Origin of the sequence: Burkholderia sp. L27(2015), assembly GCF_009765705.1 — a bacterium.
Classification (GTDB): domain Bacteria; phylum Pseudomonadota; class Gammaproteobacteria; order Burkholderiales; family Burkholderiaceae; genus LMUX01.
In genome coordinates, this window is record NZ_LMUX01000008.1 from 1 (window position 1) to 55,741 (window position 55,741).

General features: G+C 59.3%; 56 protein-coding genes and 1 pseudogene (1 of these 57 cut by a window edge). 28 read left to right on the forward strand and 29 right to left on the reverse strand.

The window, feature by feature from the left end; translation table 11 throughout:
* Positions 1-449: 449 nt before the first annotated feature.
* The gene (locus GSQ77_RS02965; protein ID WP_158898904.1) at positions 450-1,253 is read left to right on the forward strand and encodes an alpha/beta fold hydrolase; all 804 of its coding nucleotides are present in this window, start codon (positions 450-452) and stop codon (positions 1,251-1,253) included.
* Between the two features lie 162 nt (positions 1,254-1,415).
* Here the strand turns inward: GSQ77_RS02965 and GSQ77_RS02970 are convergent, their stop codons facing one another.
* On the reverse strand, positions 1,416-2,219 hold the full coding sequence (locus GSQ77_RS02970) for an alpha/beta hydrolase (protein ID WP_158898906.1): 804 nt from the start codon (positions 2,217-2,219) through the stop codon (positions 1,416-1,418).
* 235 nt (positions 2,220-2,454) lie between these two features.
* Here GSQ77_RS02970 and GSQ77_RS02975 point away from each other — a divergent pair, with 235 nt between their 5' ends.
* Together GSQ77_RS02975 and mazF are read left to right on the forward strand one after the other, a co-directional pair.
* Entirely contained in the window at positions 2,455-2,697 is a 243-nt protein-coding gene (locus GSQ77_RS02975; RefSeq protein ID WP_158898908.1) for an AbrB/MazE/SpoVT family DNA-binding domain-containing protein, read from the forward strand.
* Positions 2,698-3,033: an endoribonuclease MazF gene (gene mazF / locus GSQ77_RS02980; RefSeq protein WP_158898910.1), complete on the forward strand. Its 336-nt coding sequence runs from the start codon at positions 2,698-2,700 to the stop codon at positions 3,031-3,033. It begins immediately after the preceding gene.
* A 4-nt stretch (positions 3,034-3,037) separates the two neighbouring features.
* On the opposite strand, the gene GSQ77_RS02985 is transcribed toward mazF, so the two are convergent.
* On the reverse strand, positions 3,038-4,141 hold the full coding sequence (locus GSQ77_RS02985) for a YeiH family protein (RefSeq protein WP_158898912.1): 1,104 nt from the start codon (positions 4,139-4,141) through the stop codon (positions 3,038-3,040).
* A gap of 382 nt (positions 4,142-4,523) precedes the next feature.
* On the reverse strand, positions 4,524-4,682 hold the full coding sequence (locus GSQ77_RS29355; protein WP_254067416.1) for an HHHH-motif protein: 159 nt from the start codon (positions 4,680-4,682) through the stop codon (positions 4,524-4,526).
* 379 nt (positions 4,683-5,061) lie between these two features.
* On the opposite strand from GSQ77_RS29355, the gene GSQ77_RS29160 reads away from it, so the two are divergent.
* Entirely contained in the window at positions 5,062-5,235 is a 174-nt protein-coding gene (locus tag GSQ77_RS29160) for a hypothetical protein (protein ID WP_174246384.1), read from the forward strand.
* An 83-nt stretch (positions 5,236-5,318) separates the two neighbouring features.
* Here GSQ77_RS29160 and wrbA read toward each other — a convergent pair whose 3' ends face one another.
* From wrbA to GSQ77_RS03010, 4 genes are all read right to left on the reverse strand, one after another.
* The gene (gene wrbA / locus GSQ77_RS02995) at positions 5,319-5,924 is read right to left on the reverse strand and encodes an NAD(P)H:quinone oxidoreductase (RefSeq protein WP_158898916.1); all 606 of its coding nucleotides are present in this window, start codon (positions 5,922-5,924) and stop codon (positions 5,319-5,321) included.
* A gap of 353 nt (positions 5,925-6,277) precedes the next feature.
* Positions 6,278-6,733: a PA2169 family four-helix-bundle protein gene (locus GSQ77_RS03000; RefSeq protein ID WP_158898918.1), complete on the reverse strand. Its 456-nt coding sequence runs from the start codon at positions 6,731-6,733 to the stop codon at positions 6,278-6,280.
* A 216-nt stretch (positions 6,734-6,949) separates the two neighbouring features.
* A complete protein-coding gene (locus GSQ77_RS03005) occupies positions 6,950-7,894 on the reverse strand; it encodes an NADP-dependent oxidoreductase (RefSeq protein WP_158898920.1) in 945 nt (314 codons plus the stop codon).
* Positions 7,895-7,993: 99 nt separating this feature from the next.
* Complete coding sequence (locus tag GSQ77_RS03010; RefSeq protein WP_158898922.1) at positions 7,994-8,677, reverse strand: MgtC/SapB family protein; 684 nt, start codon at positions 8,675-8,677, stop codon at positions 7,994-7,996.
* A gap of 165 nt (positions 8,678-8,842) precedes the next feature.
* On the opposite strand from GSQ77_RS03010, the gene GSQ77_RS03015 reads away from it, so the two are divergent.
* Complete coding sequence (locus tag GSQ77_RS03015; RefSeq protein ID WP_158898924.1) at positions 8,843-9,565, forward strand: sulfite exporter TauE/SafE family protein; 723 nt, start codon at positions 8,843-8,845, stop codon at positions 9,563-9,565.
* Here the strand turns inward: GSQ77_RS03015 and GSQ77_RS03020 are convergent.
* The 6 genes from GSQ77_RS03020 to GSQ77_RS03045 all read right to left on the reverse strand — a co-directional run bounded on the left by GSQ77_RS03020 (position 9,545) and on the right by GSQ77_RS03045 (position 15,895).
* Positions 9,545-10,909, reverse strand: coding sequence for a CaiB/BaiF CoA-transferase family protein (locus GSQ77_RS03020; protein WP_254067417.1), 1,365 nt, complete (start codon positions 10,907-10,909; stop codon positions 9,545-9,547). The genes GSQ77_RS03015 and GSQ77_RS03020 overlap by 21 nt on opposite strands.
* Positions 10,906-12,300, reverse strand: a complete 1,395-nt coding sequence (locus GSQ77_RS03025) for an MmgE/PrpD family protein (protein ID WP_158898926.1) — start codon at positions 12,298-12,300, stop codon at positions 10,906-10,908. The genes GSQ77_RS03020 and GSQ77_RS03025 overlap by 4 nt, the downstream gene beginning before the upstream one ends.
* An 11-nt stretch (positions 12,301-12,311) precedes the next feature.
* On the reverse strand, positions 12,312-13,097 hold the full coding sequence (locus tag GSQ77_RS03030) for a short-chain dehydrogenase/reductase (RefSeq protein ID WP_158898928.1): 786 nt from the start codon (positions 13,095-13,097) through the stop codon (positions 12,312-12,314).
* Between the two features lie 54 nt (positions 13,098-13,151).
* Positions 13,152-14,153, reverse strand: a complete 1,002-nt coding sequence (locus GSQ77_RS03035; protein ID WP_158898930.1) for a tripartite tricarboxylate transporter substrate binding protein — start codon at positions 14,151-14,153, stop codon at positions 13,152-13,154.
* 174 nt (positions 14,154-14,327) lie between these two features.
* Positions 14,328-15,473, reverse strand: a complete 1,146-nt coding sequence (locus GSQ77_RS03040; RefSeq protein ID WP_158898932.1) for a thiolase family protein — start codon at positions 15,471-15,473, stop codon at positions 14,328-14,330.
* Positions 15,470-15,895 (reverse strand): Zn-ribbon domain-containing OB-fold protein, encoded by a 426-nt coding sequence (locus GSQ77_RS03045; RefSeq protein WP_158898934.1) that lies wholly within the window; start codon positions 15,893-15,895, stop codon positions 15,470-15,472. Before GSQ77_RS03045 ends, GSQ77_RS03040 begins: the two co-directional genes overlap by 4 nt.
* A gap of 142 nt (positions 15,896-16,037) precedes the next feature.
* Here GSQ77_RS03045 and GSQ77_RS03050 point away from each other — a divergent pair, with 142 nt between their 5' ends.
* Positions 16,038-16,835, forward strand: a complete 798-nt coding sequence (locus GSQ77_RS03050; RefSeq protein ID WP_158898936.1) for an IclR family transcriptional regulator — start codon at positions 16,038-16,040, stop codon at positions 16,833-16,835.
* Positions 16,836-16,891: 56 nt separating this feature from the next.
* Here GSQ77_RS03050 and GSQ77_RS03055 read toward each other — a convergent pair whose 3' ends face one another.
* Genes GSQ77_RS03055 through GSQ77_RS03065 form a run of 3 tightly spaced genes read right to left on the reverse strand, consistent with a single transcriptional unit; the run spans position 16,892 to position 19,526 of the window.
* Positions 16,892-17,887 (reverse strand): NADPH:quinone reductase, encoded by a 996-nt coding sequence (locus tag GSQ77_RS03055; RefSeq protein WP_158898938.1) that lies wholly within the window; start codon positions 17,885-17,887, stop codon positions 16,892-16,894.
* Between the two features lie 45 nt (positions 17,888-17,932).
* Positions 17,933-18,658 carry a 3-ketoacyl-ACP reductase FabG2 gene (locus tag GSQ77_RS03060; RefSeq protein WP_158898940.1) on the reverse strand — a complete coding sequence of 242 codons (726 nt, stop codon included), beginning with the start codon at positions 18,656-18,658 and terminating at the stop codon, positions 17,933-17,935.
* 34 nt (positions 18,659-18,692) lie between these two features.
* Positions 18,693-19,526: a DUF4118 domain-containing protein gene (locus GSQ77_RS03065; RefSeq protein ID WP_158898942.1), complete on the reverse strand. Its 834-nt coding sequence runs from the start codon at positions 19,524-19,526 to the stop codon at positions 18,693-18,695.
* A gap of 406 nt (positions 19,527-19,932) precedes the next feature.
* On the opposite strand from GSQ77_RS03065, the gene GSQ77_RS03070 reads away from it, so the two are divergent.
* On the forward strand, positions 19,933-21,198 hold the full coding sequence (locus tag GSQ77_RS03070) for a polyhydroxyalkanoate depolymerase (RefSeq protein ID WP_158898944.1): 1,266 nt from the start codon (positions 19,933-19,935) through the stop codon (positions 21,196-21,198).
* A gap of 226 nt (positions 21,199-21,424) precedes the next feature.
* Here the strand turns inward: GSQ77_RS03070 and GSQ77_RS03075 are convergent, their stop codons facing one another.
* Complete coding sequence (locus tag GSQ77_RS03075) at positions 21,425-22,057, reverse strand: TetR/AcrR family transcriptional regulator (protein ID WP_158898946.1); 633 nt, start codon at positions 22,055-22,057, stop codon at positions 21,425-21,427.
* A gap of 162 nt (positions 22,058-22,219) precedes the next feature.
* Between GSQ77_RS03075 and rsxB the strand changes: the two genes are divergently transcribed.
* The 3 genes from rsxB to GSQ77_RS03090 all read left to right on the forward strand — a co-directional run bounded on the left by rsxB (position 22,220) and on the right by GSQ77_RS03090 (position 24,346).
* Entirely contained in the window at positions 22,220-23,131 is a 912-nt protein-coding gene (gene rsxB / locus GSQ77_RS03080) for an electron transport complex subunit RsxB (RefSeq protein ID WP_158898948.1), read from the forward strand.
* A 45-nt stretch (positions 23,132-23,176) separates the two neighbouring features.
* Entirely contained in the window at positions 23,177-23,821 is a 645-nt protein-coding gene (nth, locus tag GSQ77_RS03085) for an endonuclease III (RefSeq protein ID WP_158898950.1), read from the forward strand.
* Positions 23,822-23,911: 90 nt separating this feature from the next.
* Entirely contained in the window at positions 23,912-24,346 is a 435-nt protein-coding gene (locus GSQ77_RS03090; RefSeq protein WP_158898952.1) for a DUF1841 family protein, read from the forward strand.
* 235 nt (positions 24,347-24,581) lie between these two features.
* Here the strand turns inward: GSQ77_RS03090 and GSQ77_RS03095 are convergent, their stop codons facing one another.
* Complete coding sequence (locus GSQ77_RS03095) at positions 24,582-24,959, reverse strand: cytochrome c (RefSeq protein WP_158898954.1); 378 nt, start codon at positions 24,957-24,959, stop codon at positions 24,582-24,584.
* An 80-nt stretch (positions 24,960-25,039) separates the two neighbouring features.
* A complete protein-coding gene (locus tag GSQ77_RS03100; protein WP_158898956.1) occupies positions 25,040-25,393 on the reverse strand; it encodes a c-type cytochrome in 354 nt (117 codons plus the stop codon).
* Between the two features lie 322 nt (positions 25,394-25,715).
* Between GSQ77_RS03100 and GSQ77_RS03105 the strand changes: the two genes are divergently transcribed.
* The 4 genes from GSQ77_RS03105 (at position 25,716) to tal (ending at position 30,167) form a co-directional block, all read left to right on the forward strand.
* Positions 25,716-26,558 carry a MoxR family ATPase gene (locus GSQ77_RS03105; protein WP_158898958.1) on the forward strand — a complete coding sequence of 281 codons (843 nt, stop codon included), beginning with the start codon at positions 25,716-25,718 and terminating at the stop codon, positions 26,556-26,558.
* Positions 26,559-26,579: 21 nt separating this feature from the next.
* Positions 26,580-27,755, forward strand: a complete 1,176-nt coding sequence (locus GSQ77_RS03110; RefSeq protein ID WP_158898960.1) for a VWA domain-containing protein — start codon at positions 26,580-26,582, stop codon at positions 27,753-27,755.
* Positions 27,756-27,898: 143 nt separating this feature from the next.
* Positions 27,899-29,134 carry a benzoate/H(+) symporter BenE family transporter gene (locus tag GSQ77_RS03115; RefSeq protein ID WP_158898962.1) on the forward strand — a complete coding sequence of 412 codons (1,236 nt, stop codon included), beginning with the start codon at positions 27,899-27,901 and terminating at the stop codon, positions 29,132-29,134.
* Between the two features lie 82 nt (positions 29,135-29,216).
* Complete coding sequence (tal, locus tag GSQ77_RS03120; RefSeq protein ID WP_158899530.1) at positions 29,217-30,167, forward strand: transaldolase; 951 nt, start codon at positions 29,217-29,219, stop codon at positions 30,165-30,167.
* A gap of 109 nt (positions 30,168-30,276) precedes the next feature.
* Here the strand turns inward: tal and GSQ77_RS03125 are convergent, their stop codons facing one another.
* Positions 30,277-30,660 carry a hypothetical protein gene (locus GSQ77_RS03125; RefSeq protein ID WP_158898964.1) on the reverse strand — a complete coding sequence of 128 codons (384 nt, stop codon included), beginning with the start codon at positions 30,658-30,660 and terminating at the stop codon, positions 30,277-30,279.
* A gap of 642 nt (positions 30,661-31,302) precedes the next feature.
* Here GSQ77_RS03125 and GSQ77_RS03130 point away from each other — a divergent pair.
* From GSQ77_RS03130 to GSQ77_RS03145, 4 genes are all read left to right on the forward strand, one after another.
* Positions 31,303-32,181 (forward strand): helix-turn-helix transcriptional regulator, encoded by an 879-nt coding sequence (locus GSQ77_RS03130; RefSeq protein WP_158898966.1) that lies wholly within the window; start codon positions 31,303-31,305, stop codon positions 32,179-32,181.
* A 172-nt stretch (positions 32,182-32,353) separates the two neighbouring features.
* On the forward strand, positions 32,354-33,514 hold the full coding sequence (locus tag GSQ77_RS03135; protein ID WP_367889646.1) for a sugar MFS transporter: 1,161 nt from the start codon (positions 32,354-32,356) through the stop codon (positions 33,512-33,514).
* A 164-nt stretch (positions 33,515-33,678) separates the two neighbouring features.
* Positions 33,679-34,302: a thiamine phosphate synthase gene (locus GSQ77_RS03140; protein ID WP_158898970.1), complete on the forward strand. Its 624-nt coding sequence runs from the start codon at positions 33,679-33,681 to the stop codon at positions 34,300-34,302.
* On the forward strand, positions 34,299-34,709 hold the full coding sequence (locus tag GSQ77_RS03145) for an ACT domain-containing protein (protein WP_254067418.1): 411 nt from the start codon (positions 34,299-34,301) through the stop codon (positions 34,707-34,709). The genes GSQ77_RS03140 and GSQ77_RS03145 overlap by 4 nt, the downstream gene beginning before the upstream one ends.
* Positions 34,710-34,904: 195 nt before the next feature.
* On the opposite strand, the gene mctP is transcribed toward GSQ77_RS03145, so the two are convergent.
* The 3 genes from mctP to GSQ77_RS03160 all read right to left on the reverse strand — a co-directional run bounded on the left by mctP (position 34,905) and on the right by GSQ77_RS03160 (position 37,908).
* On the reverse strand, positions 34,905-36,455 hold the full coding sequence (mctP, locus tag GSQ77_RS03150) for a monocarboxylate uptake permease MctP (RefSeq protein ID WP_158898972.1): 1,551 nt from the start codon (positions 36,453-36,455) through the stop codon (positions 34,905-34,907).
* The gene (locus GSQ77_RS03155; RefSeq protein ID WP_158898974.1) at positions 36,452-36,679 is read right to left on the reverse strand and encodes a DUF3311 domain-containing protein; all 228 of its coding nucleotides are present in this window, start codon (positions 36,677-36,679) and stop codon (positions 36,452-36,454) included. Before GSQ77_RS03155 ends, mctP begins: the two co-directional genes overlap by 4 nt.
* A 278-nt stretch (positions 36,680-36,957) precedes the next feature.
* Positions 36,958-37,908, reverse strand: coding sequence for a spermidine synthase (locus GSQ77_RS03160; RefSeq protein WP_158898976.1), 951 nt, complete (start codon positions 37,906-37,908; stop codon positions 36,958-36,960).
* Positions 37,909-38,245: 337 nt separating this feature from the next.
* Here GSQ77_RS03160 and GSQ77_RS03165 point away from each other — a divergent pair, with 337 nt between their 5' ends.
* Genes GSQ77_RS03165 through GSQ77_RS03185 form a run of 5 tightly spaced genes read left to right on the forward strand, consistent with a single transcriptional unit; the run spans position 38,246 to position 43,549 of the window.
* Positions 38,246-39,031, forward strand: a complete 786-nt coding sequence (locus GSQ77_RS03165) for a sugar phosphate isomerase/epimerase (protein ID WP_158898978.1) — start codon at positions 38,246-38,248, stop codon at positions 39,029-39,031.
* A gap of 18 nt (positions 39,032-39,049) precedes the next feature.
* The gene (locus GSQ77_RS03170; RefSeq protein ID WP_158898980.1) at positions 39,050-40,126 is read left to right on the forward strand and encodes a sugar kinase; all 1,077 of its coding nucleotides are present in this window, start codon (positions 39,050-39,052) and stop codon (positions 40,124-40,126) included.
* Between the two features lie 58 nt (positions 40,127-40,184).
* Positions 40,185-41,465: an MFS transporter gene (locus GSQ77_RS03175; protein ID WP_158898982.1), complete on the forward strand. Its 1,281-nt coding sequence runs from the start codon at positions 40,185-40,187 to the stop codon at positions 41,463-41,465.
* Positions 41,466-41,469: 4 nt separating this feature from the next.
* Positions 41,470-42,453 carry a D-glycerate dehydrogenase gene (locus GSQ77_RS03180; RefSeq protein WP_158898984.1) on the forward strand — a complete coding sequence of 328 codons (984 nt, stop codon included), beginning with the start codon at positions 41,470-41,472 and terminating at the stop codon, positions 42,451-42,453.
* Positions 42,454-42,463: 10 nt separating this feature from the next.
* Positions 42,464-43,549 carry a substrate-binding domain-containing protein gene (locus tag GSQ77_RS03185; RefSeq protein ID WP_158898986.1) on the forward strand — a complete coding sequence of 362 codons (1,086 nt, stop codon included), beginning with the start codon at positions 42,464-42,466 and terminating at the stop codon, positions 43,547-43,549.
* A gap of 8 nt (positions 43,550-43,557) precedes the next feature.
* On the opposite strand, the gene GSQ77_RS03190 is transcribed toward GSQ77_RS03185, so the two are convergent.
* The 5 genes and pseudogenes from GSQ77_RS03190 to GSQ77_RS03210 form a co-directional block, all read right to left on the reverse strand.
* Complete coding sequence (locus GSQ77_RS03190; RefSeq protein WP_158898988.1) at positions 43,558-44,058, reverse strand: DNA-deoxyinosine glycosylase; 501 nt, start codon at positions 44,056-44,058, stop codon at positions 43,558-43,560.
* A gap of 76 nt (positions 44,059-44,134) precedes the next feature.
* A complete protein-coding gene (locus tag GSQ77_RS03195) occupies positions 44,135-45,016 on the reverse strand; it encodes a dienelactone hydrolase family protein (RefSeq protein ID WP_158898990.1) in 882 nt (293 codons plus the stop codon).
* A gap of 102 nt (positions 45,017-45,118) precedes the next feature.
* A pseudogene (locus GSQ77_RS03200) lies at positions 45,119-45,676 on the reverse strand (chorismate lyase); the annotation flags it as partial.
* Positions 45,677-45,679: 3 nt separating this feature from the next.
* On the reverse strand, positions 45,680-47,566 hold the full coding sequence (gene htpG / locus GSQ77_RS03205; RefSeq protein ID WP_158898994.1) for a molecular chaperone HtpG: 1,887 nt from the start codon (positions 47,564-47,566) through the stop codon (positions 45,680-45,682).
* A 225-nt stretch (positions 47,567-47,791) separates the two neighbouring features.
* The gene (locus tag GSQ77_RS03210; RefSeq protein ID WP_158898996.1) at positions 47,792-49,213 is read right to left on the reverse strand and encodes a PLP-dependent aminotransferase family protein; all 1,422 of its coding nucleotides are present in this window, start codon (positions 49,211-49,213) and stop codon (positions 47,792-47,794) included.
* A 193-nt stretch (positions 49,214-49,406) separates the two neighbouring features.
* Between GSQ77_RS03210 and GSQ77_RS03215 the strand changes: the two genes are divergently transcribed.
* The 5 genes from GSQ77_RS03215 to GSQ77_RS03235 all read left to right on the forward strand — a co-directional run bounded on the left by GSQ77_RS03215 (position 49,407) and on the right by GSQ77_RS03235 (position 55,536).
* Entirely contained in the window at positions 49,407-50,081 is a 675-nt protein-coding gene (locus GSQ77_RS03215; RefSeq protein ID WP_158898998.1) for a VOC family protein, read from the forward strand.
* A gap of 110 nt (positions 50,082-50,191) precedes the next feature.
* Positions 50,192-51,094, forward strand: a complete 903-nt coding sequence (locus GSQ77_RS03220) for a DMT family transporter (protein ID WP_158899000.1) — start codon at positions 50,192-50,194, stop codon at positions 51,092-51,094.
* A gap of 73 nt (positions 51,095-51,167) precedes the next feature.
* A complete protein-coding gene (locus GSQ77_RS03225; protein ID WP_158899002.1) occupies positions 51,168-52,379 on the forward strand; it encodes a PLP-dependent aminotransferase family protein in 1,212 nt (403 codons plus the stop codon).
* Between the two features lie 94 nt (positions 52,380-52,473).
* Positions 52,474-52,947, forward strand: a complete 474-nt coding sequence (locus GSQ77_RS03230) for a RidA family protein (RefSeq protein ID WP_158899004.1) — start codon at positions 52,474-52,476, stop codon at positions 52,945-52,947.
* Positions 52,948-53,259: 312 nt separating this feature from the next.
* Positions 53,260-55,536, forward strand: coding sequence for an EAL domain-containing protein (locus GSQ77_RS03235; protein ID WP_158899534.1), 2,277 nt, complete (start codon positions 53,260-53,262; stop codon positions 55,534-55,536).
* 91 nt (positions 55,537-55,627) lie between these two features.
* Here GSQ77_RS03235 and GSQ77_RS03240 read toward each other — a convergent pair whose 3' ends face one another.
* Positions 55,628-55,741 carry the 3' portion of a CopD family protein gene (locus GSQ77_RS03240; RefSeq protein ID WP_158899006.1) on the reverse strand. The gene runs 333 nt beyond the window's last position, so 114 of the gene's 447 nt are visible here — the last part of the coding sequence; the start codon falls outside the window, past its right edge; it ends in the stop codon at positions 55,628-55,630.

Here is a 55,741-nt window from a genome sequence, read left to right on the forward strand (position 1 = left end):
AACCGACAACCGAAAGGCGGTCACTTCGCCGCTTGGGAGCAACCCGACGCTCTCACGATGGACCTTAGGGCAGCATTCAAACCGCTGCGTTAATGCGACGTTGCGCGGGCGGTGGCATACCGTCGTCCGCGTTACGTTCTGGTTTCTCCACGCGCGAGTACCCTGTTTCCCATCTTAAAAGATAAGTTATCCATAATATATGATCGACTTAGAAAATATTCTCAGTGTGAATATCTGACATCGAGAAAACTGTGCAGCTGCAAACCGATCTTCTGCGTCGGCCGAGGCGCGACGATGCATCGCTTGATGCGCAAGATTTGCGTTCCGAGTCGCGAGCGCAGACCTATCCGGCTTGACCCGCCTCTGAATTCTCAGTAGCATCTATTAAACGAACACTTGTTCGTTTAACGAACAAACTCCGATCTAAATCTTGAATTCTGGCAACTACCATGCATGAACATGCTTCTCCTGAGGCCGTGCCGTCGCTGCGCGATGGGGTGCGCTTTCAAATAACCGGGCCCGCGAATGCTCCGGTGTTGGTTCTCGGCAATTCGCTGGCGACCGACATCAGCTTATGGCGAGACCAAATCCAAGTCTGGAAAAACGATTTTCGAATTGTCGGGTTCGATTACCCGGGGCACGGTAGTCCCAGTTGGGGCAACGCAAGCAGCATGAGCGAGTACGCCGCGAAAATCGGCCGGCTCCTCGATACGCTGGAGATCGACACGTACTCGTATTGCGGACTGTCGATGGGCGGCGCGCTCGGTATGGAACTCGCTGTCTTGCATCCGCACCGAATGCAGAAACTGGTCTTAAGCAACACGGCCGCCCAGTTCGGTTCGCGCGATTTCTGGAATCAACGCATCGCGACGGCGACCGCGTCCGAGGACGGCATCGCTCAGTTGTGCACGGCGTCCTTAAACCGATGGTTCACCGCCGAGTTTGCCGCGGCCCACCCCGACGTGGTGGTATTCGCGCAATCGATGTTTCTCGCGACCGGGCCAGCGGGCTACGCCGCGTGTTGCGCCGCGGTCAGAGACTTCGACTTCTCCGAGCGATTGACGGACATCGAGATTCCGGCTTTGGTCATCGCCGGCGCTGGCGACTTGGCGACTACGCCACAGCAAGCCCGTGTGCTGGTCGATAAGTTGCGCCGCGCGCAGTACCACGAGCTACCGACGGGCCATCTGGGCAATCTGGGCGCGAGCCGTGAGTTTACCGAGGTGGTACAAGCATTTTTACAGTCGCGGTGACGTGCACTGCGCGCGCTATCGGAGTTTTGAATTGCGCGAAGTGGCTTTGCGCGGTCCGAAGCCAAGTCAGCCGCAGCGCGCGAGAACGGAAAGCGTGGCGGGCGTCCTCGCAAGGCAAAAGTAGACGCAGTTCACGCGTAACACGAACACGACGAGCACTAGCTATTGAATCGCAACCGGGTGGCCTGTCAGCCAGCCGTTAATGTCTTCAAGCACGTCCTTCTCGATCCCAAGGAAACCGTGTGGTGAATGCCCGCCGCAATCGGCCTCCTTGTCGCCACCTCCGTCTGTCGAATCGACCTGGACAAAATCGAAGTGGTCACGCTCGGCCAAATGCTTGCCGGCATACGCGGGCGAAGATACACACGCGTCGTGCTGATTCGATACGACAAACACGCGGTATTTCGTGCCGTCCACGTCGAGGTCGGCAAGGCTGGGGTTGCCCCGGCGCGATACAGTCACAGGGGACGTCAACACAAACGCATCGGCCAGCGTCGGACCACGGTTCAGCGCATTACCGACCGAAACCGTCCCGGCGCTCGTGCCGACTAACGCGATCTTCGAGTTCGGGAAGCGTTGGCGTAACGCGGCCACGACCGCCTGTGTATCCGTGAACGATTCCTTGCTCATCCGGAAGTGGTCGTCCACGCCTTGCGCGTTGTCGGACGGCGTATCGACCAGCGCAACAGCGACGCCGTAATCGATCCAGTGATGCGCCGAGCGAATCAAAAAATTGCCCTTGAGTGTGGTTGCTCCACTGGCATTCAGATGCAGGTCGCCCGGCGTGCCAGGAAACAGGACAACCACCCACGGCGGATTCGAAGATGGCGACTCGACGAAGATGCTCTGTGTCACGCCGTCGCGCGTAGGGAGCGTCACGAGGTCCCCGTGGTCGAGCGGGTCTGCATGGACATTGGCGATCAACAGAAGGGCCGCGAGCCCGCAGCCAATACGTTTCAGCTTCATCACATCTCCCATACGTAATTATTATTCATCGCCTCCAGCGTCGCCGAAGTCGCTTCGGCCAGCAGCGATGGCCTGCAAAATGCGATCTAGCCCAACGGACGATACCCAAAGCAGCGATAAGAGCGCAAGCTTCTCCGATCGGCGTTTCAATACACATGCAGAGCGTTCCGGCCTTGTATCCGGCTATAGCGCTTGGTATGGTGTCTACAATGTATCTACGTAATTAGAGCCCGATATGAAAGTCGTTGTGAAGAAGTGGGGCAATAGCGCTGCGTTGCGCCTGCCAGCATCGCTCATGGATGCGGTAAGCCTGCAGATTGACCAGGCGGTCGAGCTGCGTGCGGAGCGTGGCCATATCGTCTTAGAGCCTTTGCGCGAGCGGGAATACGACCTGGATTCGATGCTTGCCGCGATCACACCAGCAAACCAGCATGCGTCCGTCGATTTCGGAGCGCCCGTAGGAAAGGAGACGTTCTAAGTGGCGAAATATGTACCGGAACGAGGCGATGTCGTGTGGCTGCACTTCGACCCGTCGGCAGGACACGAACAAGCGGGTCATCGACCGGCATTTGTCATCTCACCGCGCGCCTACAACGCCGTGAGTGGCATCATGCTGTGCTGCCCGATGACTACGAAAATCAAGGGCTACCCGTTCGAGGTTGAGATCGTCGCACCCGACGGAGGCAAGAGTGCGGTGCTTTCAGATCAGGTCAAAAGCTTGAACTGGGTTGTCCGAGCCGCGAAGTTTCGCTTCTCCGCTGACCCGGCTGTATTCGTGGAAGCGCGGGCGAAAATGTCCGTGCTTTTCCGATAACGGATCAGATCATGTGCAACGCGTGGATCAACAGCAAGCTGATACCCGCAAGCGCCACGATGGACAATACGACCGCCGCCGTAACCCGCGGACCTGCCTTCACGACGGTGCGAACGTCCACACCCAACCCAAGCGCGGCCATCGACACCACGGTCAGCAAATTGGCAACCTCATTCGCCGGTTGCAGCAACACTGTCGGAATCACACCCGCCGAGCGCGCCGCCATCAGTGCCAGAAAGCCGACGATGAACCACGGCAACACCTTGTGCCAAACAACCCCATGCGATTTGGCGGATGTCTTTCCGGATGCGCCGGTCGGATCGCTTCCTTGCGCAGCGCCGCGTGTCAAAACCGACAGAACCATAATGACCGGGCCCAGCATCAACACACGCACCAGTTTCACGAGGGTGCCGATATGCGCGCTAAACAACGACACCGGCACCGTGGCCGCCAATACTTGGGGCACCGCATAGACGGTCAAGCCCGCCAACGTGCCGTATTGCAGATCGCTCAGATGCAGCACCGGAACCAGCAGCGGCAGTCCCAACACGACCAACACGCCGAGGACAGCGGTAAAAGCAATCGAAGCGGCGACATCGTCGCTATGCGCACCGATCACCGGGGCCACGGCCGCAATTGCTGAATTGCCGCAGATCGAATTGCCGCAGGCCACGAGCAGAGCCATGCGATGGTGCAAACCGAGTAAGCGCCCTATGCCGTAACTCAGCACAATCGCCACAATTACCACCGCCACAATCCCGCCCAGCAAATCCAAACCGGCAAGCTTCAACGCCGTCACGCTCAACGACGCGCCGAGCAACACGACCGCCACTTCAAGCAGAAATTTGGCACTGAAGTCGATACCGCTTTGCCATTGTGAGCTCGGCGCCCACACACTGCGTATCGCGGTCCCAAGCAAAATCGCCAGCACCAGAGATTCAAGCCAGACGTGTCCGAAGATTCTGGCTTCGGCCAATTGCAAAGCCCAGGCCCCTGCCGTAACGGCGGCGCACAAAAGAACGCCCGGCGCCACGCGCATCAGTGGATTTGAAGTGCCGGTGAATCCGGTTACGGCTTTTATTTCTTTTTCGGTAGAGAGCGTCGACATTTTCGAAGTCCCCAATGAGTGAACGTTCGACAAGCGTACCGACGCGCAAGACATATGAAAAATACAAAATATTCACTGTTGGCATGTATTTTATTCATGTGTCAGCGATGCTTACTCCGCCGCTTTTTACACGACGGCTTTTTATGCGACTACCCCTGACGTTTCTTAAACGCGGAGATGTCTTTGGGAGAAATTCGAAATACCGGGTGAGGGAAAACGTGCGAAGAAAAAGCAGAAGAGCGGCGCGAGGCCGAAGTTCCTGCCCTGGCCAGTCGAACAGGAAAGGACGGCTTTCGGAAATGCAAGACTAACGAAAGACCATCCTTTCAGGTTCGAGCTAGGTCACGTGAATCAACGGTCAACCGGCCATAGCCGGCCGCCCTTAATTTGCCCAGTGGCAGCTCTTATGGTGGTGCTGATCGGTGTGACATACCCGATGACGCTGGTGCTCATGCTCATCGGCTTGCGCGCTCAATGGCGCGAAGGTGGCAAAAAACGCGCTGAGCGCAAGCGTGGCCAGAATAATTTTTCCAAGTTTCATTTTTTTTCCCGCGAGGTTGAAAGGGTCCCACGCCAAGTATCAAGCAAGTTTTGCACCCGCTAGGCGAGGGGTTTGAATATAGGAAGTTGGTGGCATCGGCCGAACTCGCGAGGACGGGGTCGATGGACAGCCGGGGTGTGAACATGTACACATTTGTCCCGCAAACGCCAGATGCAGGCAGAGCCACCGGTAACTCTGACCGACGAGCACGTTAAACGTTTGATTGGGTTCGAAATTTTTTTGGCCAACACGGGATCGTGCTACCGCTCGGTTGTTACTGTCCGGCACTCGAGTCGCCTACGCGGTTACTTGCGGATACAACTCGACGCGAACGAAGTGGCACACGTCTGTCTCCAACATACAACTGGAGAGAAAAATCATGATCAAGCTATTTGCTGCTGTCGCGTTGGCGGTAAGCCTGGGAGGCTGTGTGGTGGCCCCCGCCCCTTACGGTTACGCACCTGCGCCGGCCTACGGTTATTACGCGGGCCCTGCCGTCGATGTCGGCATTGGCGTAGGCGGTGGCTACGGACACGGCTGGCACGGGAGGTAGTAGCGGATGCGCACCGGGGATGCGCACCGCCCGTCACCGCACCGCGTGCCTGCCTATGGCCTTGGGTAACTTATTTGGGTACCTTAACTTCGGCATAACTTGGCAGCCAACTCGGCAACGTGTTTGCCCTGATAGCGAGCGATATCGAGTTCGTTTTTCGTGGGCTGACGCTTGCCGTCGATGTTGGCCAGCGTTGTCGCACCATAGGGCGTGCCACCCGTAATTTCGCTCATGTTCATGAGACCCGCGCACGCGTAAGGAACGCCTACGATCACCATCCCGTGATGCAGTAGCGTAGAGTGAAACGACGTGATGGTGGTTTCCTGGCCACCGTGCTGCGTGCCGGTCGACGCAAAGACGCTGCCTATCTTGCCGACCAGCGCGCCCTTCATCCACAGCCCCCCTGTCTGATCCAGAAAGGTCCGCATTTGGCCGGCCATATTGCCAAAGCGCGTGGGCGTGCCAAAAATGATTGCATCATAATCGCCCAACTCGTCCGGTGCGGCAACCGCAGCCTGTTGATCCATCTTCACACCCATTCCCTTGGCGGCTTCAGCGGGTATGGTTTCGGGCACGCGTTTGATCGTGACTTCCGTGCCCGCGACACCTCGTGCGCCTTCCGCAATAGCCTGCGACATTTGCTCGATGTGGCCATACATCGAGTAATAAAGAACTAGGATCTTTGCCATGGATTTTTCCTCGGAATGTGAGTAATCGGCACGCGACGTTTATCAGGAACCGCACAAGAAAATTAGTGCATGGGCTCCTATAAAGCAATGTTGGGACCGCGCCCGAGATGATTCTTGTCCCGCATTCGGCAGCCGCCGTATGGGGTAAGCGCTTTCCCGAGAGACACCGACCAATATGTTGCTGCACCAGCATCTTGTAACAACGGGGGTTATCGGTAATTTCTACGGCTTCGGACAAAAGCGGCAACGAAGCGGCGAGAGAGTAGCCAACGAATGTGGCCGAAGCAACGGCCAGCGACGGAACCGACGAAGCGACCGAAGCACCTGTGCGCGCAAGCCTCAGTACACAAGCCTCAGCGTACAAACCGGTCTCGCAAGGCCTTGATGCGATCGTGGTTCTTCACCACGCCCTGATACTGTGCCGCAACCAAGGCATACACCTGCGGCGACAGTTTCTCTTTTAGCGCAGCACCATAGACCTTGCGCGCGTGGTCTTCGCCTTTTTCGCACTCGACCAAGATCGCGTGATTGCGATGCTGCACGGCTGCGGCTTTCGCGCTATCCCAACTACCCCAACCGCGATGGAGGGCCCCGGTCAAACTGCCCTCGGCGCGCGGCTCGCTCCCCAGCATCCGCACGAGCTCTTGCAGGTCGCGCAATGCTTCTCTGCATTCCTGCGCCCGCGCCCGCAACACAGCAGCCAATTCAGGATCCGAAACATCCTTCGCGCTGGCGACAAACCCTAACTCCCCGTCCCTGCTAACCTCGATCAAGCGATTCAAGGTTTTAATCGTTGACGCATCAGGCATGGCAAAACTCCTGAAAAATCGGCGGTGCCGGTGCGAGCCCTCGACCGGGAAAGCCCTCTCACAGTGAATGCCAGCAGGTACTATTCCCGAACGGATAGCCAATTACCCGGAGCGTACCCGTCGCCAGCAGCGGCTCATACGAAATAAGTGGAACGCGGATCGGCATGTCTATTCGTTCGCGTCTTAATACGTGCGCGTTCGCTGCGTGCGTATTCGCTACGCGCTCATGCGCGCATCCAGAACCAGCTTGCCGCGAATATGACCAGCCTCCAATTCGCGCTCGGCTTGAACAGCCTGCGCGAACGGAAAGGTTTTGGCGAGCCGGATTTTGACTCTCTCCTCGTCGATCAAACGCCCGATCTGCGTAAGCTGCTCGCCGTCCGGGTGCGCGGTGTAACGCGCCACGCGAATATCGCGTGCGCGTGCGCGTTCGCTGGAAGGCGCCGCGATCGTCGAGATCAAGGCCCCTCCATCCTTGAGAATTGCCCACGAGCGTTCCTGTGTGTCGCCGCCGACCAGATCGAAAACCATATCGACCTGCGGCACCTTCGATGCGAAATCGTGGAGCTTATGGTCGATCACGACATCGGCGCCCAGCGCCTTCACGAACGCGACCCCATCGCCCGATGCCGTAGCGTAGACCACAGCGCCCTTGGCTTTCGCGAACTGCACGGCAAGATGCCCGACACCGCCGGCAGCGGCATGGATCAGCACGCGCTGGCCCGCTTGCACGCCGCCGCGCTCGAACAAGCCTTGCCAAGCGGTCAGACCTGCAAGAGGTACAGCCGCAGCGGTGCGGAAGTCGAGCGAGGCCGGCATGGGCGCAAGCCAAGCACGTTTGATCGTTACGTATTCGGCGAATGCACCCTGCTCCTGCCCGATGAACGCATACACATCCTCTGCGGCCTGCAGGCCGCCCCCGGCGTCGCCAGGTGTTACCACAGAGCCGGCAAAGTCGCGTCCTAGCGTATAAGGAAGCTGGCTTTCGCGCACCAGCGGATAGTGCCCTTCGCGGGTCTTGTAGTCGACAGGATTCAGGCTTGCGGCGCGAACGACGACCAGCACCTCGTCGTTCTTGGGAGTGGGGACTTCTATCGTATCGCGCTGGATGACGTCGGGACCACCGAAACGGTGGATGCGAAATGCTTGCATTGTGCTCATGAACGCTCCTTGCAGGTACGGCGGTTGCCGGCCCGCACAGAAGCGCGCAAATGTCATGCCCGCGCAATCGCAAAGCCCGCCATTCTGCCAGGCACAATCTCAGGGACCACCCACTTCGATCACTTCACGCACCCCCTCGACACCGCCCAATTGCCCGCAAATCACAGTGAAGTCGGTAGAGGAAACCCGCGACAGCGTAATGGTCACCTCGTCGGTATCGCTCAGGCTTTCATTTTGCTGCACGATGAATTGCTTGACCCGTGCAGAGCCCGGGCCCAGCACACGATACAAGGTCGCGACATTCATTGCGCCACGATCGACCACCAGCCGTAGTTCGCGCCGTTGGCGCGCGGCAAAGAAACGCTTTTCCAGCGGCTTGATGCCCGCCAGAATCACCAGGATGATCACCGTGGCCGTCACGGCTGCAAGGTAAAGCCCGCCCCCCACCGCCAGGCCGATTGCCGCGACCGACCACAAACTGGCCGCCGTAGTCAGCCCGCGCACCACCTCGCCACGCAACAAGATAGAACCGGCGCCCAGAAAGCCGATGCCGGACACGACTTGAGCCGCGACCCGCGAAGGATCCAGCACGATGTCGGGCCGGCCCAGCACGTCCTGGAAACCGAAGGCCGAGACGATCATCAGCAGCGATGCGCCCACGCATACCAGCATGTGGGTGCGCAAACCGGCAGCCCAGGAAAGGCGTTCGCGCTCCACGCCGATTACGCTCCCCAAGGCGGCCGCAAGCAGCAGTCGCGAAACAAGCTCAATCTGACCTAACATCGTGGGCAGCTCCTGTCATATTGGAAGATGGGGGATAGATCTCCCCGCTCGGGCCAACGCTTGGACATAATAGCCGCATCGCCTGTTCAACGGTCGCCGCAGTGCAGCATTGCGGCCGCAAGCGATCGGATACAATGCCGCAACCGAATTTTTGGAAAACTGCGCGTGGGCTACGCACTCATACTTATCGTCGGCGTACTCGCCGGGCTACTCAGCGGTGTAATCGGCACGGGCTCGGCGATGCTGCTGATGCCGGTGCTCGTCGGGATGTTCGGCCCTCAGCATGCGGTGCCCATCATGGCGATTGCAGCGGTGATGGGCAACTTCGGGAAAATGCTGGCGTGGTGGCGTGAAATCGACTGGCGCGCGTGTGCGGCGTATTGCTCGACCGCGGTACCGGGCGCGGCCCTAGGCGTGCGCACCCTGCTTGCGCTTCCGCCTCATGCGGTCGAAATTGCCCTGGGGATTTTCTTCGTTTCGATGATCCCGGCCCGTCGCTGGCTGGCACGGCGCCATGTCAAGTTCTCACTGTTGCACTTGGCGCTGATTGGCGGCCCGGTCGGTTTCCTGACCGGGATCGTCGTCTCGACCGGGCCGATCACCGTGCCCGTGTTCATGTCGTATGGGCTGATCAAAGGTGCGTTCCTCGCCACGGAAGCTGCGGGCTCCCTGGCGGTTTATTGCACCAAGATCATCGTGTTCCGCCACTTCGGCGCATTGCCCATCGACATCATCCTGAAGGGCTTGATTACCGGCTCGGCAATCATGGTCGGTGCATTTGCTGCGCGCCGGATCGTGCTGCGCATGACTCCCGACGCGTTCAAGCTGATCGTCGATGCCTTGATGTTTTCATCGGGCATGTCGCTACTATGGGCGGCCGCTCGCTAGATCGAGCCCCTCGCTCGCTCGACGCAGCGCATGGGTCTGTGCATCCGCTGTACGCACAGGCGCCGCCTTGACCACGCCTGTTTGCTCGAGGCCCGCGATCTCCACGTCCGAGTAGCCCAGGATGTCTTTCAGAATCGCCGTATTGTCCTGACCGAGCGTGGGCGGGTAGCGGTAGGTTTCGGGACGCGCCTGGGTCTGGGTCTGTGCCTCGGCGTCGGCCGCGGGCCCACTCGCGAACTTCACCGGATTGCCGACCACGCGGACCGTCGCACGACCGTCCTCCTTTTCCAAGTCAAGCACCATCTGCCGATGCATGACTTGCGGATCGGCCAGCGCGAGATCGAGCGTATTGACCAGCGCCACCGGAATCGACGCGCGCTTGAAGCGCTCGACCCAGGTATGCGCCTCAGCCGCCAGGAACGCCTCGTCCAGCAGCGCCCAGAGCGCATGCCGATGGGCGAAGCGAGTCTGGTTGTCGACGAAGCGAGGGTCGTCGATCGCGTCGGCCATGCCCAGCACCTTTGCCATGTCCTGCCACATGCGCTCCGTGTTGGCGGTCACGACAACGCTGTGGCCATCGCCCGCAATGAAGGTGCGATAGGTCGGTATGGAATCGTGCGCGCTGCCCTGCCGCCCCGGTACCGCGCCTGAATGCAGGTAATAGGCGGCCTGGTAGCAGAGCATGGAAACCTGGCAATCCAGCATCGCGATATCGACCTGCCGCCCACGCCCCGTCTCCTTGCACTCGTGCAGCGCGGCAAGCACACCTATCACCGAATACATGCCCGCCGAGAGGTCGCCGATCGGAATACCGGCGCGAACCGGCGGCCCATCGGGTAGCCCGGTCATGCTCATGCCGCCCGAGAGCGCTTGCACGATCATGTCGTAGGCAGGATGGTCGCGGTACGGGCCATCCTGGCCGAATCCGCTGATGCTGCACCAGATCAGCGCCGGCTTGAGCGCCGCCAGCTCCGCGTAACTGAGCCCGAGGCGCTCCAGCACGCCCGGCCGAAAATTCTCGACTACCACATCGCATTCCAGCGCCAGCCTACGCAACACGGCCACGCCGTCGGCTTTTTTCAAATCGAGCACCAAGCTGCGTTTCGATCGGTTCGTGCTCAGAAAGTACGCGCTGTCGCCGTCGATGAAATGCGGTGGAATCGTGCGCGACAACTCGCCCGCCGGTGGTTCGACCTTGATGACCTCGGCACCCAGATCGCCCAGGATCATCGTCGCATAGGGGCCGGAAAGGAATTGCGTCAAATCCAGCACGCGCAGCCCTTTCAAGGGGCCGCTCGCAGACGATACAGCGCGCTCAGCCGTGTCGGGAGTTTGCATGGTCATACGCGCGCAGACAGTTTGGTCAAGGCCAGCACCTTGTGGATCGCGGGCGCGTCCAGTGTCTCCAGCACCCACAATTGGGCGAGCAGATCCTCGGTGGTAGCGCGGCCCAGCAACGGCTCGATCAGGTCGCGCGCCTTCGCATCCACCTCTTCGCGCGGCATCGGGTTGCCCCATGTGCCACGAACGTGCTCGGTGTGATGCCGCAGCGCCGGCCCCGTTTCGCATTCGATCGTGACGATGGCTTGGCGACTGCCGCTGTCCTCGAGCGGCTTGCTGGGTATCAGCTTCACTTTGGCGCGCAGCGCCGCAACCTGCGGGTCCTGCATGCGCGCGAAATCATGCGCCGAGGCGAAGGTCAGTCCACGATCGATGATGTAGATGGCCACCAGATGCTGCAGGCTGATGTTGGGCATGTCGCGGTTATCGACAATGAACGCCTCTTTGGCCGGAACCTCAACGCTGACCGAACGTATCGTATCGGGCGGCGGCAGCGAGTCGAGCAGTGCTTCCAGGCTGTCCAACGGCGCCTGTACCGGAGAACCGACGCACCACTTCTTGATGTTCGAGCCCAGGATTTCGTCACCGAGCGCAATCGGCTGATCCAGTGTGCGCACGCCGGTCGCGCGCCCATAGGCCTCGAACAAGGTCCGGTCGCCTTGCAACACGTCGTCGATACCGGTCCAGCCGGCCTCGCAGAGCAAGGTGGCGAAGATCGCGTTCTTGGCGGCCATCGCGCCGAACACGTAGGCCTTTTGCACGTGATCGTGATCGACCATCCAGCACGACAAGCCGGACACCTCGTGCCCCAGGTAGGACAGCAAGCGGCGCGCGTGCAGCTCGTCGAAACCTGCCAATACGCCCGCCGCCGCGCCCGCACCAAATAGCGCACCGAACGCGTGGGTCGAGTGGCCGCGATGGTTAAGCGCCATTGCCCCCATTTGCTCGTTCACGCGCGCGCCAAGATCGTAGCCAGCGGCAACCGCCGCGATCAACGCTCGACCGTCGCGCCCCTGGCGCTGCGCCATTGCGAATGCGGTCGGCACGATCGCGCAGCCCGGATGGTAAATCGACTTCTCGTGCGAATCGTCGGTTTCATCGGCGTGCGCGAGCATCGCGTTGAACATTGCAGCGGAAAATACCGGCAGGCGCTGACCCGTGCCGATCACAGTCGCCTCCTCCTGCCCGGCGAAGACCGGCAGCGCGGCCAATGCACTGCGGCCGACATCGAGAGCCGCGCCCGACACCATCGCGGCCACCGTGTCGACGATGTGATGCTTGGCCTTCTCGATCAGCCGCGCGGACATCTCGGTCTGCATGGCCTGCGCGATAAAGCGCGTAACGTTGAGTGTCGCCGGGGAAACCTGACGCACATTCGCCGAGGGGGATGTCATGAACAATTCTCCTATTTGGCACCGCGACGCTGGCTGAAACCACCGTCGACAGTGAGTGTTGCGCCCGAGATATACGAAGCAGCGTCGGACGCGAGAAACACCAGCGCATTCGCGACTTCCCGCGGCTCGGCGATGCGGCCGAACGGCAGATGCGTGGTCAACTCGCGCCAGCGCTGCGCATCGCCGAAAGCGTCTACCGCCCGCTGCCGCCAACGCGTTATTTGCCGGTCGGTGGCGATCATGCCCGGATGCACACCGGCCACGCGTACGCCATGCTCCGGGCTCAATGCGCCCAGCGCGCGGGTAAAGGCATGCAGCGCGGCATTGCCTGCGCTTCCCGCAATGTATTCAGGAACGACGCCCTCGCCACCGGCCATGCCGATCACATTCACCACGACGCCCGAACGGCGCGCACACATGCGCTCGTAGAGTGCGCGCGTCAGGTCGATGTAGCCGTACACTTTCAGATCCCAGGCCTGACGCCACCGCTGAGCGTCGATTTCCAGCAGCGTGCCGTGCGGGATATCCCCCGCGTTGTTCACCAAGATATCGGCATCGCCGAAACGCTCGGCCACCGCCGCAATCGCACCGGGTTCGCGCAAATCGATCGCGAAGGTATCGACGTTGACGCCGTACGAAGCGCTTAGCGCGGCGCGAGCTTGCGCCAACGCCTCGCCGCTACGCGCAACCAGCTGCAGCGCACAGCCTTCGGCCGCGAACCCTTCGGCGGCGGCCAAACCGATGCCGCGCGAAGCGCCTGTTATGAGAACCGTCTTGTTTGTCAGCCCGAGCTGCATCGTCACTCCCTGAGAGAACGCGGTATTCAACGAATCAATGGTGCAACTACTCGACTATTCGACTTTCAGTCCGGATGCCTTGGCGATCGATTGCCAGCGCGTGCCCTCGGCATCGAAAAACGCCTGGCTCTCCTGCAGCGTTGCGGTCGATTGCACCGACGCTCCGGCGCGCTTCAAGTAGTCGTGATAGGCCTGCGTGTTCAGGACCTTGGTGACTTCGTCGTGCAAGCGCACGAGCATCGCCTGCGGCATTGTCTTGGGCGCCACCATCAGCGCGTACCCGGTCAGCGGCGAATAGGCCGGCATCTCCTCGGTCGCGGTGGGTACGTTAGGCAGGGCCTCGTTGCGCTGCGCACCGGTCGTGGCGATCGCTTTGAGCTTGCCGTCGCGCAGCATCGGCAACGATGTGTCCGCGGACATCACGACCATATCGACCTGACCACTGACTACCGCCGTGAGCACATCCGGCCCACCGCGGTAGGCAATCGGATTGGTCTTGACCTTGGCGGCTTGCTCGAACTCGATGCCGAAGAAATGACCGGGTGAGCCGATGCCGCCGAAGCCCCACGACAATTTTCCGGGGTTCGCTTTCGCGTATGCCGCGAGATCGTTAAGCGTGTTGAATTTGCTATTGGCCGGAACGATAAAAACGTAAGGCATCGTCGTCAATTGCGCGATCGGGACAAAGTCTTTCTGAATGTCGTAACCGGCGTCTTTGAAGATGATCGGATTGACGAAGTAATTGACGCTGGTGACCATCAAGGTCGGCGTATCGGGCGAAGCATGTGCGGTATAGACTGCCGCGATGTTGCCACCCGCGCCCGGTTTGTTTTCCACGATCACCGACTGACCCAGGTTCTTCTGTAAGGCGGCTGCCATCACGCGTGCCGCCAGATCGACTGTGCCGCCCGCGGAAAACGGCACCATGATCCGGATCGGTTGATCCGAGATCGGCTTGCCCGCTTGCGCGAATGCGATGCCAGGTAAACTTGCCGCAGCGATCAGCGCGCACGCGCCACCCAATACCGTGCGGCGCGAGTATGTCGAATTGCTCATCTCTTTGTCTCCAGTTTTTTTATGGGACTTTGCCGAGACGGCGCTCGGATATTTCCCGCTTACCGTCCGGTTCGATCTATGAAGATCGAATCCTCTTGGTACCACCTGCGATGCTTATTGCTCACTTACTGCTCACCTTATTACCTCCTTATTGCCCACCTCAATCGCTCAAACTTATCGCTTGAGGATTGTGACTCCACAAGCGCCGTGTTCAAATCCGGAAATACCACCGCCCGTCGCGTGCGCCAGCCCCACGCGCGCGCCCTGCACCTGATGGTCGCCGCAACGCCCTTGCAATTGACGGACGATCTCGACCACTTGTGCGACGCCGGTGGCCGCGACCGGATGGCCACGTGCCATCAGGCCGCCGGACGGGTTGATCACATGCCGGCCACCCAAGGAAGTCGCGCCGCTCCTGAGCAGACTGACCGCTCCTCCCGGTGGGCAAAAGCCAAATGCTTCGTAGTACATCAGTTCCGCGATCGCGAATGAATCATGGATTTCCGCGACGTCGATGTCTTCGGGCCCGATGCCCGCTGTCTCATAGGCTTCACTGGCGGATTTGCTCGACACATGCGACTTGATCATCGAGATGGGGCCCGGCTCGAACAGGCCGGAATGCACGACGGTCGCGCTGATCTCTATCGGGTTATCGCAGGACGAGGCGCGCACGCCCTCCTCTGACGCCAGCACGAGTGCTGCGGCACCGTCGCCGGTCGGGCAGCAGTGCAACAAGCGCAGGGGATCGGCAACGATGCGCGACTCTTCGACTTCTTCCAGTGTCACCGGCGTCTGCATCTGCGCATAAGGGTTGCGTGCGCCGTTGGCGCGCGCTTTCACCGAGACATGCGACAGCTCCGAGCGATCGATGCCATGCTCGTACAAATAGCGCTGCGCGCGCATCGCGTAGATGCCGGGCATCGTCAAGCCATGCGCGGCATCCCAGTCGTCCTGGCTAAGCGGCAAGGGGCCGCCGCCGAGCTTGCTGAGCATCTCGACGCCGAACACCAACGCCACATCGCATTTGCCCGCCTCGATACGGCCCACCGCCTCGCCGATCCCGGTTGAACCGCTCGAACAGGCGTTTTCGACGTTGATGATCGGTAAGCCCGTGAGGCCGAGCTTGCCCAGCACCTGTTGGCCCATCAACATGCCGCCCAGCATCGAGGCCGAATAAGCCACATCGATTCGATCCTTGGGCAGACTGGTTTCGAGTATCGCCTCACGCACGGCGGGCCATGCAAATTCGCGGTGGCTGAGCTCCGGAAAACGGCCGAATTTGACCATGCCGGTACCGATTACAAACGTGCGGCGCTTCATGCAGACCTCCTGGCGTCATCGGCCGGCTCGAATTTGAAATCGACCGGGGCGGACGTCCTTGCACCCTCGACCGGGGCGGCTGCAACCACCCGGACTTGCATCGTGCAATGCGGCCGTGTTCCCGCGGTGCTCCACAGGTGCCCGAAAACGCGAATCTTCTCGGGGAAGTCGACGTACCCGGAGTACACCTGGCCATCGGCATGGCGCATCGTCGTAAAACTGTAAAGCTCGCCGACGCCGCTGAGTTCAAGCGGCTCCACATCGAGCGACATGCAGCGCGGGCACACCGTGGACGGCGGAAAGGTGTGATAGCCGCAGCTCTTGCATTGCGTCGCCAGCAACCGGACCTGGCCACCGGCTAGTGTGCGGAGATAAGGCAACACAGTCAGCGGCGCCCGCGGCTTTGCATTCGGAATCGTCATCGCGCATAATCCTTTCTACTGAGTGGAATGTTATTTCGATAAACAGTATGGAAATGCATTCTATACACCGGAATTGGAATCCGCAAGACGGGATTGCGCTGATGCCGTTACACTTCGATCGTCCAAAAAGAGGGGAGCAAAAATGAAAGAAGACCCCAACAGCACGCTGTTGCGAAGCGTGCGGGTCTTGTTCGGTCTCGTGGAGGCCGGTCGGCCCATGACCGTCAGCCGGCTGGCGAACGCGGTCGATTTGCCCGCCAGCACCGCACATCGGATACTCAACGTGCTGCGCCAGGGCGACTACGTGACGCAAGACGCCGATACGGGCGCCTATAGCCCCGGCGGGGCGCTGCTGCGGATGGCGGCGTTGATGGCGTCGTCGAGCGAGTTTCCGCCGGTGGTCAATGCAATGCTGCGCGAGCTGGTGGAAAAAAGCGGCGAGTCGGCCTTTTATGGCGCGTTCCTGGGCGAAGTGGGCCGATTGAAGTTCGTCGCCAACCTGCACTCGCATCACGCGTTGCAGTACGTGATGCGCACCGATCAAACGTATTCGCTGCTTTGGGGCGCTTCGGGTCGATCGATCGCGGCGTTTCTTCCGCAGAGCACGGTGGCCGAGTTGTATGCGCGCGAGAAGGACTTGGCGGAAGGCACCGCGCCATTGCCGCAGTGGGACGATCTATGGTCCGACTTGCAGCAGATCCGCAGCGCCGGATATTGCACGACGAATGGTCAGCGCTTTGAAGGTTCGCACGCGATCGCAGCACCGATACGCGGTGCGGACGACGCGATCATCGGTTGCATCGGCATTTCGATGCCGTCAGCGCGGCGGGAACCGGCCAAGACCGAGCATTGCGTGACGCTCGTGTTAAGCGCCGCCTCTCAACTGTCGTCGGTGGCGCGCTGCGCGATCGGCACGTTGAACCCGGATTTCGGACGTTGATTCAGGGCGTTGATTCGGGACGCTGAGCCCGAGCGTTGATCCCGGACGTTGAGCCGTCAGTCCAGCGCGATTAGTACATTGCCGATCGCGCTGCCCGAGTCCACCGCGTCGTGCGCATCGGCAATACGATCGAGCGGATAAACCTGGGCAATCTGATGGCGTAAATCACCCTGCGCCAGGTGTCGGGTCAACGAATCGATAGCCTGCGCGCGCAAGACTCGCGCGATGTCGTAGACACGCATGAATTGCAGCGTGGCGTTGAGCCCGCGCAAGCGGCGCAGCGGTAACGTCGCCGAATCGCTTTGCGCGCCATACACGACGATCTTGCCACCGTGCGCGAGCACATCGAGATCGGGCAGCAGGTTCGCGGAAAAATTCACTTCGATCACGGCGTCCACACCGTGGTCTTCGGTCAATGCCTTGACCTGTGCGGCGACGTCTTCAGTTCGATAGTTGATCACCTGGTCGGCGCCCGCGCTTTTCGCGTAGGCGGCCTTTTCCTCCGAGCTCACGGTTGCGAGCACGAACGCGCCGCGCAGCCTGGCGAACTGGATCGCGTAGTGCCCGACCGCGCCCGCACCGCCCTGGACCAACACGCGTGTATGGGTCGACGAATCGACATCATGCGCGGCATGATGCACGGCAACCCACGCGGTCAATGCCGGGATGCCGAGGCAGGCGCCCTCCTCGAACGAAGTCGCGCCGGGCAGCGGCACGGCTTGTTGAGCGGGCAGGACGATAAATTCCGCCGCAGTACCGTATTGACGGTTCCACTGGCCGTTGAAGACCCACACCCGTTCGCCGAGGCGATCCGTCGATACGCCGTCGCCCACCCGGTCGATCACGCCCGCGCCGTCGCTATGCGGAATCACGAGCGGCAGCCCCGCACTGCGTGCCACGGTGCCCCCACGGCTTTTGACGTCCGACGGATTGACGCCCGAATATTTGAGTTTGACGCGGATTTCACCGACGCCGGGTTCGGGTGTCGGCACCTCGCCGATGCGCAGTACGTCGCTCGCGATGCCTGTTTCGGTGTAGAACGCTGCTTTCATTGCAGTAGATCCCCGCACGTATGCTGCCCGCTGTCGTTGAGCCGACTAGATAATTCCGCCGTTCACACCGATCACCTGACGTGTAATGTAAGACGCTGCGTCCGACATCAAAAACCCGACCAGCGCTGCGACCTCTTCCGGCCGCCCTACGCGGTTCATCGGTACCGCCTTGAGCGCGTGCTCCAGCGCCGCGCCCTGAAGCATATCGGTATCGATCAGTCCCGGCGCCACGCAGTTGACTGTGATGCCACGCGTGGCCAGTTCGGTCGCCAGCGCTTTGGTCGCGCCGATCAAGCCCGCTTTGGCTGCGCTGTAGTTGACCTGCCCGCGATTGCCCGTCACACCCGATACCGAGGCGATCGTAACGATGCGCCCACCGGCTTTGGCACGTACCAGCGGCATGGTCAAAGGCTGGACGACGTTGAAAAATCCGTCGAGGCCGGTTTCCAGCACGATATCCCAGTCTTCTCCGGAGAGCGCCGGAAACGCGTTGTCGCGCGTCACGCCGGCGTTGCAAACAATGCCGTAGTACGCGCCGTTCTCAGCGATGTCGGCTTCGAGCGCGCTGCGGCATGCAAGCCTATCGCGCACATCGAATTGGAGCAATTGCGCAGCGCCCCCCTGCGCGATGATTTCTGCGCATACGGCCTCAGCCTGCGCCAGTGCGCCACGATAATGAACCGTGACGGCGAACCCGTCAGCGCCCAGTTGACGGGCAATGGCGCCGCCAATACCCCCGCTGGCCCCAGTAACCAGAACACGCCGCTTCACGTCACAAGACTCCCGTAGATCAATGATATGTGTCTCACTCTATCGCCAAGACAACGCTTGCGGGGGGCAGTGGATCAACCGCTACGATCGTTTGGCGAATCACGACGAATATCCCGCTTTGCGCCTTGAAAAACTCAAGGCCGCAATCGTAGTAATGGTAGGAACCGGTTTTGCGACGTATGCGCAGCCTGAGCTGCCGGCGTTCGAGCGAATCGCCCTCACCGGCCAGATCGGCCTCCAGCATTTCGGCATCCTCGGGATGAAGAATGTGCTGAAAATCCCGGCCACGCGTGTCGGCCAGCGGAAGGTCGGCCTCGCGGCGCAACACTTCACCGATAAACTCGTAACCGATGCTGGCATTGCCGATATACATCACGCTATCGAGATTAGCGGTGAAATTGCGCAACAGACGATTGGTCAGACGTGTCGTGTCCTCGGCCAGGATCCGCTCGTTATCGACTCGCAACAGGATCTCGTAGCGAGAACGCGAGACTTCTGCCAATAGCTCGGCCTGATACTGCACGCGCCGCAACCACTCGATCAAGCCGATACCGAGCAAATTAATCGTTAAATGACCAAAAATAACAATCACGTCGACTTGGTTGATCGCGCCGAAATCCTCGAACGGTGGCACGAAATAGAAATCGAGCGCGGGCAAACTGATCAGGACGAGGAGCAACGCCGGCCCCAAGCCAAGGAAAAACTCGGTCAGGATCGCCGCGACGCTGAAAAACAACGCGGGTAGAAAGGGCCCGAGCAGGGGCTGCAGCTCCCGACGTGTTACCAAAGCGAGGACAAATGCCGCCAATGCAACCGCATACCGCCAGCCGCCGCTAGGCGCCCAGCGGCGGGCGTTACGTATTTTCATAAGATTCAGTGGACACTAGGTCAGGGTAATTGTCGCGAAACTGCAGAACCGCGCGCCGAGCAATGTGCCACAACCGCGCCGAAACAGCACCAAAGCGGCGGCAAACGACGACCAAGCGGTGGCGAACGCCAGACGGCCTTCTTGCTCTGATTCGGGCGGCGGTCCGGAGCGCGCGTAACGGGTGAAATATGTCCGATTATTACACGCTTCGTGCCAGTGGCGAAAATCGGTGTATACGAATAAGATCGTCGGCAAAAGACAATTTTTAGTCTGTTTCGATGACGCGTTGCAACATGCGGGTTAGTCCGATGTGGTAAATTATCCTTAGGTGGTAAGGTCTTAGTGAATAAGACTGCGTCGTAATGGGCGCCCCTTGGTTTATCCTCACTTTTTACTTGGAGCTCCCATGCTCTATCAGCTCCACGAATTTCAGCGCGCCCTGCTCGGGCCCTTGACGGCCTGGGCCGAGGCCGCGTCAAAAACCTACGTCAATCCGTCCAGCCCCTTATCCTACGTGCCCGGCGCTCCGCGCATCGCGGCCGGCTATGAGCTGCTGTACCGATTGGGCAAGGATTACGAAAAGCCCGAATTCAACATCCGCGAAATCGAGAAAGACGGCCATCGAATTCCGGTAATCGAACAGATCATCGTCGAAAAGCCGTTTTGCAAGCTGGTGCGTTTCAAACGCTACGCTGACGACAGCGATGCGGTCGCCCAGCTCAAGGAAGAGCCTGTCGTGCTCGTGTGCGCCCCGCTGTCGGGCCATCATTCGACGTTGTTGCGCGAAACTGTGCGCACGTTGCTGCAAGATCACAAGGTCTACATCACCGACTGGGTCGACGCACGCATGGTGGACGCCGAGGTCGGTCCCTTCCATCTCGACGATTACGTCGCCTATATCGAATCGTTCATCCGTCATATCGGCGCGAAAAACCTGCATGTGATCTCGGTGTGTCAACCCACCGTGCCGGTACTCGCCGCCATTTCGCTGATGGCCAGCCGCGGCGAAGATACGCCACGCACCATGACGATGATGGGCGGGCCGATCGACGCGCGTCTGAGCCCGACCGCGGTCAATTCGCTGGCGATGCGCCACTCCCACGAGTGGTTCGAGAACAACGTGATTTACAAGGTTCCTCCCAATTACCCGGGCCACGGCCGTCACGTCTATCCGGGCTTCCTGCAGCACACCGGTTTCGTGGCAATGAATCCGGGGCGCCACATGAATTCACATTACGATTTTTACGAGAGCTTGCTGCGCGGCGACGAGGAAGACGCCGAAGCGCATCGTGTGTTCTACAACGAATACAACGCCGTGCTCGATATGGCAGCCGAGTATTACCTCGATACGATCAAGGTCGTGTTCCAGGAATTCAGGCTGGCCGAGGGCACTTGGGTCGTCAACGGTGAACCGGTGCGTCCGCAAGACATTCGCGACACCGCCCTGCTGACCATCGAAGGCGAGTTCGACGATATTTCCGGCGCGGGACAAACGCGCGCAGCCCACGATTTATGCAAGGGCATTCCGGAGTACGCCAAGCGTCATATGACCGCAGCCAAATGCGGCCACTACGGGATTTTCTCGGGAAGACGCTGGCGCAACGAGGTGTATCCGCAACTGCGTGATTTCATCCTCGCGCATGATCGCGAGGTCGAAACCGAAATCGCCTGAGCGGTCTCGATGCGGTTCGGTCGCGCGCAGTACCGGTGCGCAGTACCGGTGCGATTGCCAGCGCAGTCGGTCACGCAGTTATTCGCGCAATTGGCCAGTTATGCAGCTCTAAAAAAACGCTCGAGATGACCACCTCGAGCGTTTTTTCACTGCAGGCTATAGAGTGTGTATTCGGCGACGATATCTGCCTGTCCGCGATCTACCACTGCCGAATCGCCTCTATCCATCACCTCTGAGTCAGATAGGCCAACAGCATCGCTGTGTGCATCTGAACCGCGGCATCAGACAATGCGCCCTGCGTAAAATCGCTGCCCAGTGAAACTTCGATGGTGTGACGGTTCGAGACCACGTAATATCCCAGCCCTGAGATCGTGACCATCAGCAGCACCGGATCAACGCCCGAGCGAAACAACTTGGCCTCTTCGCCCTGTTTGAGAATAGTCCGAATGGTTTCGAGGAAAGGTGAAATCGCCTGAGGCACCAGCGTAGACTGTTTCAAATAGCGCGCTTCATGCAGGTTTTCGTTGTTGACCAGGCGCAAGATCTCCGGATGATCGCGATAGTATTTCCAGATCGAGTGCGCAAGAAGCGTGATCGCCTCAACCGGTCCAAGACCGCTGAAGTCGATTGCCTGCTCCGCTGTGGAAAAATTGGCGAAAACCAGGTCGAGCACAGCCGAGAACAGTTGCTCTTTGCTGCCGAAGTAGTAATACAACATACGTTCGTTGGTCAGCGCTTTTTTCGCAATCTGATCGACGCGAGCGCCCGACAAACCGGCGCGGGTGAACTCCTCGGTGGCGGCTGCGAGTATTCGCCGCTGCGTGCCCTGTGGGTCACGTTTCGTTTTTTGCTCAGTCATAGAATACGATGTAATTCGAGGAACCCGATCTGACTCGTCCTCATGGACAAGTCCGGCGCGCATCCAGATCACTGCGCAATGCCGTTCATTTTCAGATTATTTAGTATGGCTGGATTATGGCACAGCGCTGCGAGCCAAAATGAAATCGAAGACAATTGATGTATGAAACGCACTCCTATCGACATGGCTGACAGCGCTACCACTGCGACCGACGCTTCAACCCTCTCGGATCGCATCGAAGACCTGTTGCCGCAAACCCAATGTACCAAGTGCGGTTACTCGGGTTGCCGTCCCTACGCCGAGGCTATTGCAAGCGCAGCGGCGAACTACAATCAATGTCCACCAGGTGGTGAAGAGGGCATCGAGCGCCTCGCTCGCCTGCTGGGAAAACCGGTCATTGCGTTAAATGTCGAAAACGGCATCGAGCGGCCGCGGCCCGTGGCTCGCATCGATGAATCGCTTTGCATTGGTTGTACCTTGTGCATGCAGGCGTGCCCGGTCGACGCGATCGTCGGCGCCCCGAAACTGATGCATACGATCGTGACCGAGTTATGTACGGGATGTGACTTGTGCGTGCCGCCCTGCCCTGTGGATTGCATCGACATGATCCCCATCACGGGCAACGAAACAGGATGGCAGGCCTGGACTCAGGATCAAGCCGACGCCGCACGGCAACGCCACGATCAGCGCCTCGCGCGTGAAGTGCGCGAACGTGCGCAGGCCGAGGCACGCGCCGCTGCTCGCGTAGCTGCCCGTGTCGGTGCGGCCCCGGCAACGCCGGCCGGCGCGGCTGAAAACGTGCCAGTGGATCCGGAGCAAGCCCGTAAGCGCGCCGTGATTCAGGCCGCGCTGGAGCGCGCTCGCCTCAAGAAGGAAGCGCTGGCGGCAAGCGGACAAGGACCCAAGAATATCGAGCAAGTCAGCCCCGAAGTGCAAGCTCAAATCGACGCCGCTGAACAGCGCCGTCAGCGCTTAGGGCTGCAAACGCCGTCGCTTGAATCCGGCGAGAGTTCATACGCCGGCTCAGACCCGAACGCCCCCAAGAATGCCCCCGAGACAAACGAACCGTCCTGAATGCCTGGGAAGCCTGGAAACGAACGTCGCCCATGAATGCCGCCTATGAACGCTGAAAAACGCCGCGCCATCTACGAGACTTTGCAAAGTCTCGATCCTCATCCGACCACTGAACTCGAATTCCACTCGCCGTTTGAACTGCTGATCGCCGTCCTGCTTTCCGCACAGGCCACCGACGTGTCCGTCAACAAGGCGACGCGCGGCTTGTTCGCGGCGGCCAATACACCGCAAGCCATGATCGAACTGGGCGAGGCTGGCGTAACGGAACACATCAAGACGATAGGCTTGTTTCGCAATAAGGCAAAGAACGTCATCGGCACCTGCAAGCTGCTGATCGAGCTGCATGGAGGTGAAATTCCGGCAAACCGCGAAGCGCTCGAAGCGCTGCCTGGGGTCGGCCGCAAGACCGCCAATGTGGTGCTCAATACGGCGTTCGGGCATCACACGATAGCGGTCGATACGCATATCTTCCGCGTCGCCAATCGCACACGCCTCGCGCCAGGCAAGGATGTAGTCGCCGTCGAGACTGCGCTCGAGAAAGTCACGCCGTTCGAGTTCCTGCTCAATGCGCACCATTGGCTGCTGCTGCATGGTCGATATGTATGCAAGGCGCGCAAGCCAGAGTGCTGGCATTGTGTCATCGAGCCCTTGTGTGAGTTCCGCCCGAAAACACCGCACCCGGAAGGTTGAGGCGCTGCTCTGCGAACAATTCGGCCTGCGTTTAAAATGGCGGGATTGAGTAGCCCATGACGTAACCATCAGCTTGAGCCCATCCGCCTTATGTTCGAACCCAGCCGTGACGAGGTCCGTCAATTTTTCTGCGAAACCTGGCGCAAGCAACGCGCCAGCGAAATCCTCACGCCGCTGGAAAGCATCGCCGCTGACTGGATCGGCGAGCACCCTGAATACCAAGCGTCGCTGAGCGACCCGGAACGGGCTCAAGGCGCCGACTACGGCCCCGAAAGTGGCGAGACCAACCCATTTCTGCATTTGTCGATGCACTTGGCGATCACCGAGCAGCTTTCCATCGATCAGCCGCCGGGCATCCGCGCTGCACATGAACGATTGATCGGGCGACTGGGATCGCCTCACGACGCCCAGCACGCGATCATGGACTGCCTCGGTCAGATCCTATGGGAGGCGCAGCGCAACGGCACGCCGCCCGATACCGATGCCTATCTGGCAGCAATCGAGCGCCGGGCCAGCCGCGGTTAACTCAATTACCGCGTCGATTTCCGCGTCGATCGCCAAGTTGAACGCCGAATTGAACGCCGAATTGAACGCCGAGTTAAATCTGAATATGCGCACCCCCAATCAGCGCGCCCCAATAAAAAACCCGGCCTGAGCCGGGTTTTTTAACTACTCTGTTGCATCGCCGCTTCTGCATCGCAGTTAGCGCTTTTCGGCGACCGCGAATGGCGCTCTCACGCCGCACGCGTCTTCATGCATGTCATTTCTTGGTCAACAAGTCGCCAGGCAGCGAGCCGATATAAGCGGCCACGTCGCGCATGTCGTCGTCCGACAACGCCTGCACTTGCGCTGCCATGATCGCGTTGTTGCGGCCAAACAGCGGATTGCTGCCACCGGCCTTATACGAGCGCAATGCGGCAAAAATGTAGTCGGGGTATTGGCCGGCAATCTTCGGATATTCCGGATTGACCGGATTATTCATCGTCGCGCCATGACATGCTGCGCAGTTATGACTATCGACGACGGCACGGCCATTAGCGACGTCTGCCGCTTGCGCGCCGAAACTGACCAGCAGCGAACCGGTCGCAGCGAGCGCGGCAGCGATCGTGGCAATCGGCGAATGTACACGCTTGTTCATGAATTCTCCTGTCCCTATGCTCGTAGTTCGATCAGCGGGCGCTTAATGTGGCGATGGTCTGGCAATGGGCGGCCGTGAGCTTACTTGTCCGGATTGATCGGACTGGTAGCCGTTTGCGCCGCGTAATAGGCGGCGATATCGGCAATGTCCTGCTCGGTGAGCGAGGAGGCTGCCGCATGCATGGTTTGGAACTTACGGTCCCGGTTCTGGTATTCGCGCAACGCGGTGGCGATATACGCCGCGTTCTGGCCACCCAGTTTCGGGACCCGATAGACCTCGGGGAAAGCGGTCCGGTAATCGGTAATGCCGTGGCAACCGATGCAGTTCGCCACCTTGCCGCGCGCCGCAGCGGGGTCGCCCACCACGTCAGCACGGGCGCCGACCGAGCACACCACGAGCGCCGACAGCGTTGCCATCATGACGAATTTGTTCATAGCTTCTGACCTAAACATTGGGGAATATCGGTCGCTGCGCGCAACTGGCCCAGCGCCTTTGCTTCTCGACTCAGGTAGGCGAGCCCGAAAAAACACGTAATTGTACCGCGGACCAATATTTGACGTCCACCGCGGCAACGCTTACATGCGCCAGAATGGCTATGGCGCGTCGTTATGCCTCAGTTAACCGTCGCTTAACCGTAAGGTTACCGGTCGCTTAAGCTTAAGGTTAGCCGTGGCTTAACCCCCGGCTAACCGTCAGTTCCGTCTGCGGAAATTCACACTTCTGCCTTATACTTGACTTTTTGACGGTTCGTTCCCCATGCGCTTCGAAGGCTCAGAACACTACGTCGCTACCGACGACCTCAAGCTTGCTGTCAACGCGGCGATTACCCTGCAACGCCCGCTGCTGATCAAGGGCGAACCGGGTACCGGCAAGACCATGCTGGCCGAAGAAGTGGCCGCGGCGCTCGGCGCGCCGTTGTTGCAATGGCATGTCAAGTCGACCACCAAGGCGCAGCAGGGGCTGTACGAGTACGACGCGGTGTCGCGCTTGCGCGATTCGCAGCTGGGCGACCCGAAGGTGGGCGACATCAGCCAGTACATCGTCAAAGGCGTGCTGTGGCAAGCCTTTGACGCCGACGAGCAGACCGTCCTGCTGATCGACGAAATCGACAAAGCCGACATCGAATTCCCCAACGATCTGTTGCGCGAACTCGATCGCATGGAGTTTTACGTCTACGAGACGCGTGAACTGGTACGCGCCAAGCACCGGCCGCTGGTGATCATCACGTCGAACAACGAGAAAGAACTGCCGGACGCGTTTTTGCGCCGCTGCTTCTTCCATTACATCCAGTTCCCGGATGCGGTGACGATGAAACAAATCATCGACGTCCATTTCCCCAGTATCAAGAGCCAATTGGTGCGAGCCGCGCTGGAAAGCTTTTTCGAGCTGCGGCAGGTGCCGGGCCTGAAAAAGAAGCCCTCGACCTCGGAATTGCTAGATTGGCTGAAATTGCTGATGGCCGAAGACATCCCGCCCGAAGCGCTGCGTAGCACCGATCATAAGCAGTTGATTCCGCCATTGCATGGCGCGCTGCTCAAAAACGAGCAGGATGTGCATTTGTTCGAGCGTTTGATTTTCATGAACCGCAATCATCGCTAAGCGGCGGCACCGGTCCCAACCATGCTGATCGACTTCTTCTTCTCGCTACGCTCGGCCAAACTGCCCATTTCGATCAAGGAATTCCTGACCTTGCTCGAAGGCATGCAGCAAGGCTTGATCGCGCCTTCGATCGACGAGTTTTACCAACTGTCGCGCTTGACGCTGGTCAAGGACGAAAAGCACTACGATAAGTTCGATCAGGCGTTCGGTGCCTATTTCAAAGGTATCCAGCACATTCCCGACTTCGGCCTGGACGTGCCGATGGAATGGCTGAAAAAGCAGATGCAGCGCGATCTGTCGCCCGAGGAAAAAGCCCGCATCGAAAAGCTCGGCGGCATCGACAAACTGATGGCGCGGCTCAAGGAACTACTCGAAGAGCAAAAAGGCCGCCATGAAGGCGGCAGTAAGTGGATCGGTACCGGCGGCACTTCGCCGTTCGGCAACGGCGGCTTCAACCCGGAAGGCATGCGTATCGGCGGCGATTCGGCCGGTAATCGCACTGCACTCAAAGTCTGGGAGGCGCGCGCCTATCGCGACTACGACGATGAAGTCGAGCTGGGCACCCGCAACATCAAGGTCGCGATGCGCCGCCTGCGTCGATTCGCGCGCGAGGGGGCAGCCGAAGAGCTCGACCTCGACGATACGATCCGCAGCACCGCGGCTAACGCCGGCTGGCTCGACATCAAGCTGGTGCCGCAGCGGCATAACCGGGTCAAAGTGCTGATGCTGCTGGATGTGGGCGGTTCGATGGACGATCACATCAAACGCACGGAAGAATTGTTCTCGGCTGCAAAATCCGAGTTCAAGCACCTCGAATTTTTCTATTTCCACAATTGCGTTTATGACTATTTGTGGAAGAAAAACCAGCGTCGTCAGACCGAGCGCTTTTCGACCTGGGATGTCCTGCATAAATACGGCGCCGACTATAAGCTGATCTTTGTCGGTGATGCGACCATGAGCCCATACGAAGTTCTGCAACCGGGCGGCTCGGTCGAATACAACAACGCCGAAGCCGGGGCCGTGTGGCTGCAACGCTTTGCCACCCAGTTCCCGCACCATGCGTGGCTCAACCCTGAACCGGAAGCGATCTGGGGTTATCGGCAGTCAATCGCGGCGATTCGCCAGTTGCTGCCTAACCGGATGTTCCCGCTGACGTTGGCCGGGCTTGAAAGCGCGATGCGCATGCTCAGTAAATAAACGCGGGCTATCCAATTGGTCGCTCTCGGATCCGATCTCGCAGCCGCTCGCGGTCTGTTGCGCCGTTAATCCCGTAGTCTGCTTTTCAGTTAGCCCTGCGGTCAGTTTCACAGTCACCCCGTTTTTCCGCCTTTGAGTTTTCGATGACACCTACGGCCTCTCCCCCACCCGCCCCCGCGGATGCCGCGATCACCAGCCGCCATCGCTGGTTCAGCCCCATTACCGATACTTCGCCGGCCGCGCTGGTCGCGGGCTTCGTTGCGATGATGACCGGCTACACCAGCTCGCTGATCCTGATGTTCCAGGCTGGCCAAGCCGCGCACCTGAGCGCGGCACAGATTTCCTCGTGGATCTGGGCGCTCTCGATCGGCATGGCGCTGACCACCATAGGCCTGTCGTTGCGCTATCGGGCGCCGATTGTCATCGCCTGGTCGACGCCCGGTGCCGCGCTGCTGATCGCCAGCCTGACGACCGTGCCCTACGCCGAGGCGATCGGCGCGTTTATCGTGTGTGCGCTGCTGGTCACGGCAGTGGGCATCACCGGCTGGTTCGACTCGCTCATGCGACGCATCCCCCCCGGCCTTGCGGCTGCGCTGCTGGCGGGGATCCTGTTTCACATCTGCATCGAAATTTTCCTGGCCGCGCAGCACCAGACGCTGTTGGTGCTCGTGATGTTCTTCACCTATCTGGTGGTCAAGCGCCTCGCGCCTGGCTATGCGGTGATGGTCACTTTGCTGCTGGGTATCGCGGTTTCGCGCGCGCTCGGTTTGATCGATTTCAGCCATTTCCAGATTGCGCTGGCACACCCTGTATTCACGATGCCGGTATTTTCGATGGCCGCGACGATAGGCATCGCGCTGCCGCTTTTTGTCGTCGCCATGGCATCGCAAAATATGCCCGGGCTGGCGGTGCTGCGCGCCGACGGCTATCAAACGCCATCCGCGCCGCTAATTGCGACGACCGGTATCGCGTCGCTGTTGCTTGCACCGTTTGGTGCACATGGCATCAATCTGGCGGCCATTACGGCGGCGATCTGTACTGGGCCGCATGCGCACGAGCGGCATGACAAGCGCTATACGGCCGCGCTCTGGTGTGGCGTGTTCTACCTGATAGCCGGTATTTTCGGTGCGACCATCGCGGCCTTGTTCGCCGCTTTTCCGAAAGAGCTGGTGGTCTCGGTGGCCGCGCTCGCGTTGTTGGGCGCGATCATGAGCGGGCTGAGCCAGGCGATGAGCGAGGCACGCCAGCGAGAGCCGGCCCTGATTACGTTTATGGTGACGGCCTCGGGCTTGACCCTGCTGTCGGTCGGGTCTGCGTTTTGGGGACTTATTGCGGGCGTGCTGGCCCATTTCATACTGAATGGGCGCCGATCTGCTTGACGTCATAAGCCAGCGCTACAATGGCTTCAATGCAAATCCATAGCCGATTTGCGCCAGATTTTGTCCACCCACCCGGGACCTCATCATGACCGCACTCGAACAGCTCAAGCAATACACGACAGTGGTCGCCGATACCGGCGACTTCCAATCGATAGAACGCTATCAGCCGCGCGACGCCACCACCAACCCGTCGCTGATCTTGAAAGCCGTGCAACAGGACGCCTACCGTCCGCTGCTCGAAAAAACCGTGCGCGACCACGCTACGGAGCCGGTCGGTGCGCTTATTGATCGGGTACTGATCGCGTTCGGCACGCAAATCCTCGCCATCATTCCTGGCCGGGTCTCCACCGAGGTGGACGCCCGCCTGTCGTTCGACACCGCTGCCACCATCGCCAAAGCCGATCAATTGATCCAGCTTTACAGCGACGCAGGCATCTCGCGCGAACGCGTGCTGATCAAGATCGCATCGACTTGGGAAGGCATACGCGCGGCCGAGATCCTGCAAAAGCGCGGGGTTCACTGCAACATGACGCTGTTGTTTTCGTTGCCGCAGGCCGCCGCGTGTGCCGAAGCGGGTGCGCAACTGATCTCGCCGTTTGTCGGGCGCATCTATGATTGGTATAAGAAGAACGCTGGCAGCAACTGGGATGAAGCGCGTGATGGTGGTGCCAACGATCCGGGCGTCGCGTCGGTCAAGCAGATCTATGCGTATTACAAGAAGTTCGGCTATGCCACCGAAGTGATGGGCGCGAGTTTTCGTTCGGTTTCCCAGGTGCTTGAGCTAGCAGGCTGCGATTTGCTGACCATTAGTCCGGATTTGCTGCAGAAGTTGCAGGACAGTGAACAGCCTGTGGCGCGCAAATTGTCGCCGCAAACGGCCGATGGCTCGCTGCAGCGCATCGATGCGACCGAAGCGACCTTCCGCTACATGCTCAACGAAAATGCCATGGCTACGGAAAAGCTGTCGGAAGGTATACGTCAGTTCTGTGCGGACGCGATCAAGTTGGAAAAAATGATCGCGGCGTTGCGATAGAAAAGACGAGCCTCTGCTCTTCTTTCGCGCGATAGACCAAGTAAAGTACCCCCTTCGAAGTTAACGGTGCTCAATTGAGCACTTTGGGGGTACTCACCATCGCGGGTACTTACTCTAGACGAAGCTGTGTCCCTTTCGAATCCCGCTTGCTGTTTTTCAGCATTGAGAAGACTCCCGCTAGACGTTCGGCCATATCCTCTGCCTGTCGCTCCGTGCGATAGTTGCACAGCCACTGCAAGGTGTTGTCCGTTTTCTGTGCGTATAGACCGTAGAAATCTGGCTCAACGCCTAAGTCATCGGCCCACTGCGTTGCATCGCCGTCTTGGACAACCCCCTTGATGCACAGCGAGCCGGTCCAGTCTTGCATGCGGTGCTCGTGTATTGCTTGCACCGGGGTTAGGCGCTCGCTAGAGACCCTGCCTTGTCGCAACCGCTCGATGAGCTGTTCGGTAATCAGTTCATGGAGCGGTTTTTTCAGGTTGTCGGCCATCATCCAGCCCTCCTGAGGAGCAGTACGGCGGGCGCCGCGACGAAAGGTTGCAATGCCGTCGCGCAAAGACGCTGCCCCCTCGAAATAAGGGCGTGTTCTCTTATAATGACTGTAGCCATCGTATCTCTCCATTTGTTACGTGGTCAGGTTGATATCAGTGTTGCAGCACCGGTATCAACCGCTTCCTTCTCATGTGCCCTCGTTTGGGCCCGCGTCCTTGATCGTCGGCCAACATGAACACCGTCAGCCAAGGCCGTGATCTGCGGACAGAACCCAGGCGTACGCAATCTTCAGCCGACTCAAAAGTCGCCTTAAAAAAATCGCGCCAAACCGTAAGATATATCCTTCGTTTGAATTAGTACAGAAACCTGTAGTAAGTATGACTAATTTAAGCGCCCACTATAAAACATCAAATCCTCATACCAATTTCCAACGGTCCTACTTCTCAAAAATCTACGCTCAGATATCGCTGATTTAAGGCTGGACCTCGTAAATACCATCGTAATCATGCGACCATCAACAGATGGCCGCTATAGAGGCTCGCGGTTACGCACAGTAAAAAATTTGCATGTGCTTACGATCACCTCGATTCTCAAAAAATCATCTAATAAATATCGAAGACAATTTTCGTCGTGGGGAAAATACATGGCCGATTCAAAATTGTTAGATGGGAAATTTTATGAAACAAACCCGTTATTTACATCGACCAGTGCGATCACGGAATTCATCAAGCCATTAAAAAAACTGAACCTAAGCTACTTCACTTTCGATCGACACTATATCGACAATTCCAGAATTTCCCTGACCACTTCCGTAGATTGGATACGTCACTATTGGGAATATAAATTATATGAAAATTCGATATTTGAGAAAGACCATCTTAAATTTTCAGGTGGCCACGTGCTTTGGAGTTGGCTCAGTCGTGAACCTGTTTACTCGACAGCATCACTCTACGGTATAGACCACGGCATAACGATCACCGAAAAACACGAAAATTATTGCGACTTTCTAAATTTCGGCTCGGTGAACGACGACTCTGTTACAAGTGAACATCTAATCAAGAATTTGCCATTTTTGTATCAATTCACTGCGTTCTTCAAATATCGAATGAAAGATTTGATTTCCGATGCAGAAAATCACAAATTCCATGTTGCGATACCGCAGGGTGACAACACCAGCCGAAACGAGCCTGATGCCGAGATAGATGGGAAGATCTTCTTCCAATCGATGGACCAAAAGAGCGCTTCGAGAATTTACCTAAATGATGATTTCGAAAGCTCCTATTTAACGAAAAAAGAATTTGAATTAGCGAGCTTATTGATACGCGGATTTAGCTCGTCGGCCGCTGCTGCTAAATTGGGAGTTTCAAACGATGCTGTAAATAAGCACGTCAAGAATTTGAAGCGGAAACTGAACTGCAGCACTTTATGTGAGCTGGGATTTGCGATGAGCAAGATCGGTGGTGGAATTACTTATCACCTAAGCAATAGGGATCGAAATACAATCGTCGACGGACTTGATTGATCTCGTCTCTTTTGGAAATATGACCCACGTTCGGGCTCGCATGGACTGCCGGCACGCTCACCTCGCAGTCGTGCTTATCCAAACAAACATCCATTAAAAAATGCAATCCAAAAATTCAGCGGTTGATTCGTTAGAAGATCGCAAGATAAATTTGCACAAGCCATTATTCTTGTTGACGTGCGTCTTCTTTATGTGGGGCTTGTCGTATGGATTATTGGAGGTTTTGAACAAACACTTCCAGGAATCTATGAGTATCAGTAAAGCACAATCTGGATTGTTGCAATTCTCTTATTTTTTCGCGTACTTTATTGTGTCGCGCCCGGCGGCCGTGTTCAATGAGAAATTTGGTTATAAGGGAGGCATTCTGCTGGGTCTGGGTTTGTTTGCGGTCGGCGCACTACTATTCATTCCCGCATCTTCCTCCATGAGCTATCCGCTTTTCCTCGTGGCTCTGTTCGTTTTAGCAAGCGGTTTGGGTTGCTTGGAAACGGCAGCAAATCCCTATGCAACGCTTCTAGGCGATCCGAGAAAGGCGGAAAAACGACTCAACATGGCCCAATCGTTTTGTAGCCTGGGAACAGCTATCGGACCTTTGATCGGTGGAATCCTGTTTTTTAATGACCCCATCTCCGTTAGCGCCCCATCGCAGCACGACATGGTGAAGCGGGTCTACGTGTGCCTTGCGATTGTGGTTATGCTAATCGCCTTCCTAATATCGATAGCGACAATGCCGGAAGCCCGATCGGCGATGCGCGCCAATAATAACCCGTCAAATTCGTTGTTGAGCCATAGAAATTTCGTCGGCGCTATCATAGCTCAATTTTTCTCAATGGCTGCACTTGTGGGAGTGAGCGTATTTTTCGTCAATTACGCGACGGAAAATTGGCCGGGCATGACTTCACAGGAAGCGGCATGGCTGCTTTCTGTGTCGATTTTTTTATTCATGGTGGGTCGATTTATCAGTACGTTTGTTATGGAGTACGTCGCCCCAAGAACATTGCTCATCGGGTACGCAATGGCCGGTGTGGTGTTGTCTATATTTGTCGTGTCGGACTTTGGCAAAACTTCGGTAATCGCACTATGTGCGGTATTTTTCTTCATGTCGATCATGTTTCCCACGATATTTTCGTTGGGAATCAAAGGGCTCAAAGAACGGACCAAGGAAGGCAGTTCCATCTTGATGATGTCCGTCATCGGCGGAGGAATTTCACCTTATGTCATGGGTAGAATTGCAGATAATTACAGCACCTCCTTGGCTTACGTAATTCCGCTGCTCAGTTTCGTGGCAATTTTCGTTTGTGGTTTATATTTTCGCAATGAAGAGGTTAACTAACGAGCTATCGCCATTAGAAGCATTTCCTCAAAAAAAAACGGCTAGAACGCACATGGGTTCCAGCCGTCAAATGCTAAGCGTCTCGCTATCCCGTTCTATCCTTTAGCCAGCCCTTATCTCAGCGGCGCGCGTCGTCTCGATTTTACGTTTATCGCCAAGCTTCGATGAGCCGTTTGCCCGAGTTACCGCAGACCTATCTAGTCACGCCAGAACCACTGCCCGGCAAGCCCTTAGCCGATTTTATCGCGCACCTGGAGCACGTCTTGGAAACAGGCATCCGCCTGGTGCAGTTACGTGCCAAGACCCTGACAGCACTGCAGTATGCCAAGCTAGCCGAACAGGCACTGGCGTGTTGTCGGCGCCACGATGCGCGATTGCTGTTGAACGCGTCGGCCGATGTGGCGCTGGCTTTGCAAGCCGACGGCGTACACCTCACCAGCACACGCCTGATGGCGTGCGTAACAAGGCCGCTGCCTTCCGGACTCCTCGTTTCCGCTGCGTGCCACGACGCGCGCCAAGTGCTGCATGCGGACCGGATAGGAGCCGATTTGCTAACCATTTCGCCAGTCTTGCCGACTGCTACCCACACCACCGCTGAGCCCCTTGGTTGGCCGCGTTTTCGCGACCTCGTGCAGCAGACCTCGATCCCGATCTATGCCTTGGGCGGGATGAGTGTCGATACCTTGGCACAGGCCCGCAAGGCCGGCGCCCATGGGATCGCGGCGATTCGTTCGCTTTGGGATACCCCGGTGATAGATTCATCCATTAATAATAGGAGTACAAATTGAACGAATCCGAAATCGATCTAAATACACTGCTTCGCACCATGGCGCCGGCCCTCTCGCCAGACGTGTTTGTCTATGCGTCGGTTGACTCGAGATCCTTGCCTAAAGAAATCGATCCCATCTGCACGTTTAAGGAAGTAGAAGGCATCTCGATCATTGTCGAAAGGGAACAAGCCGAGCGGGCCCACCTCCCTTGGATACTGGAAGTGCGGATGATCACACTAACAGTTCATTCAGATCTGGAAGCGGTGGGATTTATCGCCCGTATCTCCGCTGTACTGGCTAAGGCACATATCCCGCGCAACGTCGTATCGGCGTGTTTTCACGACTACATTTTTGTGCCTTGCGAGTTGGCACCGACCGCACTCGACCTATTGATCGCGTTGACGGAAACCGCAACCCCGACATAGATAAATGCCGTTGCGGCAAATCGGAATTTTATCCTAGGCATGGTCGACCATGAAAAACGGCCCGAACGCGCATGCGTCCGAGCCGTCAAATTCCAACCTTCTCGCTACCCGTTCTAGCCTTTAAAAAGCGCCTATCCGAACGGCAGTCATCCCGCGGAGCGGCTTTCTACACAAGCGCGCAAAGCGCCCATGCAATCAGCCCTCCACGATATCCAAATAATCACCCGGCGCAGTACGGTCCGCTGCACGCTTCATGCCCGTGACCTTAACCAGCAGACTCACCACCACAGCCACCACGATATTCAGAATCAGCGACCAGATCGCCGCATAACCCGGAATCGCCAATCCGCCCACATGGATCGCGAAAATCGAGCCCTTCAACTGCAGCGTAATCGCCATCCAGGTGCCCGAGGTAATCCCGACCGCCCAGCCCAGCAACAAGCCGCGGTGATCGAGGAAGCGCGTGTACAGCCCGAGAACGATAGCCGGCAGCGTCTGGATGATCCAGATCCCCCCCAACAGTTGCAACTGCACCGCATAGGTCACCGGCAAGAAGATGATGAACGCGAGCGCCCCGACCTTGACCACCAGCGATACCGTCTTGGCTACGTGCGTTTCACCCTTACCGTCGATGTTCTTGTTAAAGAACTCTTTATGAATATTGCGGGTGTACAAGTTAGCCGCTGCAATCGACATGATTGCCGCCGGCACCAACGCGCCGATGCCGATCGCCGCAAATGCGATCCCGACAAACCACGACGGGAAGAAATGCAGGAACAGCGCCGGTACCGCGAAGTTAGCCCCGTACTGTTTGAAGTAGCTGGCAAATTCCGGCATTGTGCCCACACCCGCCACCAGCGCCATGAAACCCAGCAACGCCAGCAGACCCAGCACCAGCGAGTAAGCCGGCAGCAGCGCCATGTTGCGGCGGATCGTGTTGCCCGACGACGAACTCAAAACAGCCGTGATCGAGTGCGGGTACAGGAACAGCGCCAAGGCCGAACCGAGCGCGAGCGTCGCATAAGCGCTATAGCCGTTCAAACTGCCGGCATCCGGCGCCTTGAGCAACAACTTGGCCGACGGTACCGACGCGAAGATATGGCTGAAACCACCCATCTGCTGCGGAATGACGATAATCGCCACGGCAATCGTGATGTAGATCAGGATGTCCTTGACGATCGCGATCATGGCAGGCGCGCGCAAACCGCTGGTGTACGTGTATGCCGCCAGAATCGCGAACGCGATGATCAGCGGAATATCGCCTACGAGGCCAGTGGTCTGAAAGCCCAGCCCGCCGATCACCACTTCGATCCCCACCAGTTGCAACGCGATGTACGGCATGGTCGCGAGTATGCCCGTGACAGCCACCGCCAACGCCAGCATCCGGCTACCGTAGCGAGCGCTGACGAAGTCGGCCGAGGTCACATAGCCATGCCGCTTGGCGATGCTCCACAATTTGGGGAACACCACGAAGGCGAACGGGTAAATCAGGATCGTGTACGGCAGTGCGAAAAAGCCAACCGCGCCTGCGCCAAATACGAGCGCCGGAATCGCCACAAAGGTGTAGGCCGTGTACAGGTCACCGCCGAGCAGGAACCAGGTCACGACCGTGCCGAAGCGCCGCCCACCCAGACCCCATTCGTCCAGCAAGCCCATGTCGCCCTTGCGCCAGTTGGCTGCATAGAAACCGAGCAATGCCACCCCGACAAACAGGACGACAAAGATGATGGTTGCCGTTACGTTCATCGTGCGTCCCCTGCGTTATTTTTGGGTTTGGTCTTGAAGTACACGAGGGCGGTCAGTACAGCGCTGATCAAAACCCAGGCCAATTGGTACCAGTAGAAAAACGGAAAGCCGCCTAATTGCGGCTCAACACTGTTGTACCAGGGCACCCATAACACCGCGACAAACGGAATCAACAGCAGCCAAAGCCAGTGCTTGCTGCCGTTGGAGGAAGAATGCTGCGACATGAGAGACTCCTCGATTTAATTTTTATGATAGATAAAACGCCGGCCACCCTGGGTAAAACAGGAGTAACTGGAAACGTACAACCGAAACGCGGGCCGATATGTCCAGCTTCGTTGGGCGTACGTATCTCGTTTTATAACGAATACGAAGTGTGCGCAGCGTATCGGAGACAGGGCGTTTCGGTCAAGCCGGGGCAACCCCTTAAAGGGAATGCCGCCTATTCACCAAGGAAATGTTGCGCAGTCCTCTAATAGAGGTTGCCAAGAGGCTAGCCCAGCGTTCAAATCGCGAAATCGACGGCCTGGTCGGTCACTTCACGCAAGCGTGCGAGCCAGTTGCGGGCAGGCAATTCGGTGGTGTCTTCGAGATGGCGTGCACGGGCGGCAAGCTGTGCCTCGCTGAACGCCAGGGCCGGTCCCTTGAACGCCAGCACCACGCGGTTGCCTTCGTGGACTTCCGGCAGCGCGATGACGCGGCCTTCGAAGGCGGTGCGCAAATGCTTGAGATTGCGCTCGAAGCTCGGATGGTCGCCGAACAGGTTCACGCTCAACATGCCCGGCGAACTCAGGCAGTCGCGGCAAGCGCGATAAAACGCCACGCTATCGAGCACAGGACCGCGGGCCGTCGCATCGTACAGGTCGATCTGCATGACGCCGATACGCTCGCGCTGTTGCGCATCGTTGACAAAATCCCACGCATCGCTCTCGATTACACGCAAACGCGCATCGTCCTGCGGCAGCGCGAACATGCTACGCGCCGCGATGACCACCGCGGGGTTGAGCTCTACTGCTTCGATGTGGCTGCTGGGAAACTGGCGATAGCAAAATTTGGTCAGCGCTGCGGAGCCCAAACCCAGTTGCACAATGCGCGCCGGCGCATCGAGAAAGAGCAGCCACGCCATCATTTGCTGGGCGTATTCGAGTTCGAGGCGCCACGGATGACGCAGCCGCATCGCGCCCTGTACCCATTCGGTGCCGAAATGCAGGAAGCGCACGCCGCCCTCTTCGGAAAACGTCACCGGCGCAAAACGTGGGCGGCGGCCGCCCTGCTCGCGTGCGTTTTTGACGCCATCGTCAGTCAAATCTTCCCTTGCGCCGCCGTTTTGGCGGGCCCGCCCCTTGGCGGATTTCACGCGCTGCCCCGCCTTCTCGCTCTCGAGTTCGAGTCCGTCACGTTGTGCCTGCCGGAACGCGCGCGCTTCGGCCGAGGCGCGCTTGATCAGTTTTATCATCGGAATGCTCAGAAGTCGCGGGCGTAGCGCTCAGCGTCGGCGCCACACCCAATCGGCGCCACACGCGCAATTTTGTTCGACCGTGAGCATAGCATTCACGCGACCGAACTTGCGTGCACTTCTTGCGTTAGAGAGGGCGGCCACGAGCGGTCCACCTAAGGGATTTCCACTATAGCGTGGCGCACGAGGGCCGGCGCACCATTCGCATAGTAGCGCGTTTGCGCTTTTTTTTAAATTCGCAAATGGAACCGGTTCCATCATCAAAAAGGGATCGATTCTTGCGGTCAAAAGCCGCTCATGCGGTGTACCGTACGCAGCCAACGAGAATGAAGCGAGAATGAAACCAGGAAATAAAGCCACGCCGGAAGTCGTCATTGTCGCCAGTGCGTTCGGCATGGACGCGGTTAGACGCGAAGGCCATCGCGCATGGCTGGCAATCGCGGCCAACGCAGGTGCAGCCGGGTTCGAAGTGCGCCGCGAGCTGTTCTCGTCCGAAGCACAAGCATCGACCGAAGCATTGAACCAACTGGGTCAGGCCATCACTCAAGCGGGTATGTGGTCGGTGTACTCCACGCCCGATGCGCTCTATTGCGCTGACGGCACCCTCGACAGCGGTGCGCTCGAACGTGCGCTACGCGAGGCTACGGCGCTCGGCGCACGCTACGTGAAGCTCCAACTAGGCGGCTTTATCAAGCATGCCGCCGCGGCTGAGATCGCCGACCGCCTGCGCGGCACGGCGGTGCGACTGGTCGTCGAAAACGGTCAATTGAAGGAAGGTGGCTCGCTCGCGCAGTTCGTCGCACTTTTCGAAGCGCTTGCCCGCGAGGGGCACGAACGCGTACTCGGCATGACCTTCGATATGGGTAACTGGCGCTGGCCGGGCGAAGTCCCGTTGGACGCCGCCCCCCTGCTTGCGCGCTACGTCGAATACATCCATTGCAAGGCGGTGGTCGGCGAAGGCATGCGCCTGTTTGCCGTCCCGCCTGAGCCCGACGATGCGCAGTGTGCGGCGCTCTTCGCCCTGTTGCCCGGCGATGTGCCGCGCGGCATCGAATTCCCGTTCGACGCCAGCCGCCTGCCCGCCGACGCGGCTCGCTACGTGGAGTGGCTAGCCACGCGCTGAATGATGAAAGGAAACACCATGACTCCCACTCTCGATATCCTCACCTACGGCGAAGCAATGGCCATGTTCGTCGCCGCCGAAACCGGCCCGCTTGCCGCGGTCGGCCAATTCACCAAACGCATCTCGGGCGCCGACCTCAACGTGGCGATCGGCTTGTCGCGGCTCGGTTTCAAAGTCGGCTGGATGAGCCGCGTAGGCAACGATTCGTTCGGCCAGTATGTGCGTGACACGCTGAAGAAAGAGGACATCGATCAAGCGTGTGTGAGTACCGATGAATGCTATCCGACCGGCTTCCAACTGAAGTCGAAAAACGACGACGGCAGCGACCCTAGCGTCGAATATTTCCGCAAGGGTTCGGCCGCGAGCCACTTGTCGTTGACCGACTACGTCCCCGCTTACGCGCTCGGCGCGCGACACCTGCACCTCACCGGTGTTGCACCCGCGATCTCCGCGTCGTCGTGCGAACTGGCATTTCATCTCGCCCATGAAATGCGCGCCGCCGGCAAGAGCATTTCGTTCGACCCGAATCTGCGCCCTACGCTGTGGCCGACTCAAGCCGCCATGATAGAGACGCTGAATGCGCTCGCTACGTTCGCCGACTGGGTCCTGCCCGGTATCAGCGAAGGGCTGATACTCACAGGGCACAAGCGCCCGGAAGACATCGCACGCTTTTATCTGGAACGCGGCGCGCGCGGTGTGATCGTCAAGTTGGGCGCAGCCGGAGCTTATTACCGCACCGCGGATGCCGAAGGTGTCGTTCCCGCTCAGCCGGTGGCCAAGGTCGTTGATACCGTGGGCGCGGGCGACGGCTTCGCGGTCGGTGTGGTCAGCGCCCTACTCGAGGGACGCACACTGGTTGACGCGGTCGCCCGCGGCCACCGCATCGGCGCGCTCGCGATCCAGGTGATCGGCGATTCGGAAGGGCTACCGACGCGCGCAGAACTCGACGCACTGGAACAACAACCGAACCCGCCGTCGAACGACGCGACCAGCGATAGAGCCGCGACGCCCTCGGCCCTCGCCGACACAGCAACCCCAGTTCACCCCCTAAACCAGATGCCGGCAAGCGCCATAACCAACACCCCCGACGCTTGACCGCACGCCCCGCGCGCGCCGCCAACCGGCGCCGCTCATCCCTACCCAGGAGACAACCATGAAATCAACGCTCGCGATACGCCGCTGGTGGACGATCATGCCGATCGTATTCATCACCTATAGCCTCGCTTACCTCGATCGCGCCAACTACGGCTTCGCCTCGGCCGCCGGCATCAATCGCGACCTGGGCATCAGCCAGGGCCTGTCGTCACTGATAGGCGCGCTGTTTTTCCTCGGCTATTTCTTTTTCCAGATTCCGGGCGCGATCTACGCGGAACGCCGTAGCGTTAAAAAACTCGTGTTCGTCAGCCTGGTGTTGTGGGGTGGCTGTGCGGCGCTGACCGGCATCGTGAGCAACATCGCCTCGCTGATCGTCATCCGCTTCGTGCTGGGTGTAGTGGAAGCGGCGGTCATGCCTGCGATGCTGATCTTGATCAGCAACTGGTTCACCAAGAGCGAACGCTCGCGCGCCAATACCTTCCTGATCCTCGGCAACCCGGTGACCGTGTTGTGGATGTCGGTGGTGTCCGGCTACCTGGTGCATTCGTTCGGCTGGCGTCACATGTTCATCGCGGAAGGCGTTCCGGCGATCATCTGGGCCGTGTGCTGGTGGTTCCTGGTGCGGGACAAGCCCGCTGAAGTCACGTGGCTGTCGCAATCGGAGAAGGACGCTTTGGCGGCTGCACTGCGCGCCGAGCAAGCCACGATCAAACCGGTGCGCAACTACGGCGAAGCGTTCCGCTCGCCGGCGGTCGTCAAGCTGGGCGCACAGTATTTCTGCTGGAGCATCGGGGTGTACGGCTTCGTGCTGTGGCTACCGTCGATACTCAAGAACAGCTCCACGCTCGGCATGGTCGAGACTGGCTGGCTGAGCGCGCTGCCCTACCTCGCCGCGACGATCGCCATGCTGGCCGCGTCGTGGGCGTCCGACAAGCTCGAGCGCCGCAAGATATTCGTCTGGCCGTTTCTGTTGCTGGGCGCCGTGGCGTTTGCGGCCTCCTATGCGGTCGGCTCGACGCACTTCTGGGTATCGTATGCGCTGCTGGTGATTGCGGGTGCATCGATGTATGCGCCGTATGGACCGTTTTTCGCGATCGTGCCAGAATTGCTGCCCAAGAATGTTGCCGGCGGCGCCATGGCGCTGATCAATAGTATGGGCGCACTAGGCTCGTTCGTCGGTTCGTACGTGGTCGGCTACCTCAACGGCGCGACCGGTTCGCCCTCGGCGTCATACGCGTTCATGAGCATCGCGCTGATTGCCGCTGTGATTCTTACGCTGGCCGTGAAGCCCCAGCCGTTACAGGCACCCGCCCTGGCGACCGGAATGCAGGGAAAATAATTTGATGAAGAAAACCGTCGTTGCTTATAAACCGCTGCCGCCCGACGTGCTCGACTATTTGCGCGCGCACGTCGAGGTAGTGCAAGTCGATGCCGCGCAGCCCGGAGCACTCGCGGCCGCGCTGAAGAACGCCGACGGTGCGATCGGCGCGAGCGTCCCGTTCACGCCGGAGATGCTGGCCGGCGCTGGGAAGCTCAAAGCGTTATCGACGATCTCGGTCGGCTTCGATAATTTCGACGTCGCCGATCTGACGCGTCGCGGCATCGTGCTGACGAACACGCCGGACGTGCTCACCGAGTCGACGGCGGACACCGTGTTCGCGCTGATTCTGGCGAGCGCACGACGCGTGGTCGAGCTGGCGGAGTGGGTCAAAGCCGGCGATTGGACGCATAGTGTGAGCCCCGAGCGTTATGGCGCAGACGTGCAAGGCAAGACCCTGGGCATCGTCGGCCTGGGACGCATCGGCGGCGCCGTTGCGCGGCGCGCAGCGCTCGGCTTTCGCATGCGCGTGCTCTACACCAACCGGCACTCAAATCCGCAGGCTGAACAGGCGTACGGTGCGCAGCGCGTGGAACTCGCCGATCTGCTGGCGCAAGCCGATTTCGTTTGCCTGCAGGTGCCGTTCACTCCCGAAACGCATCACCTGATAGGGGCTGCCGAGCTGGCTGTGATGAAGAAAAGCGCGATCCTGATCAACGCGGCGCGCGGCGCCATCGTCGACGAAAACGCGCTGATCGAAGCCCTGCGCGCGGGTACGATACGCGCGGCGGGACTCGATGTATTCGAACAGGAACCGCTGCCGGTAACGTCTCCTCTGCTGGCTATGCCTAACGTCGTGGCGCTGCCGCATATCGGCTCGGCGACGCACGAAACGCGCTATGCGATGGCGCGTTGCGCGGCCGAAAACATGGTCGCCGCGCTCAACGGCACGTTGGAACACAACATCGTCAATCCAGAAGCCCTCGCGCGCAGCGCCGGCCAGTCATGAACATCGAGCCATGAACACCGGACACACCGCACGGCGCGCCACGATCAATGACGTCGCGCGCGAAGCCGGCACGGGGAAAACCAGCGTTTCTCGCTACTTGAACGGCGAGCTGGAAGTGCTGTCGTCCGACCTGCGCGAGCGCATCGCCGACGCGATCCGCCAACTCAACTATCAGCCCAACCAGATGGCGCGCGGGCTCAAACACGGCCGCAACCGGCTGCTCGGGCTGCTGCTTGCCGACTTGACCAATCCCTACTCGATCGGCGTGCTGCAAGGCATCGAGGCCGCCTGCCATGCGTTGGGCTATATGCCCATCATCTGCCATGCGGCAAATGAAGTCGAAATGGAACGCCGTTATGTGCAATTGCTGACCACCTATCGTGTGGAAGGCGTGATCGTCAATGCGCTCGGCGTCAAGGAACAAACGCTGCGCCCGGTTGACGATGGCGGTATCCCCGCCGTGCTCGTGGACCGTGCGGTCGAGCGGCTCGGTGCGGACATGGTCGGCCTGGACAATGACGCGGCGGTGCGACTCGGCACGCAGCATCTCCTGGAGCGAGGCTTCGACGAGATTCATTTTGTTGTGCAACCGTTTGAACATGTGAGCTCGCGTCGATTGCGCGAAGCCGCGTTTCGCGACGTCTTGCGGGCCAGCCCAACCATTCTGGGCGACACGCTGGTGCTTGACTTGGATGATGACGCCGAGCTCGAACGTGCGCTGACCGTACTCGACCAGCGGATCGTAGCGGCTCGCGATGCAGGCAGGCGCATTGCGTTTTTTGCGGCGAACGCGCCGGTCGCGCTACGGATAGCGCTGCGCATAGCGCCACCGATTCGGCCAGGTACGAGGCCGCATACAGCGCTGCCCTTGAACAATCATGACGGCGCCAACGGGCAAGCCGACGTCGCGCTGATTTCGATCGACGATCCGGAATGGGCCGATCTCGCAGGCATCACGACGATACGTCAACCGACCTACGAGATCGGTTACCGAGCCGTGGAATTCCTGCATGAGCGTATCGATGGTGCCAAGCACGCAGCGCGTGAGTGTCTGCTGCCCGGTGAGCTTATCGTGCGCGCATCGACTCGCGGATAGACCTGCGCTTATCTCTCAGGTAGCCAACGGCGCAACGCCTGCCACGCATCGAGCTTTTGCGCATAAGCCAATGTATGAGCCGGACTGCTGGAAGGCAGCGTTATCAACTCAATCTTGCCGACATCCTGCCCTAAGGCCCGAATTCCAAGCTTGGCCGCCGTACCGCCATTGAACGCGATCGCAGCGAGATTGGGCAAGGAGCCGACAAGCTGTACGAGATCGTTACTGGCATGGTCGCGTATACGGCTATCAAGACTTCCAACGCGACGGGCTTCAGCAACAACATCCCATAAACCAACTTGATGCTTGAGCAAGGTATCGAGCCGCGCCGGATAGTCCATGCCAACCAAATCTCGTTCGATCACATTACCGACAAGGAACCAAAATTTGTTTTGCGGGTTCGCGTAGTACTGGCCGTGGGCTAACGACACCTCGCCCGGCAGACTGCCCAGAATCAATATTCGTGTGTTGGCATCTACGACCGGTGGGAAACATCGCTTGAACGTCATGCGATACGCCTTTTGTCACGACACACGATATTTGTGGAGGCAGTGACCAGCACCAAATAACCAGGTGCCCATACCGTCATGTCTTATGCGCAGGTGCTTGCTCGGGAAATCCCAGTTTGTCCAGGAATTGGCCGACAATGGGTGACCACACGTCTACGCCTTTGCCAAACAGGTAATGCCCATTTGTTCCAAATGGGGGGAGTAGATGAAACTCGGCATTGCCGCCCGCCTTAACGAATGCGTTATGCCAGGCTTGGCTATAAGCCGGGCCGAAGAAAAGATCGTTCTGCGCGTAGAGCCACAGCATGGGAACTTGGGTGGTCGCACCGAAGCGAGAGTACATGTCCTCGAGCCGATTACCCTCGCACGGGACGCCCGGATGCTTCAAAGGATCGCCGCCGGCACCGCCAGCAAAATTGATGGCGGCAATCAGACCCGGTGGATTCTGGGCCGCGCTTGCCGTTGTCGCATAACCGCCCACCGATACACCGACCATGATGGCTCGCTTCGGGTCCACATAGGGCAGTCGATCAGCGTAGGCCAATACCGCCAATATTTCAGTGCTGGCCGCTTCTGCGGTCACCTGGTAGTACCTGTTATTGCAGGAGCCGCTATCCTCCGGATCAAACGCCGTTCCCATCTGCCCGTAACCAATACGGGTTGGCACAAAGACCGCAAAGCCGCGGCGCAGAAAAAAGCGCGCTTGCTCAATATACGAGAACTTCGGTGGGTTGACACGATCCGAGCCGCGTCCGTGATTGATGATGACAATCGGGAAAGGGCCATCGCCGTCCGGTTTGTATTGGGTGATGAGAACCTTCCCCGTCTCCTGCGTGGCGAAGCGGTCCTTCACCTTGACGTCGATGGAAACCTCCGATTCATGCATATTTTTCGGAATTTCTTGTGCCAGTACGCTGGACGAAAACAGGTAACAACACAGCAGTAGGAAGTAGCGCATGGATTTTTGTTTTAAGTAGGAAAGCGATACGGGCAAACCGGCTAACGGCTTCGAGACGAGCCGTCGTCACCGCATGGGGAACGGCGCTTATTCTATCCGCTTATGCGACCAGAGCGTAGGCAGGAAGCACTCCGTCACCATCAACGGAGCGCCTGCGCGCATGAAAATCGAGCGCCGCGCAACCAGTCGCGGATGCGCATACGACCCGCTATGCGACGCCAATGCCGCTTGCGCGCAGCGATATAGCGGCGCGCGAGCCGTCAGCAGGCAACTGACCAGCGGCGAACGGCTGACGGTCGGGTCGGCGTACAGCAGTTCCGCGAGCGGACGCGTACCCAACGCCCGCATCGCCCGCCACACGCCATAGCTCGCCGGCAACGGCGCTACGCTATGCGCCGCGACGAAGGGCACGCCATCGACACTCAACACGACCTCGCGCACCCACACCGGCTCGCGCGCCGTCAGACCCAGGCAAGCCGCCTCATCGCGCCACGCCAAGTCGACAGCCTCGCGCACCACCCGCACCTCAACCAGGCCCAACTTGCCTAAATGCCGAGTCAACGAACCGGAGCGCGTGAGCCAATCCTTCTGCGCACGCGTGAGCAGCGCTTTAGGGCGCACGCGCCAACGTGCGCGCGCCGCATCGTAAGCGTGCCGCATGCGTTACGCGACAGCGCCCAGCAACAGGGTATTGGCCCGCTTCACGTAGCTCGCCGGATCTTCCAACGTGCCGCCTTCAGCCAGCAATGCCTGTTCGTACAGCAGATGACACCAGTCGTCGAAGCCATCCTGCCCGGCCTTCAGGCGCTTCACGAGCGGATGCTCGGGATTGACCTCGAGGATAGGCTGCGCTTGCGGCGCATTCTGGCCCGCAGCCTTGAGCATGCGCTGCAAATAGCCGCTCATGTCGCCGTCATCAGCCACCAGGCATGAGGGCGAATCGGTCAGACGGAATGTCAAACGCACGTCCTTGACGCGGCCCTTCAAAGCCTCTTTCATCGATTCGACCAGGGGCTTGAACGACTCACCCACTTCTTCCTGCGCTTTCTTTTCCTCATCATCCAGCGCGCCCAGGTCCAGGTCGCCGCGTGCCACGCTGGTCATCGGCTTGCCGTCGAATTCCTGCAGGAACGACAGCATCCACTCGTCGACGCGATCGGTCAGCACCAGCACTTCGACGCCCTTCTTGCGGAACACTTCGAGGTGCGGGCTGTTGCGCGCGGCCTGCCAGCTTTCGCCGGTCACGTAATAGATCATCGTCTGGCCTTCTTTCATGCGACCGACGTAATCCACCAGCGAGACAGTCTGTTCGGCGCTGTCGACGTGCGTGCTGGCAAAGCGCAGCAACTTCAGAATGCGTTCGCGATTGGCTTGGTCTTCGCCCACGCCTTCCTTGAGCACTTGCCCGAACGCCTTCCAGAACGTGGTGTATTTTTCCGCCTGGTTTTCCGCCAGATCTTCGAGCATCGACAGCGTGCGCTTGCCCACGCCATCGCGGATTGCCTTCACATCACGGCTTTCCTGCAGGATTTCGCGCGACACGTTCAGCGGCAGATCGTTGGAGTCGACCACGCCGCGCACGAAGCGCAGATACGTGGGTAACAATTGCTCCGCATCGTCCATGATGAAGACGCGCTTGACATAGAGCTTCAGGCCGCCACGCTGACTGCGGTCCCACAGATCGAACGGCGCGCGCGCCGGCAGATACAGCAACTGGGTATATTCGCTGCGCCCTTCGACCCGGTTGTGGGTCCACGCTAGCGGTGCTTCGTGGTCGTGACTCAGGTGCTCGTAGAAATGGATGTACTGGGCATCGTCGATTTCACTTTTCGAACGGGTCCACAGCGCGCTGGCCTGATTGACGGTTTCGTCCTCGTCCTTGAGCACCTGCTCGCTCTTTTCCGCGTCCCATTCTTCTTTTTGCATCAGGATCGGCAAGGCGATGTGATCCGAATACTTCTGGATGATCGACTTGAGTTTCCAGGTGGACAACAACTCGTCTTCGCCTTCGCGCAAATGCAGCGTGATTGCCGTGCCGCGCGCCGCGCGTTCGATGTTCTCGACCGTGAACTCGCCATCACCGCTGCTTTCCCAGCGCACGCCCTCGCTTGCCGGCAAGCCGGCGCGGCGCGATTCCACCGTGATGCGATCGGCGACGATGAAGCCCGAGTAAAAGCCCACGCCGAATTGACCGATCAGGGCCGCATCTTTTTGATCGTCGCCCGAGAGTTTCTGGAAGAATTCGCGCGTGCCCGAGCGCGCGATTGTGCCCAGATGCGTGACGGCGTCGTCCAGGCTCATGCCGATACCGTTATCGGTAATCGTCAACGTGCGTTTCTCGCGGTCGAAGCTGACGCGAATTTTCAGTTCCGTATCGTTTTCGTAGAGTGCGCCATTGGCGATCGCTTCGAAGCGCAGCTTGTCGGCCGCGTCGGAAGCGTTCGATACCAGCTCGCGCAGGAAAATCTCTTTGTTGCTGTACAGCGAGTGGATCATCAGGTGCAGGACCTGCTTGACCTCTGCCTGAAAGCTCATTGTCTGTTGCGACATGGAACGGACCTCTTCAAGTCATCAATGGAAATGGGGAGCTAGAGCGGCGCACATGCCAAACCCTGCGCCTAGCCCTGCGCTGACAGGGGAAATGGGGGCGGCGCGGCGATTTTCAAGAGGGCTGCGGCTCCAAGAGGGCCGCCGCCGGGCGTGGCGGGATTTTCGCTCTTCTTCCGGTTACCCGCAGTTACTCTCACTCAGTTACTCTCACGCAGTTACTCTCAATCACGCACGTTCTAGCTGGCGTGCCAGGAATGCTAACAGACCGGCGTCGCCGCAATTGGCGACATTGAACCGCATCCAGGTCGAAACGCTCTGCTGCGGCGAAAACAGGCTGCCCGGCGCAAGGAAATAACCTTCTTCGTGACCCGCGGCGACCATCGCGGAGGTGTCGACACCGGCGTCGGCCCAGATGAACATGCCGGCGCCTGGCGAGCCAAACAGCCGGAAACCGAGTTTCTCCAGCGCGCGAGCGGTCTTGTCGCGCACCAGGTCGAGCCGGCTGCGCAAGCGTTCGACGTGACGCCGATAGTGCCCTTCAGTCAGCACTTTGAACACCACCCGCTCATTGATTTCGGGCGAAGTCGCGCCCACCAGCATTTTCTGGTCGCTCAGCGCCTTGATGATCGGCGCAGCAGCCGCCACGAAACCGACCCGTAAATTGGAGGCCAGCGTTTTCGAAAAGCTGCCCAGATAAATCACCCGCTTGAGCTGATCGAGGCTGGCCATACGGGTAGCGGCATAACCCGGCGGGCAGAGATCGCAATAGACGTCGTCCTCGACCACGATCATGTCGAATTCCTCGGCCAACTGCAGGATGCGGAACGCCTGGCGCGCCGTAAGCGATGTGCCGGTAGGATTCTGCAGCACCGAGTTGAGCACCAGCATTTTGGGCCGCCAGGTGCGCACCAGCGTCTCGAACGCTTCGAGGTCCAACCCATCCGGCGTATAAGGCACGCCGACCACGCGCGCGCCTTGCGAGGCGAAACGCCCGAACATCTGGAACCATGCCGGGTCACCGACCAGTACGGTATCGCCCGCTTGCACGTATAAGCGTGCGATCAGGTCGAGTGCCTGGGTAATGCCGGACACGGTCAAGATCTGCTCCGGCGAGACACCGATCTCAAGCTCGGCGAGCCGCGTTTGCAATTGTTGCCGCAGCGGGAAAAAACCCTGCGGCGTGCCGTGCATCAGCAGTTGGGCGCCAGATTGTCGCGCCAGCGCACGCAAGGCATTGGCGAGCAGCTCGCCGTCGAGCCAGCGATTGGGCAAAAAGCCCAGGCCCGGTCCTTTTTCCGGCGTCGCGGTATGCAGCATGTTGCGCAGCAACCAAAGCACGTCGATGGCGCTGTCCACCGGCGCCAATCGCGCTTGATGCGTCACCGGCGCGGCACGCTCGCGCACATAGAAACCTGAGCCGCGCCGTGAATCCAGGTAGCCGTGGGCAACCAGACGCTCATACGCCTCGACCACAGTGAACCGCGAGACGCCCTTGTCCTCGGCCAATTTGCGTATCGACGGCATGCGCATGCCGGGCCGGAACACGCGCTCATCGATGCGCCGGCGCCCCCATTGAACCAACTGGTCAACCAGGGTCAATTGCGCCGATTCGACGGGCGCCGGAATTTGATCGGTATTTACTGACATGGCTTAGACCCCTTGCCGGCCGGATAACTGTACTGAAAAGTATTTAGTAGATTGTACCGTTACTGTTCTGGTCGATCCCGGTAAATTCAGTCTTGGCAGAATCGAATTGCAGCGGTTCGTGCGGGCTCCTGCATGATTGCAAACTTATGTTAAAAATCACGCAGTTTCGATAAACGCAGTTTCAATATAAAAAATGACGTTATTTTCCGACGCCTCGCAAGCCATCCAATTCGATCATCTGGTAGTGATCGCCGACACGCTGGACGCCGGCGTACGCCACGTGGTCGACGCGTTGCAAGTCGAGCCCGTGCCCGGCGGACAACATCCAGGCATGGGTACGCACAATCAATTGCTGAACGTGGGCGGTGGCCTCTACCTGGAAATTATCGCGATCGATCCGCAGGCGGCGGCACCGCAGCGTGCACGTTGGTTCGGACTCGATCAGTCCACGGTGCAAGCACGCCTTGAGAGCGGTCCGTTTCTCGCGCATTGGGTGGCGCGCGTACAACGGCCCAAACAGCTTGCACGCTGGCAGAGCCAATATCCCGGTCGGATCGCGCCAGTGCTGCCGATGACACGCGGCGACTTCGCGTGGCAGATCAGCGTTCCCGATGACGGTAGCCTGCCTGGCGACGGTCTGCTGCCGACGCTGATCCAGTGGCAAACGCCTCTGCATCCGTCGCAGCGTCTACCGCAAGCCCTGGTGTCGCTGCGTAGTCTGCGCGGCTTCCATCAGCGCGCTGCGCAATTGCAAAGCGAACTGACCTGGCTAGGCGCGGCGCATCTACTGACGATCGAGCCCACGCTGGTCGAGTCCAGCCTGGTTGCCGAATTCGACACGCCCACCGGCGTACGAGTCCTCAAATAGCGGCGCCGCATGGCGGTTACACCGCCGGTAGCGGTAGCCGCTGCGAGGATTTACCGAAGAATATGTACCGACAACGCGAACAAGCACGAATCTAGCGAGCACACCTGATTATGGAAAAACGCGATTTGCAGGGCATGCTGCTGGGGCTGATCGGCGTGATTGTCTTTAGCCTGACCTTGCCGATGACGCACATTGTCGTGCGTGAAATCAACCCGATACTGAACGGTTTGGGACGCGCCTTGCTCGCCGCCGTTCCCGCCGCGTTGCTATTGTGGCTGCGGCGCGTGCCGCTACCCACGCGCGCGCAGCTCAAAGGCCTCGTGCTGGTGTCGGCTGGCGTGATCGTGGTCTTTCCGGTCTGCACCGCCTGGGCGATGCAGACCTTGCCTTCGGCCCACGGCGCGGTTTTGATGGGGCTGCAGCCGCTATGCGTGGCGCTGTACGCGGCGTGGCTGTCGCATGAACGGCTGTCGCGGCGTTTTTGGGTTGGTGCGCTTGCCGGCAGCGTGCTGGTGATCGGGTTTGCGTTGCGCGCTGGCGGTGGCGCGCCGCAAGTCGGCGATCTGCTGATGCTCGCGGCGGTGGGCGTGGGCGCGCTCGGTTATGCCGAGGGCGGCCGGCTGGCGCGCGAGATGGGCGGTTGGCAAGTGATATGCTGGGCGTTGGTCTTATCCGCGCCGTTTCTGCTCGCGCCCGTAGCGTGGCTGGTCCATGTCCATCGAGGACCGATTTCGCAGCAAACGTGGCTCGCGTTCGGATATGTCACCGTGTTTTCGCAATTTATCGGCTTTTTTGCCTGGTATGCGGGGCTCGCGATGGGCGGTATCGCCCGCGTCGGGCAAGTCCAGCTACTGCAAATATTTTTTACGCTGGGTTTTTCCGCGCTGTTTTTCGGCGAACATGTCGAACCACTAACTTGGGTTTTCGCCGCAGCCGTGATCGTATGCGTCGCCTTCGGGCGTCAGACCAAAGCGGCACGTACCGGCGCCCCGAGCGCCTTAGGCGCAAGTTAAGCCCGGTTCACAGCCCGAGCCACAGCTACAGTCACTGCCGCTGCAACGGTATCTTTTTTCAGAGGTAATTGTTATGCACCACGATGCTTTGTCCACGCCGAACTGGCAGCTCTCTGAACGCGCTCGCAAATTGACCAGCTCGGCAATTCGCGAATTGCTCAAGGTCGTCGAGCGCCCTGAAGTAATTTCGTTCGCGGGCGGCCTGCCCTCGCCGGCTACGTTTCCGGTGGCGGAAATCCGCGCGGCGGCTGACCGCATACTGCGCGACACGCCCACGGCTGCATTGCAATACAGCCCCACCGAAGGGTACCTGCCGCTGCGCGAGTGGATCGCTGCGCGCCACTCCCAACCCGGCGCGGAAGTCGATCCGTCGCGCGTGCTGATCACCACCGGCTCGCAGCAAGCGCTCGATCTGCTCGGCAAGGTATTGGTCGATCCGGGCAGCCGTGTGCTGGTCGAAACGCCGACCTATCTCGGCGCGCTGCAATCGTTCTCGCTCTATGAGCCCGAGTATGTCTCGCTGCCGACCGACGAACACGGCCTGCAACCCGAGCTGCTGACTCAAGAAATGACCCAGGGCGCACGCCTGCTCTATGCCCAGCCGAATTTCCAGAACCCGACCGGACGCCGACTGCCGCTCGAGCGTCGACGCGCGTTGGCGGATCTCGCAACGCGCAGCCCGTGGCCGGTCATCGAAGACGACCCGTATGGCGCGCTGTGTTATGGGTCAGACCCGCTGCCCACGCTGTTCTCGATGGCCCCGCAGCACATTGTCTATCTCGGCTCGTTTTCCAAAGTACTGGCACCCGGGTTGCGAGTGGGCTACCTGATTGCGCCGCCCGGCTTGCACTTCAAATTGGTGCAGGCCAAGCAGGCGAGCGATCTGCATACGCCCAGCCTGAACCAGCAGATCGTGCATCAAGTCGTGCACCAAGGGTTTCTCGATCACCATGTGCCGCGTGTGCGGGAACTGTACAAGCACCAATGCGAAGCGATGCTGGCCGCGTTGAAACGCACCATGCCGGCGGGCGTGAAATGGAACCGGCCGGAAGGCGGCATGTTCATTTGGCTGAATCTGCCGGCCGGCGTGGACAGTGCGGAGCTGCTGCGCGCCGCACTGGACGCCAACGTGGCGTTCGTGCCTGGTGCGCCGTTTTACGCAAACGCTGCCGATGCGGCGCAGGCCAGCGGCACACTGCGTCTGTCGTTCGTGACCGTGCCTGAGGAGCGCATCAACGCCGGCGTCGAACGCTTGGCAACGCTGATTGCCGCACGGCTCACCTGACGGGTGACGCCTGCGGGTGCGCCCGATCAGTGACGCCTGACATTAGGCAATACGTTAAAATTCCAGCTTCGCTTCAACTTCAAGGACGCACACCATGACCTCCCCGACCGTTTCCGTGTACGACACGCTCAAGTCGCTGGGCATCGAATTGCCGGCCACCGCCGCACCGGCTGCTGCTTATGTGATGAGCGTGCAAACCGGCAATACCGTTTTTGTCTCGGGCCATATCGCCAAACAGGATGGCCGCGTGTGGGCCGGCAAGCTCGGTGAAGACCTCACCACCGACGACGGCCGCCGCGCAGCCCGCAACGTAGCGATCGACCTGATCGCCACACTGCATGCTCACACTGGCGATCTGAATAAAGTCACGCGCATCGTCAAAGTGATGAGTCTGGTCAATTCGATGCCCAACTACACCGAGCAACATCTCGTGACCAACGGCGCTTCCGAATTGTTCGCCGAAGTATTTGGCGCTGCGGGCAAGCATGCACGCTCGGCCTTCGGCGTCGCGCAAATTCCGCTCGGCGCGTGCGTCGAAATCGAGCTGATCGCTGAAGTGTCCGCCTGATCCGCCAGCGTTCCTGTCCCTAACCGCCGAGTTCCCACGAGGGCCGGCGGTTTATGTCGCGCATTCGTTTATCCGAACTATCCTCTATTCCTAAAGCGTTGACCTTTGAGTACTATGGGACGTGATCCCATTTATCGAAGGCCGAGCCGATGTTGTCGTTTCGGTTGCAATAGCCGGGCTGCGCTAAGCTGAAGAGCGCACCACAGCCCAGTCTTTTCGATCCGGAGCGAACGTATGCCGCACGGCAAGACGGACGAGCCCGCGCAAATCGCGACAGAGTTTGCATTAGGGCAATCACCGAGGGTCGCCGGTATGGCTACCCGGCGGCGCAGCGGCTCGTCGCGCAAACTCGCCTTCTTGCTGATACCGGCGCTGGGATGCGCGGTAATCATACTGCTGTGGGCCGTGATCATTACGCGGCTCTCGATAGAGCGCGACACGGTCGCGCGCGATGCGGTGGCCGAAGCCGGTGTGCTGTGCGCCGCGCTCGAACAGCATACGATCAAGGCGCTGCTGCAAGTCGACCAGATCACGCGCTTCGTCAAATACGAATACGAAAGAACCCCGGGCAATTTCGACCTGTCGCGCGCGGTCGACACCGGCGTCGTGCCCAGCGACACGCTGGTGGAAGTCGCCCTGATCGATGAACACGGGAAATTGTCGGCCACCACGGCCACCGCTGATCCGGCACCACTGGACTTGTCAGATCGCGAACATTTCAAGGTCCATCAGAACAGCCGCGAGGATTTTCTCTACGTCAGCAAACCGGTATTAGGCAGGGTGTCGCACCATTGGACCCTGCAGGTCACACGCCGCCTCAACCATCCTAACGGCTCGTTCGCAGGTGTCGTCGTCGTGTCGGAGGATCCCTCGTATTTCACCAGCGACTTCTACAACGACGTTGCGCTCGGCCGCAATGGTGTAATCGCGGTGCTAACCGACGATGGAAATATTTTGTCGCGACGCTCGGGCGATGCTCAGACCAACCCGGCAGAGGTCAACCCGGTCACGAATTATTCGAATAGCCAGCGTGTGTCCGGCATACACGACGATCCCGTCGATGGCGTGCGCCGCTTCGTCTCTTATCGACGTCTCACCGGTTACCCGTTGGGCGTGTTGGTCGGTTTGTCGGAAGTCGACGAGATGGCCGATTACCGACGCACCCGCAACGTTTATCTGCTGATGGCGTCGTTCGTCTCGCTCGCGATGGTGGGATTCTTCGCGGTGGCCATAGGCTTGATAGACAAGCAGTGGACACGCGAGCGCGATATGGTCGAGTTGGTCGAAACCGACCTGCTCACCGGTCTGCCCAACCGGTTCCAGGCGCTGCAATTCCTGCGCGAGGTGATCTGCGCCGAGAGCGTCGGTCGCTTGGCGATTCTGTTTATCGATCTCGACAACTTCAAGACGGTCAATGACACGCTAGGCCACAACGCCGGCGACATCGTGTTGCAAATTACGGCCGAACGCTTGCGCGAAACGACCGGCCGCGACGGCTTGCTGGCTCGTATCGGCGGCGACGAATTCGTGATCGTGCTGCACAGCACGCCTGCACAAGCAGAGGCTGACGCGATACGGCTCGCCGAACGCGTGGCGCGAGCGCTGCGCCAACCGTGCGATGTGCGCGGTAGCTCCTTTGTATTGCGTGCCAGCATCGGCGTCGCCCTGCATTCCAGCCCGACCGAAAGTGAAGTCGACCTGCTGAAAAAAGCCGATTTGGCGATGTACAGCGCCAAGAACGCCGGCAAGAATTGCTATCGCTTTTACTCCCCCGAACTGGCTTACCATGCCGACCGGATGATGCGCTGGGAACGCGAGCTGCGCACGGCAATCGCGGAACGCCAACTGATGTTGGTGTATCAGCCGAAAATCGATCTGGCCACACGCCGGATCACCGGTTTCGAAGCGTTACTGCGCTGGAACCATCCGCAGCAAGGCATGATCAGCGCCGTCGAATTCATCGCTATTGCCGAGTCCAACGGCCTGATCGGGCCGATCGGCGAATTCGTGATGGAGCAGTCGTTCGCACAGTTGCGCTTGTGGCAGCAGATTGGCTACCGTGACCTGACGTTGGCGATCAATATTTCGCCGGTGCAATTCTGGCGCGGCGATATTGTCGCGGCCGTGTCGCGCTGCATCCGCGAATACGGGGTGCCGGCACATCTGGTCGAGTTGGAAATCACCGAGACCGCGATGATGGAACACACCGAACTGGTTTCGGAACGCGTTCACGCACTCAAGCAACTGGGGGTGCGTATCGCGCTCGACGATTTCGGCACCGGCTATTCCTCGTTGTCGTTTCTGAATCGCTTTGCCGTCGATACGCTCAAGGTCGATAAATCGTTCGTGCAAGGCATTCCGCACGATGCTCAGGCCTGCGTCATGGTGGCGGGCGTGATCAAGTTGGCCCAGTCGCTGGGGCTCAAGGTCGTCGTCGAAGGGACGGAAAGCGAAGATCAGATCGAGTGGCTGGCCGCCCTGGGCCAGATCGAAGCGCAAGGCTACCTGTTCTCGAAACCGGTGCCGGCAAGCGGCGTTGCCAGGCTGGTGGAACGCTTCGGTATCAGTCATCCCGAAGAGGCGCTATAGGGGGACCGGCCTATTTGACACGGCCGCCGCCGTGCGTGGTGCGTGCATGCCGCGCGCTATGAGGGCGTTGCGTGAGCTGCAGCCCCCGTACTTAGGCAAATACCGCCAAGGCTATCGTAACGATGCCCAGCACCAGATTGACGCTGACCCATAGTCGGATTTTACCGAGACGCAGCGCGCCTTCCGTCCAGTTCTGGCTTTGCAC

What these genes read in the sequence shown, in the direction of transcription:
- GSQ77_RS02965 (WP_158898904.1), top strand. Translation starts at nt 450, where the DNA reads ATGCATGAACATGCTTCTCCTGAGGCCGTGCCGTCGCTGCGCGATGGG.
- GSQ77_RS02970 (WP_158898906.1), bottom strand. Translation starts at nt 2,219, where the DNA reads ATGAAGCTGAAACGTATTGGCTGCGGGCTCGCGGCCCTTCTGTTGATC.
- GSQ77_RS02975 (WP_158898908.1), top strand. Translation starts at nt 2,455, where the DNA reads ATGAAAGTCGTTGTGAAGAAGTGGGGCAATAGCGCTGCGTTGCGCCTG.
- GSQ77_RS02985 (WP_158898912.1), bottom strand. Translation starts at nt 4,141, where the DNA reads ATGTCGACGCTCTCTACCGAAAAAGAAATAAAAGCCGTAACCGGATTC.
- GSQ77_RS29355 (WP_254067416.1), bottom strand. Translation starts at nt 4,682, where the DNA reads ATGAAACTTGGAAAAATTATTCTGGCCACGCTTGCGCTCAGCGCGTTT.
- GSQ77_RS29160 (WP_174246384.1), top strand. Translation starts at nt 5,062, where the DNA reads ATGATCAAGCTATTTGCTGCTGTCGCGTTGGCGGTAAGCCTGGGAGGC.
- wrbA (WP_158898916.1), bottom strand. Translation starts at nt 5,924, where the DNA reads ATGGCAAAGATCCTAGTTCTTTATTACTCGATGTATGGCCACATCGAG.
- GSQ77_RS03000 (WP_158898918.1), bottom strand. Translation starts at nt 6,733, where the DNA reads ATGCCTGATGCGTCAACGATTAAAACCTTGAATCGCTTGATCGAGGTT.
- GSQ77_RS03005 (WP_158898920.1), bottom strand. Translation starts at nt 7,894, where the DNA reads ATGAGCACAATGCAAGCATTTCGCATCCACCGTTTCGGTGGTCCCGAC.
- GSQ77_RS03010 (WP_158898922.1), bottom strand. Translation starts at nt 8,677, where the DNA reads ATGTTAGGTCAGATTGAGCTTGTTTCGCGACTGCTGCTTGCGGCCGCC.
- GSQ77_RS03020 (WP_254067417.1), bottom strand. Translation starts at nt 10,909, where the DNA reads ATGACCATGCAAACTCCCGACACGGCTGAGCGCGCTGTATCGTCTGCG.
- GSQ77_RS03025 (WP_158898926.1), bottom strand. Translation starts at nt 12,300, where the DNA reads ATGACATCCCCCTCGGCGAATGTGCGTCAGGTTTCCCCGGCGACACTC.
- GSQ77_RS03030 (WP_158898928.1), bottom strand. Translation starts at nt 13,097, where the DNA reads ATGCAGCTCGGGCTGACAAACAAGACGGTTCTCATAACAGGCGCTTCG.
- GSQ77_RS03035 (WP_158898930.1), bottom strand. Translation starts at nt 14,153, where the DNA reads ATGAGCAATTCGACATACTCGCGCCGCACGGTATTGGGTGGCGCGTGC.
- GSQ77_RS03040 (WP_158898932.1), bottom strand. Translation starts at nt 15,473, where the DNA reads ATGAAGCGCCGCACGTTTGTAATCGGTACCGGCATGGTCAAATTCGGC.
- GSQ77_RS03045 (WP_158898934.1), bottom strand. Translation starts at nt 15,895, where the DNA reads ATGACGATTCCGAATGCAAAGCCGCGGGCGCCGCTGACTGTGTTGCCT.
- GSQ77_RS03050 (WP_158898936.1), top strand. Translation starts at nt 16,038, where the DNA reads ATGAAAGAAGACCCCAACAGCACGCTGTTGCGAAGCGTGCGGGTCTTG.
- GSQ77_RS03055 (WP_158898938.1), bottom strand. Translation starts at nt 17,887, where the DNA reads ATGAAAGCAGCGTTCTACACCGAAACAGGCATCGCGAGCGACGTACTG.
- GSQ77_RS03065 (WP_158898942.1), bottom strand. Translation starts at nt 19,526, where the DNA reads ATGAAAATACGTAACGCCCGCCGCTGGGCGCCTAGCGGCGGCTGGCGG.
- GSQ77_RS03070 (WP_158898944.1), top strand. Translation starts at nt 19,933, where the DNA reads ATGCTCTATCAGCTCCACGAATTTCAGCGCGCCCTGCTCGGGCCCTTG.
- GSQ77_RS03075 (WP_158898946.1), bottom strand. Translation starts at nt 22,057, where the DNA reads ATGACTGAGCAAAAAACGAAACGTGACCCACAGGGCACGCAGCGGCGA.
- rsxB (WP_158898948.1), top strand. Translation starts at nt 22,220, where the DNA reads ATGAAACGCACTCCTATCGACATGGCTGACAGCGCTACCACTGCGACC.
- nth (WP_158898950.1), top strand. Translation starts at nt 23,177, where the DNA reads ATGAACGCTGAAAAACGCCGCGCCATCTACGAGACTTTGCAAAGTCTC.
- GSQ77_RS03090 (WP_158898952.1), top strand. Translation starts at nt 23,912, where the DNA reads ATGTTCGAACCCAGCCGTGACGAGGTCCGTCAATTTTTCTGCGAAACC.
- GSQ77_RS03095 (WP_158898954.1), bottom strand. Translation starts at nt 24,959, where the DNA reads ATGAACAAGCGTGTACATTCGCCGATTGCCACGATCGCTGCCGCGCTC.
- GSQ77_RS03100 (WP_158898956.1), bottom strand. Translation starts at nt 25,393, where the DNA reads ATGAACAAATTCGTCATGATGGCAACGCTGTCGGCGCTCGTGGTGTGC.
- GSQ77_RS03105 (WP_158898958.1), top strand. Translation starts at nt 25,716, where the DNA reads ATGCGCTTCGAAGGCTCAGAACACTACGTCGCTACCGACGACCTCAAG.
- GSQ77_RS03110 (WP_158898960.1), top strand. Translation starts at nt 26,580, where the DNA reads ATGCTGATCGACTTCTTCTTCTCGCTACGCTCGGCCAAACTGCCCATT.
- GSQ77_RS03115 (WP_158898962.1), top strand. Translation starts at nt 27,899, where the DNA reads ATGACACCTACGGCCTCTCCCCCACCCGCCCCCGCGGATGCCGCGATC.
- GSQ77_RS03125 (WP_158898964.1), bottom strand. Translation starts at nt 30,660, where the DNA reads ATGATGGCCGACAACCTGAAAAAACCGCTCCATGAACTGATTACCGAA.
- GSQ77_RS03130 (WP_158898966.1), top strand. Translation starts at nt 31,303, where the DNA reads ATGGCCGATTCAAAATTGTTAGATGGGAAATTTTATGAAACAAACCCG.
- GSQ77_RS03140 (WP_158898970.1), top strand. Translation starts at nt 33,679, where the DNA reads ATGAGCCGTTTGCCCGAGTTACCGCAGACCTATCTAGTCACGCCAGAA.
- mctP (WP_158898972.1), bottom strand. Translation starts at nt 36,455, where the DNA reads ATGAACGTAACGGCAACCATCATCTTTGTCGTCCTGTTTGTCGGGGTG.
- GSQ77_RS03155 (WP_158898974.1), bottom strand. Translation starts at nt 36,679, where the DNA reads ATGTCGCAGCATTCTTCCTCCAACGGCAGCAAGCACTGGCTTTGGCTG.
- GSQ77_RS03160 (WP_158898976.1), bottom strand. Translation starts at nt 37,908, where the DNA reads ATGATAAAACTGATCAAGCGCGCCTCGGCCGAAGCGCGCGCGTTCCGG.
- GSQ77_RS03165 (WP_158898978.1), top strand. Translation starts at nt 38,246, where the DNA reads ATGAAACCAGGAAATAAAGCCACGCCGGAAGTCGTCATTGTCGCCAGT.
- GSQ77_RS03170 (WP_158898980.1), top strand. Translation starts at nt 39,050, where the DNA reads ATGACTCCCACTCTCGATATCCTCACCTACGGCGAAGCAATGGCCATG.
- GSQ77_RS03175 (WP_158898982.1), top strand. Translation starts at nt 40,185, where the DNA reads ATGAAATCAACGCTCGCGATACGCCGCTGGTGGACGATCATGCCGATC.
- GSQ77_RS03180 (WP_158898984.1), top strand. Translation starts at nt 41,470, where the DNA reads ATGAAGAAAACCGTCGTTGCTTATAAACCGCTGCCGCCCGACGTGCTC.
- GSQ77_RS03185 (WP_158898986.1), top strand. Translation starts at nt 42,464, where the DNA reads ATGAACACCGGACACACCGCACGGCGCGCCACGATCAATGACGTCGCG.
- GSQ77_RS03190 (WP_158898988.1), bottom strand. Translation starts at nt 44,058, where the DNA reads ATGACGTTCAAGCGATGTTTCCCACCGGTCGTAGATGCCAACACACGA.
- GSQ77_RS03195 (WP_158898990.1), bottom strand. Translation starts at nt 45,016, where the DNA reads ATGCGCTACTTCCTACTGCTGTGTTGTTACCTGTTTTCGTCCAGCGTA.
- htpG (WP_158898994.1), bottom strand. Translation starts at nt 47,566, where the DNA reads ATGTCGCAACAGACAATGAGCTTTCAGGCAGAGGTCAAGCAGGTCCTG.
- GSQ77_RS03210 (WP_158898996.1), bottom strand. Translation starts at nt 49,213, where the DNA reads ATGTCAGTAAATACCGATCAAATTCCGGCGCCCGTCGAATCGGCGCAA.
- GSQ77_RS03215 (WP_158898998.1), top strand. Translation starts at nt 49,407, where the DNA reads ATGACGTTATTTTCCGACGCCTCGCAAGCCATCCAATTCGATCATCTG.
- GSQ77_RS03220 (WP_158899000.1), top strand. Translation starts at nt 50,192, where the DNA reads ATGGAAAAACGCGATTTGCAGGGCATGCTGCTGGGGCTGATCGGCGTG.
- GSQ77_RS03225 (WP_158899002.1), top strand. Translation starts at nt 51,168, where the DNA reads ATGCACCACGATGCTTTGTCCACGCCGAACTGGCAGCTCTCTGAACGC.
- GSQ77_RS03230 (WP_158899004.1), top strand. Translation starts at nt 52,474, where the DNA reads ATGACCTCCCCGACCGTTTCCGTGTACGACACGCTCAAGTCGCTGGGC.
- GSQ77_RS03235 (WP_158899534.1), top strand. Translation starts at nt 53,260, where the DNA reads ATGGCTACCCGGCGGCGCAGCGGCTCGTCGCGCAAACTCGCCTTCTTG.